General features: G+C 52.7%; 56 protein-coding genes and 1 pseudogene (1 of these 57 running past the window's edge). 28 read left to right on the forward strand and 29 right to left on the reverse strand.

Translation table 11 applies throughout. The annotated features are described in order from the left end of the window. On the forward strand, positions 1–153 hold a 153-nt coding region (locus KO497_RS02615; protein ID WP_215942552.1), incomplete at its 5' end, for an integrase core domain-containing protein. Here the strand turns inward: KO497_RS02615 and KO497_RS02620 are convergent. From KO497_RS02620 to KO497_RS02640, 5 genes are all read right to left on the reverse strand, one after another. Next, entirely contained in the window at positions 81–3,056 is a 2,976-nt protein-coding gene (locus KO497_RS02620; RefSeq protein ID WP_215942409.1) for a methyl-accepting chemotaxis protein, read from the reverse strand. The two genes, KO497_RS02615 and KO497_RS02620, sit on opposite strands and share 73 nt — an antisense overlap. Positions 3,057–3,439: 383 nt before the next feature. Then, entirely contained in the window at positions 3,440–4,003 is a 564-nt protein-coding gene (locus KO497_RS02625) for a PqiC family protein (RefSeq protein ID WP_215942410.1), read from the reverse strand. Positions 4,004–4,005: 2 nt separating this feature from the next. Continuing rightward, positions 4,006–6,090: an intermembrane transport protein PqiB gene (locus KO497_RS02630; protein ID WP_215942411.1), complete on the reverse strand. Its 2,085-nt coding sequence runs from the start codon at positions 6,088–6,090 to the stop codon at positions 4,006–4,008. Beyond that, positions 6,083–6,733, reverse strand: coding sequence for a paraquat-inducible protein A (locus KO497_RS02635; protein WP_215942412.1), 651 nt, complete (start codon positions 6,731–6,733; stop codon positions 6,083–6,085). The genes KO497_RS02630 and KO497_RS02635 overlap by 8 nt, the downstream gene beginning before the upstream one ends. Continuing rightward, positions 6,700–7,335: a paraquat-inducible protein A gene (locus KO497_RS02640; protein ID WP_215942413.1), complete on the reverse strand. Its 636-nt coding sequence runs from the start codon at positions 7,333–7,335 to the stop codon at positions 6,700–6,702. The genes KO497_RS02635 and KO497_RS02640 overlap by 34 nt, the downstream gene beginning before the upstream one ends. Positions 7,336–7,595: 260 nt before the next feature. On the opposite strand from KO497_RS02640, the gene KO497_RS02645 reads away from it, so the two are divergent. The 6 genes from KO497_RS02645 to mnhG are packed head-to-tail and all read left to right on the forward strand — an operon-like array spanning position 7,596 to position 13,555. Then, positions 7,596–10,475, forward strand: a complete 2,880-nt coding sequence (locus KO497_RS02645) for a monovalent cation/H+ antiporter subunit A (RefSeq protein ID WP_215942414.1) — start codon at positions 7,596–7,598, stop codon at positions 10,473–10,475. Between the two features lies 1 nt (position 10,476). Beyond that, on the forward strand, positions 10,477–10,833 hold the full coding sequence (locus tag KO497_RS02650) for a Na+/H+ antiporter subunit C (RefSeq protein WP_215942415.1): 357 nt from the start codon (positions 10,477–10,479) through the stop codon (positions 10,831–10,833). After that, on the forward strand, positions 10,830–12,401 hold the full coding sequence (locus KO497_RS02655; RefSeq protein WP_215942416.1) for a monovalent cation/H+ antiporter subunit D: 1,572 nt from the start codon (positions 10,830–10,832) through the stop codon (positions 12,399–12,401). The genes KO497_RS02650 and KO497_RS02655 overlap by 4 nt, the downstream gene beginning before the upstream one ends. A gap of 1 nt (position 12,402) precedes the next feature. Next, complete coding sequence (locus KO497_RS02660; RefSeq protein ID WP_215942417.1) at positions 12,403–12,903, forward strand: Na+/H+ antiporter subunit E; 501 nt, start codon at positions 12,403–12,405, stop codon at positions 12,901–12,903. After that, complete coding sequence (locus tag KO497_RS02665; protein WP_215942418.1) at positions 12,900–13,187, forward strand: K+/H+ antiporter subunit F; 288 nt, start codon at positions 12,900–12,902, stop codon at positions 13,185–13,187. Before KO497_RS02660 ends, KO497_RS02665 begins: the two co-directional genes overlap by 4 nt. Beyond that, on the forward strand, positions 13,184–13,555 hold the full coding sequence (gene mnhG / locus KO497_RS02670) for a monovalent cation/H(+) antiporter subunit G (protein ID WP_215942419.1): 372 nt from the start codon (positions 13,184–13,186) through the stop codon (positions 13,553–13,555). The genes KO497_RS02665 and mnhG overlap by 4 nt, the downstream gene beginning before the upstream one ends. Positions 13,556–13,619: 64 nt before the next feature. On the opposite strand, the gene KO497_RS02675 is transcribed toward mnhG, so the two are convergent. Continuing rightward, positions 13,620–14,639: a LacI family DNA-binding transcriptional regulator gene (locus tag KO497_RS02675; protein ID WP_252729481.1), complete on the reverse strand. Its 1,020-nt coding sequence runs from the start codon at positions 14,637–14,639 to the stop codon at positions 13,620–13,622. A gap of 208 nt (positions 14,640–14,847) precedes the next feature. Between KO497_RS02675 and KO497_RS02680 the strand changes: the two genes are divergently transcribed. Then, on the forward strand, positions 14,848–15,903 hold the full coding sequence (locus KO497_RS02680) for an L-idonate 5-dehydrogenase (protein WP_215942420.1): 1,056 nt from the start codon (positions 14,848–14,850) through the stop codon (positions 15,901–15,903). Positions 15,904–15,983: 80 nt separating this feature from the next. Here KO497_RS02680 and iolG read toward each other — a convergent pair whose 3' ends face one another. Genes iolG through iolD form a run of 5 tightly spaced genes read right to left on the reverse strand, consistent with a single transcriptional unit; the run spans position 15,984 to position 21,520 of the window. Continuing rightward, positions 15,984–16,970, reverse strand: a complete 987-nt coding sequence (iolG, locus tag KO497_RS02685; RefSeq protein ID WP_215942421.1) for an inositol 2-dehydrogenase — start codon at positions 16,968–16,970, stop codon at positions 15,984–15,986. 4 nt (positions 16,971–16,974) lie between these two features. Beyond that, positions 16,975–17,814, reverse strand: coding sequence for a class II fructose-bisphosphate aldolase (locus KO497_RS02690; protein ID WP_215942422.1), 840 nt, complete (start codon positions 17,812–17,814; stop codon positions 16,975–16,977). Continuing rightward, positions 17,811–18,665 carry a 5-deoxy-glucuronate isomerase gene (locus KO497_RS02695; RefSeq protein WP_215942423.1) on the reverse strand — a complete coding sequence of 285 codons (855 nt, stop codon included), beginning with the start codon at positions 18,663–18,665 and terminating at the stop codon, positions 17,811–17,813. The genes KO497_RS02690 and KO497_RS02695 overlap by 4 nt, the downstream gene beginning before the upstream one ends. Positions 18,666–18,674: 9 nt before the next feature. Continuing rightward, positions 18,675–19,655 carry a 5-dehydro-2-deoxygluconokinase gene (gene iolC, locus KO497_RS02700; RefSeq protein WP_215942424.1) on the reverse strand — a complete coding sequence of 327 codons (981 nt, stop codon included), beginning with the start codon at positions 19,653–19,655 and terminating at the stop codon, positions 18,675–18,677. Further along, positions 19,655–21,520 carry a 3D-(3,5/4)-trihydroxycyclohexane-1,2-dione acylhydrolase (decyclizing) gene (gene iolD / locus KO497_RS02705; RefSeq protein WP_215942425.1) on the reverse strand — a complete coding sequence of 622 codons (1,866 nt, stop codon included), beginning with the start codon at positions 21,518–21,520 and terminating at the stop codon, positions 19,655–19,657. Before iolD ends, iolC begins: the two co-directional genes overlap by 1 nt. A gap of 119 nt (positions 21,521–21,639) precedes the next feature. On the opposite strand from iolD, the gene KO497_RS02710 reads away from it, so the two are divergent. From KO497_RS02710 to KO497_RS02720, 3 genes are read left to right on the forward strand one after another with little or no spacing between them, the layout of a single operon-like run. Then, positions 21,640–22,737: a Gfo/Idh/MocA family protein gene (locus tag KO497_RS02710; protein WP_215942426.1), complete on the forward strand. Its 1,098-nt coding sequence runs from the start codon at positions 21,640–21,642 to the stop codon at positions 22,735–22,737. Positions 22,738–22,757: 20 nt separating this feature from the next. Continuing rightward, positions 22,758–23,648, forward strand: a complete 891-nt coding sequence (locus tag KO497_RS02715; protein ID WP_215942427.1) for a sugar phosphate isomerase/epimerase family protein — start codon at positions 22,758–22,760, stop codon at positions 23,646–23,648. A gap of 12 nt (positions 23,649–23,660) precedes the next feature. Then, positions 23,661–24,794, forward strand: coding sequence for a Gfo/Idh/MocA family protein (locus KO497_RS02720; protein ID WP_215942428.1), 1,134 nt, complete (start codon positions 23,661–23,663; stop codon positions 24,792–24,794). Positions 24,795–24,798: 4 nt separating this feature from the next. Here the strand turns inward: KO497_RS02720 and KO497_RS02725 are convergent, their stop codons facing one another. Further along, on the reverse strand, positions 24,799–25,797 hold the full coding sequence (locus KO497_RS02725) for a LacI family DNA-binding transcriptional regulator (RefSeq protein WP_215942429.1): 999 nt from the start codon (positions 25,795–25,797) through the stop codon (positions 24,799–24,801). 187 nt (positions 25,798–25,984) lie between these two features. Here KO497_RS02725 and KO497_RS02730 point away from each other — a divergent pair, with 187 nt between their 5' ends. The 3 genes from KO497_RS02730 to KO497_RS02740 all read left to right on the forward strand — a co-directional run bounded on the left by KO497_RS02730 (position 25,985) and on the right by KO497_RS02740 (position 28,922). After that, positions 25,985–26,935: a sugar ABC transporter substrate-binding protein gene (locus KO497_RS02730; RefSeq protein ID WP_215942430.1), complete on the forward strand. Its 951-nt coding sequence runs from the start codon at positions 25,985–25,987 to the stop codon at positions 26,933–26,935. Between the two features lie 75 nt (positions 26,936–27,010). Beyond that, positions 27,011–28,132 carry an ABC transporter permease gene (locus KO497_RS02735; protein WP_215942431.1) on the forward strand — a complete coding sequence of 374 codons (1,122 nt, stop codon included), beginning with the start codon at positions 27,011–27,013 and terminating at the stop codon, positions 28,130–28,132. A gap of 1 nt (position 28,133) precedes the next feature. Then, positions 28,134–28,922: an ATP-binding cassette domain-containing protein gene (locus tag KO497_RS02740; protein WP_215942432.1), complete on the forward strand. Its 789-nt coding sequence runs from the start codon at positions 28,134–28,136 to the stop codon at positions 28,920–28,922. Positions 28,923–29,043: 121 nt separating this feature from the next. On the opposite strand, the gene KO497_RS02745 is transcribed toward KO497_RS02740, so the two are convergent. Continuing rightward, entirely contained in the window at positions 29,044–29,850 is an 807-nt protein-coding gene (locus tag KO497_RS02745) for a helix-turn-helix domain-containing protein (RefSeq protein ID WP_215942433.1), read from the reverse strand. 107 nt (positions 29,851–29,957) lie between these two features. Here KO497_RS02745 and KO497_RS02750 point away from each other — a divergent pair, with 107 nt between their 5' ends. Both KO497_RS02750 and KO497_RS02755 read left to right on the forward strand, forming a co-directional pair. Further along, positions 29,958–30,686, forward strand: a complete 729-nt coding sequence (locus KO497_RS02750; protein ID WP_215942434.1) for an aspartate/glutamate racemase family protein — start codon at positions 29,958–29,960, stop codon at positions 30,684–30,686. Beyond that, positions 30,683–31,531, forward strand: coding sequence for an asparaginase (locus KO497_RS02755; RefSeq protein WP_215942435.1), 849 nt, complete (start codon positions 30,683–30,685; stop codon positions 31,529–31,531). The genes KO497_RS02750 and KO497_RS02755 overlap by 4 nt, the downstream gene beginning before the upstream one ends. A gap of 115 nt (positions 31,532–31,646) precedes the next feature. Here the strand turns inward: KO497_RS02755 and KO497_RS02760 are convergent, their stop codons facing one another. Both KO497_RS02760 and KO497_RS02765 read right to left on the reverse strand, forming a co-directional pair. After that, complete coding sequence (locus KO497_RS02760; protein WP_215942436.1) at positions 31,647–33,083, reverse strand: alanine/glycine:cation symporter family protein; 1,437 nt, start codon at positions 33,081–33,083, stop codon at positions 31,647–31,649. A 186-nt stretch (positions 33,084–33,269) separates the two neighbouring features. Beyond that, positions 33,270–33,743, reverse strand: coding sequence for an RrF2 family transcriptional regulator (locus KO497_RS02765; RefSeq protein WP_215942437.1), 474 nt, complete (start codon positions 33,741–33,743; stop codon positions 33,270–33,272). 216 nt (positions 33,744–33,959) lie between these two features. On the opposite strand from KO497_RS02765, the gene KO497_RS02770 reads away from it, so the two are divergent. Then, positions 33,960–34,217, forward strand: coding sequence for a sulfurtransferase TusA family protein (locus KO497_RS02770; protein ID WP_215942438.1), 258 nt, complete (start codon positions 33,960–33,962; stop codon positions 34,215–34,217). Here KO497_RS02770 and mobA read toward each other — a convergent pair. After that, complete coding sequence (mobA, locus tag KO497_RS02775) at positions 34,214–34,855, reverse strand: molybdenum cofactor guanylyltransferase MobA (protein WP_252729482.1); 642 nt, start codon at positions 34,853–34,855, stop codon at positions 34,214–34,216. The two genes, KO497_RS02770 and mobA, sit on opposite strands and share 4 nt — an antisense overlap. A gap of 196 nt (positions 34,856–35,051) precedes the next feature. On the opposite strand from mobA, the gene KO497_RS02780 reads away from it, so the two are divergent. The 10 genes and pseudogenes from KO497_RS02780 to KO497_RS02825 all read left to right on the forward strand — a co-directional run bounded on the left by KO497_RS02780 (position 35,052) and on the right by KO497_RS02825 (position 47,099). Next, on the forward strand, positions 35,052–35,636 hold the full coding sequence (locus tag KO497_RS02780; RefSeq protein WP_215942439.1) for an ANTAR domain-containing response regulator: 585 nt from the start codon (positions 35,052–35,054) through the stop codon (positions 35,634–35,636). Next, positions 35,633–36,808 (forward strand): ABC transporter substrate-binding protein, encoded by a 1,176-nt coding sequence (locus tag KO497_RS02785; protein WP_215942440.1) that lies wholly within the window; start codon positions 35,633–35,635, stop codon positions 36,806–36,808. The genes KO497_RS02780 and KO497_RS02785 overlap by 4 nt, the downstream gene beginning before the upstream one ends. Positions 36,809–37,090: 282 nt before the next feature. Continuing rightward, positions 37,091–38,458: a CmpA/NrtA family ABC transporter substrate-binding protein gene (locus KO497_RS02790; protein WP_215942441.1), complete on the forward strand. Its 1,368-nt coding sequence runs from the start codon at positions 37,091–37,093 to the stop codon at positions 38,456–38,458. Positions 38,459–38,515: 57 nt separating this feature from the next. Further along, on the forward strand, positions 38,516–39,610 hold the full coding sequence (locus tag KO497_RS02795) for an ABC transporter permease (protein ID WP_215942442.1): 1,095 nt from the start codon (positions 38,516–38,518) through the stop codon (positions 39,608–39,610). Between the two features lie 4 nt (positions 39,611–39,614). Next, positions 39,615–41,306, forward strand: coding sequence for an ABC transporter ATP-binding protein (locus KO497_RS02800; RefSeq protein WP_215942443.1), 1,692 nt, complete (start codon positions 39,615–39,617; stop codon positions 41,304–41,306). Between the two features lie 5 nt (positions 41,307–41,311). Beyond that, positions 41,312–42,556: pseudogene (locus KO497_RS02805) on the forward strand (NAD(P)/FAD-dependent oxidoreductase); the annotation flags it as partial. A 47-nt stretch (positions 42,557–42,603) separates the two neighbouring features. Beyond that, complete coding sequence (locus KO497_RS02810; protein ID WP_215942445.1) at positions 42,604–45,255, forward strand: nitrate reductase; 2,652 nt, start codon at positions 42,604–42,606, stop codon at positions 45,253–45,255. Beyond that, the gene (locus KO497_RS02815) at positions 45,252–46,205 is read left to right on the forward strand and encodes a glycosyl transferase family protein (protein WP_215942446.1); all 954 of its coding nucleotides are present in this window, start codon (positions 45,252–45,254) and stop codon (positions 46,203–46,205) included. The genes KO497_RS02810 and KO497_RS02815 overlap by 4 nt, the downstream gene beginning before the upstream one ends. Before the next feature lie 152 nt (positions 46,206–46,357). Beyond that, entirely contained in the window at positions 46,358–46,666 is a 309-nt protein-coding gene (locus tag KO497_RS02820) for a hypothetical protein (protein WP_215942447.1), read from the forward strand. 61 nt (positions 46,667–46,727) lie between these two features. Next, positions 46,728–47,099 (forward strand): hypothetical protein, encoded by a 372-nt coding sequence (locus KO497_RS02825; RefSeq protein ID WP_215942448.1) that lies wholly within the window; start codon positions 46,728–46,730, stop codon positions 47,097–47,099. Between the two features lie 22 nt (positions 47,100–47,121). Here KO497_RS02825 and KO497_RS02830 read toward each other — a convergent pair whose 3' ends face one another. The 13 genes from KO497_RS02830 to KO497_RS02890 form a co-directional block, all read right to left on the reverse strand. Then, the gene (locus tag KO497_RS02830; RefSeq protein WP_215942449.1) at positions 47,122–47,934 is read right to left on the reverse strand and encodes a division plane positioning ATPase MipZ; all 813 of its coding nucleotides are present in this window, start codon (positions 47,932–47,934) and stop codon (positions 47,122–47,124) included. 226 nt (positions 47,935–48,160) lie between these two features. After that, positions 48,161–48,382, reverse strand: coding sequence for a 50S ribosomal protein L31 (gene rpmE, locus KO497_RS02835; RefSeq protein WP_215942450.1), 222 nt, complete (start codon positions 48,380–48,382; stop codon positions 48,161–48,163). Between the two features lie 11 nt (positions 48,383–48,393). Then, the gene (gene rplS / locus KO497_RS02840) at positions 48,394–48,768 is read right to left on the reverse strand and encodes a 50S ribosomal protein L19 (RefSeq protein ID WP_215942451.1); all 375 of its coding nucleotides are present in this window, start codon (positions 48,766–48,768) and stop codon (positions 48,394–48,396) included. 267 nt (positions 48,769–49,035) lie between these two features. Then, positions 49,036–49,863, reverse strand: a complete 828-nt coding sequence (gene trmD / locus KO497_RS02845) for a tRNA (guanosine(37)-N1)-methyltransferase TrmD (RefSeq protein ID WP_215942452.1) — start codon at positions 49,861–49,863, stop codon at positions 49,036–49,038. Between the two features lie 39 nt (positions 49,864–49,902). After that, a complete protein-coding gene (locus KO497_RS02850; RefSeq protein ID WP_215942453.1) occupies positions 49,903–50,679 on the reverse strand; it encodes a hypothetical protein in 777 nt (258 codons plus the stop codon). Between the two features lie 7 nt (positions 50,680–50,686). Beyond that, positions 50,687–51,196 carry a ribosome maturation factor RimM gene (gene rimM / locus KO497_RS02855; RefSeq protein WP_215942454.1) on the reverse strand — a complete coding sequence of 170 codons (510 nt, stop codon included), beginning with the start codon at positions 51,194–51,196 and terminating at the stop codon, positions 50,687–50,689. Positions 51,197–51,272: 76 nt separating this feature from the next. Further along, positions 51,273–51,905 carry a 5,6-dimethylbenzimidazole synthase gene (bluB, locus tag KO497_RS02860; RefSeq protein WP_436799280.1) on the reverse strand — a complete coding sequence of 211 codons (633 nt, stop codon included), beginning with the start codon at positions 51,903–51,905 and terminating at the stop codon, positions 51,273–51,275. An 11-nt stretch (positions 51,906–51,916) separates the two neighbouring features. Further along, positions 51,917–52,303, reverse strand: coding sequence for a 30S ribosomal protein S16 (gene rpsP / locus KO497_RS02865; RefSeq protein WP_215942455.1), 387 nt, complete (start codon positions 52,301–52,303; stop codon positions 51,917–51,919). Positions 52,304–52,347: 44 nt separating this feature from the next. Continuing rightward, a complete protein-coding gene (locus KO497_RS02870) occupies positions 52,348–52,644 on the reverse strand; it encodes a chorismate mutase (protein ID WP_215942456.1) in 297 nt (98 codons plus the stop codon). Further along, positions 52,641–53,189: a GNAT family N-acetyltransferase gene (locus tag KO497_RS02875; protein ID WP_215942457.1), complete on the reverse strand. Its 549-nt coding sequence runs from the start codon at positions 53,187–53,189 to the stop codon at positions 52,641–52,643. The genes KO497_RS02870 and KO497_RS02875 overlap by 4 nt, the downstream gene beginning before the upstream one ends. Continuing rightward, positions 53,189–53,518 carry an NIPSNAP family protein gene (locus KO497_RS02880; RefSeq protein WP_215942458.1) on the reverse strand — a complete coding sequence of 110 codons (330 nt, stop codon included), beginning with the start codon at positions 53,516–53,518 and terminating at the stop codon, positions 53,189–53,191. Before KO497_RS02880 ends, KO497_RS02875 begins: the two co-directional genes overlap by 1 nt. Continuing rightward, on the reverse strand, positions 53,515–55,026 hold the full coding sequence (ffh, locus tag KO497_RS02885) for a signal recognition particle protein (RefSeq protein ID WP_215942459.1): 1,512 nt from the start codon (positions 55,024–55,026) through the stop codon (positions 53,515–53,517). Before ffh ends, KO497_RS02880 begins: the two co-directional genes overlap by 4 nt. 285 nt (positions 55,027–55,311) lie before the next feature. Beyond that, positions 55,312–55,848 carry an FMN-dependent NADH-azoreductase gene (locus KO497_RS02890; RefSeq protein WP_215942460.1) on the reverse strand — a complete coding sequence of 179 codons (537 nt, stop codon included), beginning with the start codon at positions 55,846–55,848 and terminating at the stop codon, positions 55,312–55,314. A 185-nt stretch (positions 55,849–56,033) separates the two neighbouring features. On the opposite strand from KO497_RS02890, the gene KO497_RS02895 reads away from it, so the two are divergent. Next, positions 56,034–56,570: the 5' portion of a hypothetical protein gene (locus tag KO497_RS02895; RefSeq protein ID WP_215942461.1), read on the forward strand. It continues 183 nt past the right edge of the window; the window shows 537 of its 720 coding nt (coding positions 1–537); it begins with the start codon at positions 56,034–56,036; the stop codon falls past the right edge of the window.

Below are 56,570 nucleotides of genomic sequence, written 5' to 3' on the forward strand. Positions count from 1 at the left end.
GTTCGCGGCGAATGGCTGGGACAATACATCTTCGAAACGATTGAGGAGGCACAAGACCAGGCGACTGAATGGCTCTGGACTTACAACAACGAGCGGCCCAACATGGGCATCGGCGGCATAACTCCCGCAATGAAATTGAAAACAGCCGCATGAATTCTATGGCTGGACCCCATTAAAAATGGGGGGATTACCACTTGATCGAGTTGATTTACCGCTGCATTGATTTCGGCAAGTCCGCTTGATTGTTCACGAGAAGATTCCGCAATTTCGGAAACATTGTTCGCAATTTCAGATACTGAACGAACTATGCCTTTCAAAGCGTCTCCTGTTTGGCCGACAAGACCGACCCCTCGTTTCACTAAGGAACCTGATTTAGATATTAGATCATTGATTTCACGTGCCGCTTCCGAAGATCTTTGTGCAAGAGCTCGCACTTCAGAGGCGACAACTGCAAACCCACGGCCAGCTTCGCCGGCTCTTGCCGCTTCGACACCAGCATTTAGAGCAAGGAGATTGGTTTGAAATGCAATATCATCAATGACCGAAGTGATCTTTGAAATTTGATTTGAGGAGGTTTCAATTTCACTCATAGCTTCGACGGCTTCTTGCACGACGACACCTGATGCTTCAGCGTTTGCTTTGGCTGAGGCGACCATTTCGCTTGCTTGATTTGCGCCCTCAGCAGCTGAGCTCACCGACGATGTTAGCTGATCCAATGCCGTGGCAGTTTCTTCAAGAGTTGCAGCTTGCTGCTCGGTGCGTTGAGATAGATTATCTGCCGCGGTCGAAATTTCACTTGCTTCACCACGGATCATGCCTGCGTTTTCGACAACGCTGCTCATCGCGCCCAGTAAGTTTGTCATCGCGAGGTTAAAGTCGTGGCGAAGCGTTTCGTAATCCTGAGAAAAGGGTTCGGTGATTGTGTTCGTTAGATCGCCATCTGCAAGGCGTTTCAAGCCAACTCTCAGGCTCTCAACAACTTTATCCTGCTCAGCTTTCATTTTTTCTTGTTCAATTTGAGCATCGCGCAGCGCCCTTTCGTTTTCGGTGATATCTGTTCCGAGCAGAATAATACGAAATGGCTTACCGCTAGCGTCTTTGACGGGGCATAATGTTCCATCTAACACGGACCTGTCGTCGTTCTTGGATGTCAAATTGAAGCGTCCATAAATGCTTTCGCCGTCCAGCAATCGGTTCCAAATTGAGCCATTCTCAGTTTCTATGGCAGGATAAAATTTGAATAAATCATCATAATTAAGCCCTATGAGTGTCTCGCCTTCAAGCCCAGTCATTTGTGTAAAGCTCTTGTTTGCGGTGATCAAATTGCCTGAAAGATCGAATTCTGCTTTTGCTTGATTGGCGTCTAGAGCTGCAATAATGGCCGCGCTGGTTCTGAATTCTGTAACGTCTTTCCATTCCAAGACGCAGCCAATTTGATTGCCATCGAGGTCGCTGACCGAATTGATGTCGAGAGAGAAATATACATCTTTAACTTTAATGTCCGTCGCATATGGCATCATTGATGGATCAGACAGAATTTTGCGATTGTGTTCGGGTGATTTATGGAAAACGTCGATACTTTTTCCGACAAGGTCTTGGGCGTCGAAATCAGGGAACAGGCCTTGGAATGTTTCTTGATGATCTTTCATAAGCGAAAGTGCCGCTGTGTTCATATATGTGATGATGAAGTCTTGATTTATCATCATCAAAGCGGCGGAAGAACCTTCAAATGCGGCGCCTTTGAAGAGGCCGTCGCTTGTGGCTTGTTCCGCTCGTCCCAGAGCGTTGCGAAATTCATCAAGGGCATTGGCAATTCCGCCAATTTCATCGCCTCGTTGGATACCAGGAACATCGCCAGAGTAATCACCTGCAGAGACTTTGCGCATCGAGTTTTCAACACGGGTCAAAGGCTTGGAAATCGTGCGGGAAATTAGATAAGCGATAACGGCTGTTGCAATTATCATGAATATGCCATCACGAACCATTTCATTGCGTAAGTGATTGGCTGGTAGTAAAATTTCGTCGATCGTCTGTTCGGCGATAAGACCCCAGCGCACTCCATGATAATCGATCGGAAGATAAGCTGCGAGATGTTCGTGTGCATGCCCCATTTCTGCGTTCGCATCAGTTTCACGTATCAAACCTGTTTCACCCGCTAACGCGTGGCGTGCAGCTTGGTTCGTTACCGTTTGCACCAAGGCGGAGCTGCCTTCTGCGTGGATAGGGGCGCTTCGTAATTTCAAATCTGAACCCACGAGATATGCTTCGCCTGTCTCACCTAGGCCTGTCGTGCGTTGCATGACTAAATTGAACCTGGCTGTTGGAAGTTGAAAAGCTATGACGCCTTTCGTCGCACCGCGGCGATCAACGATAGGGGCGCCGATAAAAGCCGCAGGGGCACCGTGAGAAGGGGCATAAGCTTGAAGGTCTTCAAATATAATTTTTGAACCTTCGCCGGCGGTCTCATCCGTTGTTGCAGCTATTACAGCTTTTACAGTGGCACCCAAACCTGAGTCTTTGAACGGGCCGTCGATAAAGTTTGTTGCATAATCGCGTTCTTTGAACACAGAGTACACCAGATCGCCGTCCAAATTGAAAACGAAGATATCATAATAGCCTTTTTCATCAGCAAGATCGCGAAAATAAGAATGATAAAGTTTGTGGACACGACTGTAACCAGAGCCATCTTCAGCCGCATCAAGGAGGTGCTTTTCGCCTTCGATATTCGGGTTCTGGTCGATATAGACGTCTTGCAGATAGGCCGTGGGGTCGTCTGGCAGAACACGCCAAGCTTCACCAAAGCCGCGCAATGCGGACAGTACTGTTGGGCTTGTCGCTTGGCCACGAATGTCAACATCTATGCTGTTTAGCCACGTTTGGAATTCTATTTGGCGAGCCTCGGCGATGGTTGAGAGCTTTTCTTCCGCTTCCCCCAAGAGGGCCTTAGAGGCATGCGAATAGGAAATGACCCCAGACACACAGATTGCCAAGGCCGTAAGGCCTATCATGACCATTGGCAATTTTTGTGCTAACTTGATTTTCTTAAAAACGTTCATCAGTCTCTCCTCATCGCTTAGGATAAATGTCCACAGAGGTCCGGTGCGAGTTGCAGTGAAATTGGACGCGAGTGTCCATCTGCCTCGAGAAATGCCTTGAAGGAGTGAAGATTCGTTTAAGTCATATCCGATAGATCGAAACTTTTTGAATTTTAGACTGAGGAAATGGAGATTGTTACAAACGGGAAAGTCGCCGCGCGGGGGCGAAGGCAACGGAACTGTCGTGAATGCACTTCATACCAAGACCAGAAATGATACGGGGTGACTGCCCACCTTTGATCCGTGCCTATAACTCACCAAGCTTTTTGTGGACGGTGAGACATTGTGGCTAGCCAAATTTTACATGTGCGTCGATCTTGGTCGCTTATAACCCGCGATCTACGTTATTTTAGGCCCTTGCTGGCGATATACGTTGCGAGATCTAATATGATTTGGCCGCGTGCTTGCGCTACAGCTTGGGGGCCGCCTGTGGTGTCAAATGGCACGGTTAGATCAAACAGTCCTGAACGTTCGCGTCGTTCATCTGTGACGCCGACAAAATACTGTCCCGTGGCGCGGAATTGTCCGTCGGCTTGAGCAACAAGGCTTTCGAAACGAACTTCTAAACGGGCATCAGGGAAAGCCTCAAACGGCCAAGGTTCAGAGGCCACGCGAGCATTTGAAAGCTTGGCAAGATTGCGAGTGAGCTCCAACGCGACAGAACGTTCTGGGGTGTCGGCCCAAAGGGCCGCGCCGCTAGGGACCAGCTTTCCGGTGGCATCTTGAACCACAATTTCATCGGCAGCTGCATATGTTGGCAATGAGACGTCGCTCACTTCAACTGCGCTAAATCCGATGCGCAGCTTTTCTGTCACAATGGGGGCCGTCACGGTATAGCGATCTGGCGCGGCTCCACAGGATGCGAGAACGAGGGAGGTCCCAACAAGGGCAGTTTTTAAAAAGGTCATCGTTATCGTCCTCGAATGAGTGAGTCTGGATTGCGTTCTAACATGCGGGCCAAAGATGTCATGGCATCGGCGGCCTGCGAAATGTCACGCAGGGCGGCCTGCGCATCGCGGCTGATCACATCGCCTTTGTTATAGCCTTCGATGGTGGCACTTGCTTGTGTCAAAACGCGTTGGATACGCCCAACCAATGTGGGCAAATCTTGGGTGGCGACAGCAACAGCATCCGCGGCTTTACGCGTAGAGTCCAGCGTCGCGTTTATGTTTGTCACAGCGCCACCTTTGCGCAGTTCTGCCAATGTTTCGTTTAGTTCATTCAGCGCCGCGCCAAGGTCTGCTGGTAATTTTCTTGCTGCCTCTGTCCCAAGTATTTGATCGGCAGAGGATGTGAGTGCGGTCAACTGTGTTGTCAAATCAGCAAGCGGCAGACTTTCCGCTTTCGCGGCCACGGCTTGAAGCTGTGAAATGAGTGCTGGCACACCTTCGACAGAGGTGTTCACGCCGTCTGCGGCTTTGGCTGCGGCGTCAAGCGCCGTGACCAGTTTGGAGGCCATTTGGCCGTCTTCAAGTTGGGCCAAAAGGGTTTCGAAACGGCTGATTGTCGCATTCAAGGTGACGGGGATGTTTTGCATGTCTTGCGAGGCCACAATCCCGCGCACATCGTTCAGCAAGGCCCGTAAATCTTGCGGCGTTTCGCGCAGGTCTGTGTCTGAAATTAAGGCTTCGGAACTGTTCAGTAAGCGGATTGCGCTGAACATCAACGCTTCAATCGGCAAGTTGTTGATCCTGTTGACCACGCCTTCAACTGTTGCTGTGGCGTCGGAAATTTGGCTCTTAGTGGTGGGAATGACCGGAACAATACCAGGGCCAAATTCCGCTTCATAGGGCGGTGCATTCTCAACTTGCACCAGTTCGATTTTCAGTCCGGCTGACAAAAGGCCAGCCGAGACGAGGCGCGCGCGGAGCCCTTCATTGATGCGATCCGTCAAAAACGTCAACGCGCCTTCAGGGGTTACGTTTTGTTGCAAACCGAGGCGGGCAGGTTGGATAGATAAAACAGCATTCAGCAGTACGCGGCGTGCGCCAGTGGCGTCTTGGCCGACAATACCAGAAACGCTGCGCACTTTGCCTATGCGCAACCCGTTCAGTTCAACAGGGGCGTCTACGGCGAGGCCAGACACGCTTTCATCAAAAACAACGCGCATTTCCAAGACTTCCACTTCTGAAGCATTGAAAAGACTGTTTCGCGCCGAGGTTTCATCTTCGTAGACATCAAATTCAGCGCCTTCGCGCACGACGCCGCTTTCCGACACAAAGGTATCAAACGTCAGCCCGCCGCCAATCAATGTGGCTACGGACGAAAAATCAATTTCGGCACCACTTGGGCCAACAGAAAATGTAAATCCTGAGGTATCCCAAAATCGCGTAGACGGAGAGATTAAACGACTGTGAGGGTGATAAATGATTGCTTTGGCCGTGGCGAAATTGCCTTGCTCTGAAATGGTTGCTGTGCCAACGCGCCCCACTTCGATACCGCGAAAAGAGATCGAGCTGTCATCGGTGATCGAGCCACCGGGTGTTGTACGCAGGGTGATCTCCAAGCCTTCTTTGCCGTGGCGCGACAAAGGCGCGTCGGATAATCCGGTAAAATGATCTTGCGCGTCAGATATGTCACTGTCCCATGAGCCTTCGATATAGACGCCGCTCAAAACAGTATCGAGCCCTGTGACGCCGCGCGCGCTGAGTTCCGGCCGCACAACCCAAAACGAGGAGGCGGAGTCAACATAGGGGGCCACGTTTTTTTCAAGCCGCACGAGTGCGATTACGGTTTCTAAACCCTCTGAGAATTTAACATCTTCAACAACCCCAACCGCGATATCACGATACCGTAGCTCTGTTTCGCGTTTTGCAATGCCCGCGCCGTTTTCGAACTCAATGGAAATGAGCGGCCCGCGGTCACTGTAGGATTTCCACGCAACGCCAAGGGCAATCACCAGCGCCAACAGTGGGACGATCCACACAACGGAGAGGCGGCTTAACAAAGATCCGCGCACAGGCTCGATGGTGACGGTTGTCGGGGTGTCAGTCATGTTCAGTCGTTCCTTGGCGCTCGTGGGATGTGTCCCAGATCATTTTGGTGTCAAAGGCTTGCGCCGAAAGCATTGTGAATATCACAGATAGGGCAAAAAACAGGCTTGCAATACCAGGATTGATGGCCGCCAGAGTATCCAATTGCACCAAAGACGACATAATCGCAACGACGAAGATATCAATCATCGACCAACGGCCTATGGCTTCGACGATTTCAAACAAGAGCTGCCTTTGATGGTTGGACATCGATGATCGCTTGGTCACCGAAATCGCGAGGAAGGCGATGGCAATGAATTTGCCCAGCGGAATGACCACACTTGCAAGCAAGATAACCACCGCGATACCAATTGCGTCATGATGAACAAGCTCGATTGCGCCTCCGACAATGGTATCTTGTTGAACCTGAAGCAACGTACGGGTTTGCAGCATCGGGTACATATTGGCGGGCACGTAGCACATAAGACCCGCCAGCCATAGCGCCCAAACCCGTTGCAGGCTTTTGTTATTGTTGAGCTTTATAGATGCTCCGCAACGCCCACAGGTTGTGGTGCCCGCAGGCCAAGCGCGGGTACACCGTGTGCATGCAATGACGCCGATGTCTTTCGCACTTAAGATTTCTTGGGTGTCTCCAGCGAGTCCCATATCGACCACCTACAAATCAAATTGTCTTGAATGACAACCAAAAAAACAAGCACGGCAAACATCCAAAATGCCGAACCAAAAGATACATCCGCGAGGTCACTGATTTTGATCAAAGCGACAGCACAACCAAGCGCGAATATTTCCACCATAGACCACGGTCTAAGGGCTTCTGAAAGGCGAAATGCTCCCATTGCGCCGCGTGCTGGTGTGCGATTTAAAACAATCGGCGACAACACATAGACTGTTAAAATGACACGCACAAAAGGCACCACAACAATCAAGGCTGCGGTGGTCAGCGATAAGATCATCAAGGGGCCATCGCTAAAGGCCAAGGCTGCATCCAACAAAGACGCAGAGTTGGTGGCGCCTGCGGCATTGATCGTCAGAAACGGAAAAAACGTTGCCGCAACAATCAAGATCGCTATGGCCAATGATAACGCGATAATTTGGATACCTGCTTCATGTTTGTTTCGAATGAGCACGGTGTGGCATCTTGTGCAGACGGCACGCTCGCCTGTTTTCGGGCGCGCCAAAATATAGGCAGCATCGCATTGCGGGCAAACCAAGATATGTTCTGGAGAAAGTGTATGCACGTCGTTCATCAGGGCATTGTACGCGTGTTTAAGCGCGCATACCATAGCTGTTGAAAGGCACGGTCATGTGTCCGATTGTGGCGCGGGATTGGTCTATTGTGCAAAGATGAGCGCCTTGTGAGTGGTGATTATGTGATTATTTTTCGCGCTGAAAAAGGTCGTACTAATAAGAGCGTAATTCACGACAATTTTTGTCAAATGGACTTGCAGTCTTGGGAAACGGCTTTAGTTTTGCCAAAGTGACAAAAACGTCCAAATAAGGAGCTCTCGTGTCCCTCTTTTTCATCGTTGCTTTGCCCTTCTTTGGCGCGCTTTTGCCAGGCCTTATGAATTCCGCTGGTCGCTCGGCCTGTGCTGGCGTCACATTTACGGTTTCACTGCTCGCCTTTATTGGCCTGTTGAGCAACCTTCCCACAGTCCTTGCGGGCGACGTCGTCATGGTGGGCATCGACTGGATGCCTGTGCTTGGCTTGAACTTCACCTTGATGTTGGACGGATTGGGCTTTTTCTTTGCAACGTTGATTTTGGGCATCGGCCTTTTGATCATCGCCTATGCGCGTAATTATCTAAGCCGTGACGACAATATGGGTGAGTTTTTCACCTATCTATTGTTGTTCCAAGGCGCGATGGTCGGGATTGTCTTAAGTGACAACATATTGCTGTTGCTTGTCTTCTGGGAAATCACATCTTTGTCGTCGTTCCTGTTGATCGGTTATTGGAAGCATCTGCCAGAGGGGCGTCAAGGCGCGCGGATGGCGTTGACGGTCACTGGCATGGGCGGTTTGGCGATGATCGGTGGGATGCTGATCTTGGGTCAGATCGTGGGCAGTTATGATCTGAGCGTAATTTTGCAAAACCGCGATTTGATCCAAGCTGATCCGCTGTATGTGACGGCGTTGATCTTGATTTTACTGGGCTGTTTCACCAAATCAGCGCAGTTCCCGTTCCATTTCTGGTTGCCGCATGCGATGTCGGCCCCCACGCCTGTGTCAGCATATTTGCACTCCGCGACGATGGTAAAAGCAGGTATCTTCTTGATGGCGCGCATGTGGCCTGTCTTGTCTGGCACGCCTGAATGGTTCGTGATCGTCACCTCTGCTGGCTTGATCACAATGGTGCTGGGTGCCGTGATCGCCTTATTCAAACATGATCTGAAGGCGCTTTTGGCCTTTTCCACGGTCAGCCACCTTGGCCTGATCACCATGCTTTTGGGAACAGGCTCGGCGTTCGGCGCTATGGCCGCAGTGTTCCATATTTTGAACCACGCGACCTTCAAGGCCGCTTTGTTTATGTCCGCAGGGATTATCGATCACGAAGCGCACACCCGCGACATCCGTCGGTTGGGGGGCTTGCGCAAATTGATGCCTGTGACCTTTATGATTGCGTCACTGGCGGCCCTATCGATGGCGGGCATTCCTCTGCTCAACGGGTTCTTGTCCAAAGAAATGATGTTAGAGGAAGCCCATCACACGGTGCTGTTTGGGTCGCATTGGTTGGTGCCTGCTCTAGCCACCTTCGGCTCTGTTTTTTCAGCCGCTTATTGTTTCCGTCTGATCGGCCATGTGTTCTTTGGCCCCGTGCGCGATGATTACCCTGCCAAACCACATGATCCAAATCCTGGCCTGTGGATGCCGCCTGCGATTTTGGCCGTGTTGGTCGTGGTCATTGGTGTTGCCCCGTTTGTCGCAGAGCCTTTCGTCAAACTCGTGACTGCATCTGTTCTGGGCGGCGCAGCCGATTTGCCAAGCGCGCATTTCAAGATTTGGCACGGGTTGGTGCCCGCCTTGTTCATGTCGATTATTGCTGTCGCGGGCGGCTTGGTCATGATTGCAGTGTTTAATCCCGCGCTGCGTCTGTGGGATCGCACACCGCGCCCTGAAGCCAAACCGATCTTTGAGGCTATTGTTGAATCCGTCACGCAAGTCGCGCGTCTGTTGATCTTGCCGCTACACAATGGCGCATTCTCACGGTTCGCTGCCATCGGCGCGATCACGATCATAGCTGCTGGGTTTCATGCTTGGACGACGGGCACGCTTGGCGCGCCAACACGTGAAGCCCAAGCGGCTAGCCCTGTTGTGATTGCGGGGTGGGTGATGCTTGTCGCTGCAACGGCAGGGTTGGTTTTGATGCACCGCAATCGACTTTTGTCGCTGATTTTGATCGGCATTGTGGGCCTTATGGTCTCGATCGGCTTCGTGTTCTTCAGCGCGCCTGATTTGGCGATGACGCAATTCACTGTCGAAGTTGTTACCATCATCCTGCTGCTTTTGGCGCTTAACTTTTTGCCGAAATTCACCCCCGTTGAAAGTACAGTCCTGCGTCGTGTTCGTGATGCTGGTGTGGCGATTGCCGGTGGATTGGCGACATTCGGCTTGGCCTATTACTACATGTTGCGCACATCCGTCGCGCCGCCAATTTCCGAATTCCACTTGGCCAATTCCTACAAGGGTGGGGGCGGCAACAATGTTGTCAACGTGATCTTGGTCGATTTTCGTGGCTTTGATACCTATGGCGAGATCATCGTGCTTGGGATCGCAGCTTTGTTAATTTACGCGTTAACCGAAACTTTGCTGAGCGGGCCCGTTCGGGCGCGTCTGTTGAACCGCAAGCCTGATCAAAAACGGGCAGGTAATAAGCATCCGATAATGATGGTCGTCCTGACCCGCGTGATCATGCCTGTGGTTCTGTTGGTTGGGTTCTACATCTTCTTGCGCGGGCACAATGAACCCGGTGGCGGCTTTATCGCAGGGCTTATCGTGTCGATCGCGGTTGTCATGCAGTATATGGCCAGCGGCTTTGCTTGGACGTCTGCACGGTTGAGATACCCTTATCACGGTGTGATTGGCGCAGGCGTTTTGATCGCTGGGTTTACGGGCATCGGGTCTTGGTTCGTCGGCAAGCCATTCTTGACCTCGGCCTTTACCTATGTGCGGATTCCGCCGTTCCACAAGTTCGAATTGGCCACGGCTGCTTTGTTCGATCTAGGTGTATTCTTGGCGGTGGTCGGCGCGGTGATGCTGTCGCTGGAAAGCTTCTCGCGTTTGGCCAAACGGGCCAATATGGCGGACAGCGAATACCCAATGGATATTGATCCTTCAAGAGACGACCCAGATTCCGCCACAAGCGGTCAAGCAAAGGAGGAGGTGTAACATGGAATTTCTCGTTGCATCAGCCATCGGCATTTTGACAGCTGGCGGTATTTACCTCACGCTGCGCTTGCGTACCTTTCCTGTGATTATGGGGATTTCTCTGCTCACATATGCGGTGAATGTGTTTATCTTTGCCTCTGGGCGTTTGACCGTCGGCGCACCTCCGATCTTAAGTGATGGCGTGACCACTTATACGGATCCATTGCCACAGGCCTTGGTGCTGACTGCTATTGTTATTTCCTTTGGCATGACAGCGGTTGTGGTGATGATCGGTTTGGGGGCCTTTTTGGGGTCTGATGATGATCACGTGGATGATCAGCCTGAAGCCTCGGATTCTAAAGCGGAGGGCCAGTCATGACCCATTGGTTGATCACACCCATCGTTTTGCCCGCATTGTTGGCGCCATTTATTGTGCTGGCCGCGCGTTATCACATTGGCATTCAAAGAAGTTTTTCTGTTGCGGGTGTTTTGGCACTGATTGCAATTGCTTTGGGACTTGTTTTTCAGGTCTCGGATGGCACAATTTTATTGTACCAACTCAGCGACTGGGCCGCGCCCTTTGGCATCGTTTTGGTCGGAGATCGCCTGTCGACGATGATGGTCTTACTGACGGCTGTCTTGGCGCTGTTTGTGCTGCTTTATGCAATAGGGTCTGGCTGGGACAATCGAGGACGGCATTTCCACGCGTTGTTCCAGTTCCAATTGATGGGAATCATGGGCGCATTCTTGACGGGTGACCTGTTCAACTTGTTTGTGTTTTTCGAAGTGCTGTTGATTGCCTCTTACGGGCTGATGATCCATGGAGGTGGCACTCCGCGATTGCGTGCGGGTGTGCAATATGTGCTGTTCAATCTGATCGGATCCACGCTGTTCTTATTCGCGCTGGCATCGATCTATGCTGAAACGGGCACGTTGAACATGGCTGATTTGGCCAATCGCGTGGCGATGATCGGGGCGGCTGACACAGTGGGCATCCGCGTCGCAGCTGTACTGTTGCTGCTTGTGTTTGCGATCAAAGCCGCCGTGGTGCCGTTGCATTTTTGGCTGCCATCCAGCTATGCCGAAGCGCCTGCGCCGGTGGCTGCCTTGTTCGCGATTATGACCAAAGTTGGTGCCTATGCGATCATTCGCGTCTATACGATGATCTTTCCGCCAGACCTATCAGTTACAGCGGGGTTGCATGATGTTTGGTTGATGCCTGCGGCGTTGATATCTGTCGCTGTTGGTATGGTGGGCGTCTTAGCGGCGAAAAAACTGGACCGTTTGGTGGCCTTTGCTGTGATCGGATCGATGGGCATGGTTATGGTATCGATTTCTTTGTTCACGCCGGAAGGGATCGCCGCGGCACTTTACTATATCATTCATTCAACTCTGGCGGGCGCTGCGTTGTTCTTGGTCGTTGATCTGGTGCGCACAGGGCGGGCCAATCTTGACCTTACATCGCAACCGGCTGTCGTCGGCAATGCTTTGACCGCAGGATTGTTTTTTGTAGGCGCGATCGCCATGGCAGGCTTGCCGCCATTGTCAGGTTTTCTTGGGAAACTCTTGGTGCTGAATGCAGCCTTTGAGTCTGGCCTTGTGGTGTGGATATGGGCGGTCGTGTTGGGATCAAGCCTTATCGGCATCGTCGGATTTGTGCGCGCTGGCAGTATTGTGTTTTGGAAAGCCCAAGGCGAGGCACCGCTTGAAGATGCATCAGAGTTCGAGCGCCCGACGGTGTTATCCTATGTCGCGGTCGGTGGCTTACTATCGTTGTTGATCGCGCTGTCCGTCTTTGCCGGTCAGGTCCATGGGTATGCTACAACGATGGCCGCTCAGCTGTTCGCACCTCAGCCATATATGTCTAAGGTTTTGGACACGGCGGGTAAGTTGAGCACACCTGCTGTAGCCGATGATCATTCAAGCGCGAAAGAGGAGGGTCACTGATATGGTTCGCACCTTTAAATGGCTGATGCCGCATCCTTTTTTGACGCTGCTTTTGGCTGTCGTTTGGGTTATTTTGCAAAAGGAAGTCTCTGCAGGTATGGCCGTCTTCGGTGTCATCCTTGGTATTTTGATTCCTTGGGGCACATCAATTTGGTGGCCTGATAGGCCCAAAAGTTTGCGTTTGCGCAAGTTGTGCTCTTATAGCCTTATGGTCGTTTGGGACATTGTTGTTGCCAATATTCAAGTGGCTTGGATCGTATTGTCCGTGCCCAATTCCAAACTGAAACCGACTTGGATTGTGGTGCCGCTTGAATTGAAACACCCCGAAGCCATCACACTCTTGGCTGGAACGATCACTTTGACACCAGGCACTGTGTCTGCAGATGTTTCTGACGAAGGGCATAGCCTTTTGGTGCATGTGCTGCACACAGATGATCCTGACGCCGTGCGCGACGACATCATGACCCGATACCAAGATCGACTGAAGGAAATCTTCTCATGACGACAGCTTCAACCGTTATGGACATCGCATTGATCATCGCTTTTGTCGCCCTTGCGCTTGGGCAAGTTCTATCCATGGTGCGGCTGGTTTTAGGGCCAACACCGGGGGATCGCATCCTTGCGTTGGATACGATGGTCGTGAACGCCCTAGGTCTTGTGGTTGTCTTGGGCATTCAACAGGGCACGCAAATCTATTTTGAAGTGTCATTGTTAATCGCCATGCTAGGGTTCGTATCAACCGTGGCTTTGGCGCGGTTCATCTTGCGCGGAGATATTATCGAATGACTTTTGAAATCATCGGAACCTACCTCGCAGCGCTGTCTTTGCTGATCGGGTCAGGCTTTATCATTATTGGCGTTATCGGACTTTTGAAGTTCAACGATCCTATGACGCGGCTCCATGCGCCCACGAAAGTTGGGACTATCGGTATCGGGATGTTATTGTTGGCCTCGACCCTTCATTCCTTTGCTCTGGGCGAAGGATCTGTGCATGAGCTGCTGATCATGGCGTTCTTATTCGTCACAGCGCCAATTTCGGCCAATTTTATCGCTAAGGCGAACATCCATCGCGGTGAGTGTGAAACGCCGCCTGCGCCAGCGCGTGACGATACATGGTCTACGTTGAACACTCCTGAGGAAGATAAAGAAATCTGAAGCGCGGCTTGAGCTTTGTCTGCTCCCCACAGGCACGTCAGTTAGAGCCACTTCACGCAACGGGCTATGCTGACAGGCGTGTCAATATTTTAAAACCAAGGTCGTGGACGGATTTAATAGGCTGTCCCATCAATTTGTCCAATACAGAACTGGCTGCGAGATGCCCCAATCGCAGTCGATCCACGGCAACTGTGGTCAAGGCGGGATCGATATCACGGGCGAAGTCTTGGTCGCCAAAACCAACTATAGCGATATCTTGGGGCACTCTAAATCCACGAGCGCGCAGCTCTATTATGGCTCCATGAGCTGATAAATCAGAACTGCAAAACACCGCTCCTTTGCGAAAATCACTGTGATCAATGAGATGTGCCATAGCCGCGCGGCCCGCGCCGATGCTGGCGGTGCCGCCTGTATTGGCATCTGGCACCGCGTTTTGTGAGAGCACAGTAAATCGTTCGGCAAAGGCAGACTGCCTGCGTAAGGCACGTTCATCATCAGCGGTGATTGTTGCGGCAAAGGCGTGGCCTTTTGCCTTTAGATATTCCGCTACGGCATGCCCTGCGGCGCTGTGATTGAATCCTACGCAGATATCAATGGGTTCGTCCGTGATGTCCCAAATTTCCACAACTGGAATGCCCGCGCCCTGCAACTGTTTTCGGGCCTTGTCGCTGTGATGAATGCCGGTCAACAGCATGGCGTCGGGTCTGCGCGACAGGTGCGTGGCGATCAGCGCGTCCTCAGATGCGGTATTAAATCCCGTTTCTGACAACAGCACTTGATAGCCGTTTTGGCGCAGGTGATCTGAAAACGTGGCCATAAATGAAGTGTAGACGACATTGGTCAAAGACGGGATCAATGCGGACACCAGATTGGATCGTTTGGATGCCAATGCCCCTGCGACAGCATTAGGTACAAACCCTGTTGCATCAATGGCGTCTTGAATGCGACGCAATGTATCCTTTGAAACCTTGTCTGGATGTGAGAGAGCGCGGGATACCGTCACTTGGGTTACACCTGCAAGGCGTCCGACGTCTGCCATCGTCACGCGGCTTGTGACTTTTTTGTTAAAAATTCCATCTGCCATTTTGTGATCATTAGGCATTCAATGTGACGCCGCAAGGGCTTTCGAGTACGTTGACAATCAAAAATGTATGCGCATACATTGCGCTGTAATTTGTCGGCGATGATTGCACCATCACCCTGTCGAAAGATCTTTCGTATGATAAAACCGTTGCGCTTTGTGGCGATTGATCAGCCCGCGCCGTAATCCAATTTTAGACTTAGGAACGTTTATGAAAACCCGAGTGTGCTGCCTTCATGAGGCAAAAGATCTGCGTATCGAAACCCGTGATGTCGTCGCGCCCAAAGCGGGTGAAGTGCGTGTGGCGCTTGGCGCTGGTGGGATTTGCGGATCTGATCTGCATTATTATCAGCATGGCGGTTTTGGAGCCATCCGCGTGAAAGAGCCTATCATCTTGGGGCACGAGGCTGCTGGCTTTGTCGAGGCGCTTGGCGCAGGTGTCACGGGACTTAAAGCGGGCGATATGGTTGCGCTGAACCCCAGCATCAATTGCGGCACATGTGAATATTGTGCGCAGGGGCTTGAGATGCATTGCACAGACATGATCTTTAGCGGATCGGCGATGCGCACGCCGCATGTGCAAGGGATGTACCGCGATAAAATCACTCTGCCTGCGGCGCAATGTGTACCGGTGACAGGCGATGTGTCTGTGGCTGAGGCGGCTTGTTCAGAACCTTTGGCTGTCTGCATGCATGCCCATAGCCTCGCGGGTGATTTACAAGGCAAGCGCGTATTGGTGATGGGAGCAGGGCCGATTGGTGGGCTCTGTACGGCTTTGGCCAAAGCGGCTGGCGCGTCCGAGATTGTCGTGGCTGATCTGCAAGATGTGCCGTTAACAGTCGCCTCTGACATGGGGGCTACGACAACCATTAATGTTATGAGCGACACCACAACCATGGCCGGATATGCCCAAGGTAAAGGATATTTCGATGCAGCTTTCGAATGTACAGGTGCTGCGCCTGCACTGGTTAGCGCTTTGGGGGCCTTGCGTCCGCGCGGCGTAATAGTTCAGGTCGGTATGGGCGGCGATACCGCTATCCCGCTGGGCGTTTTGGTGGCCAAGGAACTGACCCATCGCGGCACCTTCCGGTTCTACAATGAGTTCCAGCACGCCGTGACTGCTATCTCAACGCGCAGCATCGATGTGCGCCCGATGATCACGGCGCAAATGCCATTGGACAGGGCTGTTGAAGCCTTTGAATTGGCGGGCGATCGTACTCAAGCCGTCAAGGTGCATCTGATGTTCAACACGGATTCTGCTGCGTAATTATTACAGTTTTACAGGCAGTCAATGCAAAACGGGGGCTCCAAAAGGGCCCCCGTTTCAATATGTTATGATAATCTATATTAAACAGTGACAGGCTTGCCTGTCTTGAACGACTCCGTGGCTGCATCTGCCAAAAGCTGAGCTTTCAAACCATCTGTGATGCTTGGCATCACTGGTGTGCCATTGGTCAGAGCATTAATGAAATGCTGCATCTCAGACAGATAAGCCGTCTCGTAACGCTCCAGGAAAAAGTTGAGCGTGGGCGCGCGGCGAAAGCCCGCTTCGGTGGCCACTTCCACGGTGTTCTCAAGCAGGTTTTCCGCGCGCAACATGCCTTTGGACCCGTGCACTTCAAGGCGTTGATCGTAGCCATAGCTGGCACGGCGAGAGTTGGAAATCTGACAGATTTTACCGCTTGCCGTGGTCAAAGTCACCGCAGCGGTGTCGACATCGCCGGCCGCGCCAATCGCGGGGTCAACCAAGGCAGACCCGACTGCAAAGATTTGCACAGGTTCTTCCCCAAGTAAAAAACGTGCCATGTCGAAATCATGGATCATCATGTCGCGAAAAATGCCGCCCGAGCTTTCAATATAGCTGATAGGGGGCGCGGCTGGGTCGCGCGACAGTATCGTCACGATTTCAACATCACCCACTTCGCCCGCCGCAATGCGCGCTTGGACGTTGGCAAAGTTCGGATCAAAACGACGGTTGAATGCGGTCATGAAGGCGACGTTGTTGCTTTCGACCACTTTGATACAATCGCGAATGCGGTCCGCCGACATATCAATCGGTTTTTCGCAAAAAATCGCTTTGCCAGCTTTCGCCGCCGCGTGGATCAAATCGTAATGCGTGTCTGTTGGCGTGCAGATGATGATCGCATCCACGTCACCGCTGGCGATGATGGTATCGACGTCACGAACCTGTGCCCCCGTGGATTTAGCCAATGCCATAGCCGAGGCAGGAAAGGCATCTGCAAGAGCGACTATTTTTGCCTCAGGCATGCGCATCAGGGATCGCGCATGCACTTGCCCGATGCGGCCACAGCCCAAAATTCCAATGTTCAGCATTGCGCTATCCTTTGTTGACAGGACCAAAGGCCCGCAAAACGTTTCGTGTCGCCGCGACCAATGGATCGTGGGTTTCTTTCAAAATGGTGACGCGATCAAAGCGGGATGGATCGGCATTTACAGCCTCGCGTAGGGCCGCACCAAAGGCCATCCGCAACTCGGTGCCGATGTTGAATTTGCAGATTTTAGAGCTTGTCGCAAGTTCGGTTCGCTGCGCCACAGGCACGCCAGACCCGCCATGGATCACCAAAGGAACAGTTGTCAGGGCCTCAATCGCGCGGATGCGCTGCATGTCCAAGCCGCCCTCTTTGTCTTGTTGCAAATGCACGTTGCCGACTGAAATCGCCATTGCATCTACGCCAGACTCAGCCGCGAACTTCGCCGCCTCTTCAGGGTCAGTACCCGCTGAGTTTTCACCATCAGCATAGCCAACAAAACCGATTTCTCCCTCGCAAGAAATGCCGGCATTATGCGCCATTTCCGCGATCCGCGCCGTCTCATCGATGTTTTGGTTCAAAGGTTTGCGCGACCCGTCATACATTAAGGATGTGAAACCCGAGTCCAAGGCTTCTTGGCATTCCTCAAAGGTATATCCGTGATCAAGGTGGGCGACGACAGGTATGCTGGCATTTTCAGCCAGATGCCGGAACATTTTGCCCAATATTGGTAGGGGGGTATGCGCGCGACATGATGGACCAGCCTGCAAAATCACAGGACAGCCCTCTGCTTCTGCTGCGGCCACATAGGCGCGCATGTCTTCCCAACCGAGTGTGACCAAACCGGCCACAGCGTAACCACCTGTGAGGGCTGGTTGAAGGGCCTGTGCGAGTGTGACCAGTGTCATTTAAATTTCGCCACCATGTCTTTGATCCCAGGGATCGTTTCAATTTGGTAGGCATGCGTTGGCTGAAAGTACTGCACCAAGCTGCGCTGAGAGAGGCCACCTAAAATGGTGAAATAGTACATCTCGTAGCCCGGCATCGCGACACAAGGATGGTAACCGCTGCGCAGCAAAATCGTTGATCTATCCATCAACTGGTAGGCATCGCCCGGTTTGCCTTCTTCGTGTTGAATGATCTGAACGCCAGAGCCGTGGTTCGGACGGAAACGGAAATTATAGGTCTCGTCGTGGCGTGTCTCGATGATATTGCCATCGGCGTCTTTGCGGTCCGTGTCATGTTTGTGCGCAGGAAAACCAGACCAGCCGCCTTCACCAACCGTGAACAGTTCAGACACCAGCAAACGACCGACTTTGTCGTGATGCGCCTGCCCCAAGATGTGCTTGATCTTGCGGTGCGTTTTGGTGTCGTCTGAACCGTATTGTACTTTGTCCAACTGAGCCACGCGCACATCAAAAGGCTCAAGCACTTTGTCGTAACGCGCACCTGCGATGAATGTTTCTGTGTCGCGGGTTGCCACGAAAGTCACTTTCGCCCCAACAGGCACGTAAACGCCTTCTGGTTCACCGTCCCAAACATCCAAAGTACGGTTGCCGATGGCCTTGTACTCAACGCCTTCAACGCTCACGTCGATGGTGCCTGTGGCAGGTACGATGCAGGTTTCGTATCCGGGCACTTGATATTCAAAGGCTTCGCCTGCTTTCAGTTTGACGATATTCAAATAGTTGAGCGGAACTGTCGCATCATCTGCGTCTACAATGGGAATATTTTTATTGTCGTATGGGGCGATATGCATTTGAATTCCTTAGGTAACTTGGGTTGGGCCAGGGTGATTGGCCAGAAAGTTTTCGAGATCGGCAGGGAAAGGCATCGCAGGGGCGCAGCCGGGCTTTGCAACCACGATGGCCGCACAGGCAGAGCCGCGCAGTACGGCCTCTTTGAGGGGGTAGCCATCGGCGATAGAGGCCAAAAGACCCGCCATGAAACTGTCGCCCGCGCCCGTGGGTTTGAGTGCGGTGACAGGGAAAATACCGGTGCGAATTTCCGCACCATCGGCAAACGTAACTGCACCATGCTCGCCCATTTTGTAGACAACGATGGTTGCTGTTGAGGCGGCAAGGGCGCGGGCTTTGTCCATGCCTTTGTCAATGCCGCCCGCCATAAAGCCGAACTCTTCGTCATTGCCAATGATGACATCAGACAGCGCGCCAGCTTTTGACAGAACCTCTTCGGCGACCTTTGCTGAGGGCCAGCTGTAAGGCCTGTAATCGACGTCAAAGATGATCGGAATACCCGCTTCGCGTGCCAACTCAAAGGCCCGAAATGTGGCAGACCGTGATGGCTCTGCCGCAAAAACAGTGCCCGCCGTAACCAATGCGCCGTAAGACGCATAATCAACGGCCTCCACATCCTCGATGGTCATTTCAAAATCAGCGGCACTGTTGCGGTAGATCACCGATTGGTGGTCTTCGATGCGGCTTTCATAAAGCGCCAGAGAGTTGCGAAACTCGCCGCCGATGGGTTTCACATGGTTGCGGCCAACGCCGTAGTGATCCAGCTTGTTGGTGCAAAATCGCCCCACTGCATCGTCCGAGACACGGGTGACAAGCGAAGCTTTGCCGCCAAGTTTGACAACGCCCGCTGCAATATTGGCAGACGATCCGCCCATATCCGCTGTGAATTGATCAGCCGTTTCGGTCGCGCCATTAGGGCCTGTGAACAGGTCCATGCCCACGCGTCCGATGACGACAAAGTTGTTCTTTTTGATGCCTGCATATACGTCCATTACACACCCTTTCGTTGTTTGGTGCGTGAGGCTTCTGTCTCGAGATGCTTTTCGGCGACCTTTTTATGCGTTGTGATGTGCGGCGTGCCCACTTCCCACCATGTGTGACCCTCAGTGGTCCAGCCCTCATAGGCGTCGACCTTCATCACGATGACGGATGTTTTGTCTGACGCCTGTGCGCGTTTGAAGGCTTCGCCGAATTCATGCGGATTCGCCACGGTTTCAGCATTGGCACCCATGGATTTGGCATGCGCTTCAAAATCGACGGCAAAAGGCGCTTTGATCGTTGGGCAGTCTTCCAACAGGTTGTTGAAGCTCTCGTTGCCAGTGTTGTTTTGCAGTTTGTTGATGACGGCAAATCCACCATTATCAAGCACACAGATGATCATCTTGTGGCCTGACAAAACGGATGAATACACATCCGAGTTCATCAACATGTAAGACCCGTCGCCAGTGAACACGATGGTGTCGCGCTCTGGTTCGCGCTCGTACTGCGCGATACGTGCGCCCCAGCCGCCTGCGATCTCGTACCCCATGCAAGAGAAACCGAATTCCACATCAACTGTGCCAATGTCTTTGGTCTGCCAATGGGCTGTGACCTCTGCAGGCAAGCCGCCTGCAGCCGCGACAACACGATCACGTGGATCGCACAGATCGTTCACCACGCGAATGGTTTGAGCATAAGAGTTCGGCCCATTTCCGACTGTGGTGACTTTATCTGTATAGGCAACCCATTTGACGCGCTCTTCTTTGGCAAAGGCGGTCCAAGTGGCAGGGCTTGCGTAATCGCCAAGGGCCGCCGACAAGGCGGGAAGGCTGAGTTTTGCGTCTCCCACAACAGGTACAGACATGTGCTTCATCGCATCGTGACGACCGACGTTGACGCCGATGATTTTGGCGTCTTGCGCGAAAGCGGTCCACGATCCAGTGGTGAAATCTTGCAGACGCGTGCCGACTGCGACGATCACATCCGCCTTCTCTGCGATGGAATTGGCGCTGTTCGACCCCGTGACACCAACAGGCCCGATGTTCAGCGCGTGATCTTGCAACAAATTGGCGCGCCCCGCGATGGTTTCCACCACGGGGATATTATGAGTTTCGGCAAAGGCAGTGAGTTCCGCCACTGCGCCAGAATACTGAACGCCACCGCCAGCGATGATCATCGGGCGTTCCGCTTTGGACAGTACAGCAATTGCATCTGCCACATCTGCCACATCAGGAGCTTGGCGGCGCATACGGTGAACGCGTTTCTCGAAAAAGCTTTCAGGATACTCATAAGTCCAGCCTTGGACGTCTTGTGGCAATCCAATGAATGCAGGCCCACAATCTGTTGGGTCCATCATCGTGGCCAGTGCTGCCGGCAAAGATTGCAAGATTTGCGCCGGATGCGTGATGCGATCCCAGAACCGTGTGACGGCTTTGAACGCGTCGTTCACACCAATAGTGGGATTGTTGAAGTGCTCAAGCTGTTGCAAAACAGGGTCGGGCAGGCGGGTGGTAAAGGCATCTCCACAGAGCAACAACATCGGCAAACGGTTGGCGTGTGCCAGTCCCGCTGACGTCAAAAGGTTCGTTGTGCCGGGGCCCGCACTTGCGGTGCAAAGCATGAAACGTTGACGTAACCATTGTTTGGCATAGGCCGCAGCCGCGAACCCCATGCCTTGCTCGTTTTGGCCGCGATACAACGGTAGCGTGTCGCGCACATCATAGAGCGCTTCGCCCAAGCATGTCACATTGCCATGGCCAAAAATGCCAAAGCCGCCACCGCAAACGCGCATCTCTTGACCGTCAATTTCGATGAACTGATTGTCGAGATATTTGATGATCGCCTGCGCTGTTGTCAGATGTATTGTTTTGTTTGTCATGTGCTTAATTCTTCCTCACGCTGATCGATTTTGCGATTGTTGCTTGCGCGCTTTCGAATCCGAAGATACTAATTTTGCAACCGGTTGCAAATAGAATCTGAAAAGAAAGACTCAGCGGCATGAAAGAAATAGGAATTGGGATCATCGGTGGCGGCTATATGGGCAAAGCCCATGCGGTCGCGATGTCCGCCGTCGGTGCGGTGTTCAATACGGCTCTGCGCCCCCGTTTAGAAATGATCTGTGCCAGCTCACCTGCAAGTGCGCAGCGGTATCTTGAGGCTTATGGGTTTAAGCGCGCGACAGACGACTGGCGGGTGTTGGTGAATGATCCGCGGGTTGAGGCGATCATGATTGCCTCGCCGCAAGAAACCCACCGCGAGATTGCATTGGCCGCCTTTGCATTGAACAAGCCAGTATTTTGCGAAAAACCGCTCGGGGCGTCATTAAGTGACAGTCAAATCATGACCGAGGCAGCCCGTGGCCAGATAAGTATGACTGGGTTCAATTACATTCGCACCCCAGCAAGCCAGTTTGCCCGCAAGCTGATTGCTGAGGGCGCTATCGGCGATATCACATGGTTTCGCGGTGAGCATACAGAAGATTTCATGGCCGATCCAGAAAGCCCTGCGACATGGCGGACCATGGGGGATGCCAACGGCACTATGGGCGATCTGGCCCCTCATATGATCAATGGCGCATTGGCCTTGATCGGGCCGATTGCCAAGTTGATCGCCGAAGTCGAGACCGTGCACACCACGCGTCCAGGCGGCACAGTGGACAACGACGATCACGGTCAACTGATGTGTCGTTTCGAAAATGGTGCGATGGGGCAGATGTATTTCAGCCGCATCAGCCATGGTCGCAAAATGGGCTATGCCTATGAAATCACCGGCACGAAAGGTGCGATTAAATTCGATCAAGAAGATCAAAACGCGCTTTGGCTTTACAATGCAGACGAGCCAGAGGCCACACGCGGATTTCGCAAAATTCTGATCGGCCCTGCGCACCCAGATTACGAAAACTTCTGCCAAGGCCCCGGCCACGGCACAGGATACCAAGACCAAATTATCATTGAATCGCGTGATTTCTTACGTGCGATCGAAACTCAAACACCCGTTTGGCCCACATTCCAAGATGGGTTGGACGTTACTCAAGTTGTCGCTGCAGCATTGGCATCGTCTCGCGCAAAAGCGTGGGTTGATGTGGTCGCTGTTTAGCGTTTTCGAAAGGCTCTGACATGACTATTAAAATCGGCAACGCCCCCTGTTCTTGGGGAATCGAATTTCCAAGCGATCCAGCGTATCCAACATGGCAATCCGTATTGGATCAATGTGCTGGTGCTGGCTACAAAGGCATCGAACTTGGCCCCATCGGCTATATGCCTGAAGACCCAAAAGTGCTGGCTCCTGCTTTGGCCGAACGTGATTTGGAAATCATCGGCGGTGTGGTGTTCCAAGCGTTTCACGACCCAAACAATTGGGGCACTTTGTTGGACGCGGCAACGCGCACCTGCAAGGCGCTTGTGGCTCACGGCGCGCAGCATTTGGTATTGATCGACAGCATTTCACCGCGTCGTGCGCCAACGGCTGGACGGGCGTCCGAGGCCGAACAAATGGACAAGGCCGAATGGACAGCTTTTCGTGATCGCATCGCAACCATCGCGAAAATGGGCGCTGAAGACTACGGTTTGACTGTTGGCATTCATGCACACGCCGCTGGGTTTATGGATTTTGAGCCTGAACTTGAGCGCCTGTTGAGTGAGGTCGACGAAAAGATCCTCAAGATCTGTTTTGACACAGGCCATCACTCTTATGCTGGCTTCGATCCAGTGGCCTTTATGGACCGCTACATCGACCGCATTTCGTACATGCACTTCAAAGATATCGACCCTAAAGTCAAAGCGGACGTCGTTGAAAAACGCACTGATTTCTACACGGCTTGCGGGCAGGGTATTTTCTGCAATCTCGGTCAAGGTGATGTTGATTTCCCAGCCGTACGTCAGCGTCTTTTGGATGCGGGCTTTGAGGGCTGGTGCACTGTTGAACAAGACTGTGATCCATCTATGCCTGGCACGCCGCTTGAAGATGCGCGCGCCAATCGTGAATATTTGCAATCCATTGGATTCTAAGGAGACTTACCTATGGCAAAGTTAAAATGGGGTATGATTGGCGGCGGCGAGGGGAGCCAAATTGGCCCCGCGCACCGTTTGGGCGCATTGGCTGACGGGCGGTTCGAATTTGCCGCTGGCGCGCTGGATCATCGGGCTGATGCTGGTCGTGACTATGCACAGCGTTTGGGCATTGCCCAAGACCGCGCTTATGGCGATTGGACGGAGATGCTTGTGGGCGAAAAAGACCGTGCGGATCGGGTTGATCTGGTGACGGTTGCAACGCCAAACGCGACGCATTTCGAGATCACCAAATCCTTCTTGGAAGCGGGCTTTAATGTGCTGTGCGAAAAGCCGATGACGATGACTGTGGAAGAGGGCGAGGCCATTGTTGGTATCGCTGAAAAGACAGGCAAAATCTGTGCGGTGAACTATTGTTATTCCGCCTATCCTATGGTGCGCCAAGCGCGGGCGATGGTTCAGTCCGGCGAACTTGGGAAACCGCGTTTGGTTGTCACGAACTTTTCGCATGGCCACCACGGCGATGCGACGGATGCTGATAATCCTCGGGTGCGCTGGCGCTATGATCCTGCGATGGCGGGTGTTTCTGGTCAGTTTGCTGATTGTGGTATTCACGCGCTACATATGGCGAGTTTCATCTGTAACGATGAGGTCGAAACACTCTCCGCTGACTTCGCCTCAACGATTTCCAGTCGTGAGCTGGAAGATGACGCGATGGTCAATTTCCGCATGTCGGGCGGCACTGTTGGGCGTCTTTGGACCTCATCTGTGGCGATCGGTCGGCAGCATGGGTTCGACATTCAAGTGTTTGGAGAAACGGGCGGCCTGCGTTGGGCTTCTGAGCAACCAAACCAGTTGATCTATACCCCTGTTGGCGGGCGCACCCAGATCATCGAAAAAGGCGAATCCGGCCTGTCAGAAGACGCGCAGCGTTTGTCGCGAGTCTCTATCGCACACCCTGAGGGCTTTCCCTTGGCTGTGGCGAATATCTATTGTGATTTGGCAGATGCGATTGCGGGCGAGACCCGCGATGGGTTGCCAAATGCATCAGACGGGGTGCGGTCTATGGCGGCGGTTCACACGGCTGTGGCATCCGCGAAAGAGGGCGGCGTTTGGATGGATGCGCGTCCATCCATTTTCAAATAAGCACTTAGGGACGGGGCCGCAATGTGCCCCGTTCCACCACACGACACGGGAATAATCGTGCTTCAGGGTAACGATCGGGCTCGTCCAGCATCGCGACCATCAATTCAATCGACGAACTGATAATTTGGCGAATAGGCTGATGGATGGTCGTCAGATTGATGTTTTCCCACCCTGACATTTCCATATCGTTCAAGCCAATGATGCCGATATCTTCGGGCGCGCGAAGGCCCATGTCTTTGACCGCACTGAGCGCGCCAATGGACAAGACATCATCCGCGCAAAAATACGCTTCAGCTGGGTTTTCCTTCAACAAACGTAGCATTTCAGCGCGGCCTGCCTCGAAAGAATAGGCAGAAGCATAACTATGGGAATGTGTAATTTCAGGGTGGCGAGACAGTTCATTTTCAAAGCCTTCAAGACGATCCTGTGCGGATGTCGCCAGCTGCGGACCACCCAAATAGGCCACTTTCTTATAGCCGCGCTGCACCAGTTCCCGTGCCGCCATGCGCCCCGCTTCGACGTTGTCGATACCCACGACATGTACATCAGGGCTGCTGGTGTAGCGGCCAAAGGTATGCACGACAGGGAGTTTTTGATCGCGAAAAGCCTTAGAGAATACTGGCGGTAGGGTGGATGACGCGACGATGGCACCATCCACTGAATACTGCTGTAGCATTCGTAAGGAGTTCTCGGGATCGACTTCGTCACTCAAATTAACCAAGAGCGGTCGCAATCCGCGATCTTGTAGGCCGCGGGTGAACAGGTCGAACACCTGCAAAAAGATCGGGTTGTGAAAGTTGTTGCTGACCAATCCGATCAGTTTGGTGCGGCGCGTCGTAAGGCTGCGCGCTAAAAAGTTCGGACTGTAGCCAAGTTCAGCGGCGGCTTTTTCAACTTTGCGACGCATTTTGAGGGAAACGGACGCACCATCTGTAAAGGTGCGCGAGACAGCCGAGGTCGAAACTCCAGCGCGGGTCGCGACATCTTTGAGCGTTGCAGTCATCACTTCATCCTCCTTGGCACGCAATGTTATGCCCGTATCTCTTTGAAATGTCAGTAGAGGTGAGGGTAGGGTTGCAAAATAATTTTTGCAACCGGTTGCAAAAAAAACGAATCCGTGTTTTGTTCTGTTTGAGAAGGGCGCAGCCCGCTCGATTGCTGATTAAAATCGCGTTCTTGGGAGGAACAACATGAAATCTATTTTTACCAAACTTATGCTGACCGCAGCGGTCATCGCGTCACCTGCTTTGGCGACAGCAGATGATCACGGCGATGACCTGAAATATATCCTTGTGAGCCACGCCCCAGATTCAGATACATGGTGGAACACAGTTAAAAACGGTATCGCCCTTGCGGGCGAGCAAATGGATGTAAGTGTTGAGTATCGCAATCCGCCAACCGGCGATTTGGCCGATATGGCACGCATCATCGAACAAGCTGCGGCAACGCAGCCAGATGGCATCATCACAACCCTCGCAGATTTCGATGTCTTGAGCGGTCCTATCCGTTCTGCAGTCGATCAGGGCATTGACGTCATCATCATGAATTCCGGAACTGTTGAGCAAGCACGCGACGTTGGCGCGCTGATGTTCGTTGGTCAGCCAGAGTATGATGCTGGTCTCGCAGCGGGCCTTCGCGCCAAAGGTGACGGCGTTGAGAGCTTTGTTTGTGTCAACCACGCGATCTCCAACACTGTTGTAGCGCAGCGTTGTCAAGGCTTTGCAGACGGCTTGGGTGTCGAGCTTGGCAGCCAAATGATCGACTCTGGCGAAGACCCCTCGGAGGTTAAAAACCGCGTTCAAGCCTATTTGAATGCCAATCCTGATACAGATGCGGTTTTGACGCTTGGTCCGGTTTCCGCTGACCCTACGCTGCTTGCACTTGACGAAATGGGGCTCTCTGGTGAGATCTACTTTGGTACATTCGACCTTGGCGAAGAAATCGTAAAAGGCATCAAAAACGACATTATTGAGTGGGGCATCGACCAGCAACCATTCTTGCAGGCCTACCTGCCTGTTGTGATCCTGTCCAACTTTGATCGTTACGGCGTACTTCCAGGCAACAACATCAACTCTGGTCCCGGTTTCGTGACCAAAGATGCACTTGAAAAAGTTGAAGAGTTTGCTGGCGTCTACCGCTAAGTCAAACCGTTAAGAAGGGTGCGCAGGATTTTGCGCGCCCTTTGTTTTTTATATTTAAAATGAGAGGGAGTGCTCATGTCACAAGCCAACGAGGCCATTGAGAGTGACGAACGAGTCAAACGGATTTCCCCCCTGCGCAAAGCCCTTATCCGACCTGAGCTTGGTGGTATGTGTGGGACGGTTATCGTCTTCGTTCTGTTTCTAATTTTTGCCGGTGATAGCGGCATGTTTAGCCCGCAAGGTGTGATGAACTGGAGCCAAGTTTCGGCACAGTTTATGATCATCGCCGTTGGGGCATGTTTATTGATGATTGCTGGCGAGTTCGACCTGTCAGTCGGCTCTATGATTGGGTTCGCCAGTATGATCATGGCAATTTTTGCCACGACTTTCGGCTGGCCTATGTGGCTCGCAATTCTCGTCACTTTTGCCATTACAATTAGCCTCGGCGCCATGAACGGCCTTATTGTCGTTCGCACAGGTCTGCCAAGCTTTATTGTGACGCTGGCATTCTTGTTCATTTTGCGCGGTTTCGCGATTTTCTTGCCCTATGCATTCGAAGGCAAAAGCAACATCGGCGGCATCAAAGAAATCTCGGAAGGTGACTGGCTTGCTTCTGTGTTCGGTGGCAAGATTTTCAAAGGCTTGTTCCAATGGATGGGCGACAATGAACTGATCGCCACGTTCTCACGCGGTACAAAAGCTGGCCAGCCAGTTATTGAAGGCATCCCAATGTTGATCGTCTGGGCCCTTGGCTTGATTTTCTTGGGTCACTTCATTCTCACACGCACAAAATTCGGCAACTGGATTTTTGCTGCGGGCGGTGATTCCGAAGCCGCACGTAATTCTGGAGTTCCGGTCGATCGTGTTAAGATTTTGCTCTTCATGTTTACAGCCTTCTGCGCCACGGTTTTGGCTACGGTTCAGGTCATGGAATTCAGCTCAGCTGACGCAGGGCGTGGCTTGCTTAAAGAATTCGAAGCCATCATCGCGGTTGTGATTGGCGGCGCATTGCTCACAGGTGGTTATGGGTCAGTCTTGGGTGCGGCGCTTGGTGCTTTGATCTTTGGCGTTGTGCAGCAGGGTCTGTTTTTTGCTGGTGTTGAAAGCTCGCTGTTCCGCGTCTTCCTAGGCGTCATCTTGCTCGGTGCGGTGATCTTGAACACCTACATCCGCCGCATCATCACGGGAGAACGTTGATATGAGTACTGATATCAAACCACTCATTCAAATGAAGAATATCGAAAAGCACTTTGGCCGCGTGATTGCTTTGGCTGGTGTGTCTGTCGATATTTTCCCTGGCGAATGTCACTGTCTCTTGGGCGATAACGGCGCGGGTAAATCCACCTTTATCAAGACCATGTCAGGGGTGCATAAACCCACGCATGGCGAAATCTTATTTGATGGCGTACCGATGCAGTTTGCCGACCCTCGTGATGCGATCACAGCTGGGATTGCGACTGTGCACCAACATTTGGCGATGATTCCGCTGATGTCTGTGAGCCGTAATTTCTTTATGGGCAATGAGCCACAGAAGTCTTTTGGCCCTTTCAAGGTGTTTGATCACGCGCATGCGAATGAGGTCACAATGACCGAAATGCGCAAGATGGGCATTAACCTGCGCGGACCAGATCAGGCCGTTGGTACATTGTCTGGCGGTGAGCGCCAGACTGTTGCCATTGCGCGTGCGGTGCACTTTGGGGCGAAGGTTCTTATTCTTGATGAACCGACCTCTGCTCTTGGTGTGCGCCAAACAGCCAACGTGCTGGCCACCATCGACAAGGTGCGCAAGCAAGGTGTTGCCGTGGTCTTTATCACGCATAACGTACGTCATGCGATGGCCGTTGGGGATCGTTTTACAGTGCTGAACCGCGGTAAAACCCTAGGCACAGCAACGCGTGGGGAGGTCTCTCCTGAAGAGCTGCAAGATTTGATGGCCGGTGGTCAGGAACTTGCGACCCTTGAAGGGTCTCTTGGCGGTACGGTTTAGGCCGATAGGGCAAGAGATTTAGGAAAGCTGCGGCGCTGCGGGCATAAGGCTTGCTGCGCCGTTTTTGTGTGAAAATGACGATGATTTTTGGGATGACGCGCGATTGCGAACCCCGACTTGTCTAACGTGAATAGGCTTCAAACAAATGCGGGCCACTTGTTGTGTTGTCGATCATTTCAAGAACATGCTCTGGAATATGCGGGCTGTCACGGTCAAACAATCCGCTATGGCGCAGAGCAGTCATGGAATGCATGGAGTGGGGCGGGCGTTCGAACACCACGCGCACGGCGCAGGGCATATGGTTGCTATCCGCAGATACGCCAAGTTTGATGCCATGTAGGCGGGTCCAACGCATAGAATAATCGGGGTAAAGCACCGTTTGAGTTAGCTCGACTTCGGCGCCATATTCGTGATCCGACATGAAAATGCGATCCCCTGTCATCAAAGCAGCCCCTTGATAGCGAAAATGATGACGGCAGGATTTGTCGTGTGGCCCCATGCGTTCGAGGCGTTTGTAAAACATATAATGGTCGCGAGCCTCAAAGGTAATCAGGTTTCGGATCACCTTTCCGGGCTGTGACATGGATTGGTAATATTCCCAAAATGTGCCAGCCATATTCTGAATGCGAGGTTCATTTCTGGCCATAAGTTTATCGATGTATTGGCGTAACATGCGCCCTGTGCTGTCATCATTGTCGAGGCCGCGCAGCTGGATCAACTCGGCAAAATCCTTGGGGGGCAGCATCAATTCGTGCATTTCAACGCCAAAGTAGTCACATAATTTGCGCATTAGCCCTGTTCGAGGGGTCGACGTCCCTGCAAGGTAACGATTGAGTTGACTGCGATTGATACCCAAATCGCGACTGACCTGAGAGATGGATGTCTTGAAGGAGCATAGCAGGCGCAGATTTTCAGATATTTCGGACATCTTGCTCTTTTTCTCGCGGTAATTGCATCAGTTAGCACCAATTTGCGCGCAATGAGCCAATTGTCAACAACAGGTAAACCGCGCATGATCAAGATAAGGAGACTTCTATGACAAACAGACCATTTACGATCGGGATCATTGCAGGATCTGGCCCCGAAGCAGGAATCGATTTGTGGTCCAAGGTTCTGATATCAAACCAGAAAATTATGGGTGACGCCTTTCATGGCGATCTTGAGGCACCACGCGTGGTTATTGTGTCTGAGCCACAATTGGGCTTGTCTATGGCGCTGCGCGCCAACGAGACTGAAACGTGGGAGGCCGTAGAACGCAGTGTGCGCCAAATCGCGCCACAAGTAGATTTCTTTGTGATTGCCTGTAACACATTGAATTGGTTTGCGCCGCGGATCGATGCTTTACTGTCCACCTTGCCGGATGCGGGTGAGTTTTTGTCATTTCAGTCGGTGTTAAGAGAAGTCCTTTTGCAAGCAGGTCAGTCCTCTGTCGGTCTATTGGCTGCGGGTCCCGTTGCGGCACTTGACGACTATTCCGTTTACACGACACTTTGTTCGGACATAGAGTTTGAGACACCTAAACAAGCAGAACCATTGCACTTTTTAATCGAAGATGTGAAACGGTTCGGGCAGAATCACAACGGGCTGGCACAGCGCTTTGAAGATATCGCCCAAAACCTGACCGCATCCGTTGTTGTTTTGGCCTGCACAGAGTTGCCATTGATTGCCGCAGATGTGGCTGGCAAAACATTTATAGACGTGACGGAGTGTGTGGCGGAAACGCTGGTAACCCGCGCGATCACCGCGCGAAAGATTGATCTATGAAGTTGCTATTGATCCACACAGGCGGCACCATCGGTATGGTGTCAAGCGATGACGGATTGACACCACAAGCTGGTCTTGTTGAAGCGGCTGTGGCTGCGCGTTTGCCCGTAGGTGTCGATGTACATCAGCATGTTTTTACGCCTTTGGTGGACAGTGCCAACCTTGGACCCGATCATTGGAATGAAATGCTAGATGTGATCGATGCGCATCCTGACTGCCCTGTTTTGGTGATCCAAGGCACAGACACAATGGCGTTTACAGGCGCGGCGCTATCGCAAGCGCTAGAAGGGCTGGAGCGCCGCGTGGTGCTCTGCGCCTCCATGGTGCCTCTTGGGGCAGGCGGTGATGCTGAGGCTAATTTAAGCTCTGCGATCGACGCCTTGCTGCATGATAAAACTGTTGGCGTATTTCTGTCTTTTAACAACACATTGATGTCTGCGCGTGCTGTGGTCAAGCATCACAGTTATGCGCTGGATTCATTTCGGACCATCCCGCAAGACCCAATGACACGGCCCAAGCATCGTCGCTTTGGGGCCAAACGATTGGCTATCGTGACCTTGGCTGCAGGTCTACCCGCAGCAGCACTTGCGGCGATGTTGGCGGAACTGGACGGGGCTGTATTGCGGGTTTTTGGTACGGGCACGATCATGAGTGACGCGGGTCTTATTGCTGCGTTGTCTCAGGCCGTCGAACGTGGCGTGCAAATCCGTGCCGTTAGTCAGTGTGAGGTCGGTTCGCTTGAACCAGGCACTTATGCTGCGGGGGCGGCTTTGTGGAATACGGGTGTGCAAAACGGTGGACGTGAGACGCCAGAGGCTGCCTTGGTCCATCTGTGGCTGAACTGATCCGTTAAAGCTGCCGTCTTTACGGCGTCTTTTATATGCGTTTAACAGTAAAAGGGCCGCCCGAAGGCGACCCAGTCTATCTTAATATGTTTTAGATGTGTTCCAACGTGATCGCTTAGTCGTCTTTCCAGCGCGCTGTGTTCCAAGCCTCACGGTCCAGATTCAAGTCCTGAAAATCGTCAGGGTCAAACACGGGCCGTTTGACGCCAGCTTTAAGTTGCTTGCGGAAATCATCCACGACACGCATTGCCGTCGGGAAGAGCATCATCAAGGCCACAAGGTTGACCACAGCCAAAATGCCCATCATCGGATCTGAGAAGAAGAATACAGATGTCGCATTAGGCGCTACGGCACCCAACATCACGATGCCCAAAATCGCCACACGCAAGCCGATGATTGCTTCTTTGGATTTCGTGATCGCCGCCATAGCATTTTCGCCAAGGTAGGTGTTGTAGATGATCGACGAAAACGCAAAGAGCAAAATACCAACAGTCAAAGCGTATTTGGACCAATCGCCAAAGTGGCTTGCCAAAGATTGCTGTGTCAACACAACGCCATCGATGCCTTCAGCGCCCGGAACATAGACATCGCCCAGCAGCACAACAAAAGCTGTACAAGAACAGATGATGATAGTGTCGATGAACACCGAGAAAGACTGCGTGATGCCTTGGCTTACTGGGTGGCGCACAAGCGCTGTAGCCGCCACGTTTGGCGCAGAGCCCAAGCCTGCCTCGTTCGAGAACAGTCCCCGACGCAGACCGTTGGCAATTGCAGCACCCATGCCGCCTGCAACAGCTTCGTTAAAGCCAAATGCACTGCTGACGATTTCGGTGAAGACCCGTGGGATTTCGCCAATGTTCAAGAGTATCGCAAGAACTGCCAAGCCGATGTAACCAACAGCCATCACAGGCACAACGACATCCGCCGCTTTGGCGATGCGTTTGATACCACCGAAGACAACAAAGGCCGTGATCACGACAAGTGCGATGCCAGTGTACAGGCGGTCAATGCCAAAGGATTCTTGCACCGCACCGGCAACTGTATTGCCTTGGAAGGCGTTAAAGCCAAGACCAAAGGACGCGAGCAAACATACAGCATAGATCACAGCGATCCAGTTGTAGCGCGCGCCAAGTCCGCGACGAATGTAGTCTGCTGGACCACCGCGAAAGGCGCTGTCGCCATCAGATTGTTTGTAAACTTGCGCCAAAGTACATTCGATTAATGATGTCGCCATGCCAGCAAAGGCAATCGCCCACATCCAGAACACCGCACCAGGGCCGCCAAGCGTGATCGCCACGGCAACACCAGCAATGTTACCACCGCCCACGCGTCCACCAACAGACACAAGCAAAGCCGCACGTGCGGACAAAGCGTTCGGGTCTTGGTTTTGGTTGTCGCCAGACAAGACGCGGAACATACGTTTGAAAAACTCGATCTGGATGAAACCAGACATGAGTGTCATGAAAATGCCAAATACGACAAGTATGGGGATAAGGGCCCATCCCCACGTGAGGTCATTGATGACCCCAAAGAATGCTTCTAGGTTTTGCATAGTCCCTCCAGTCAGAACCAATTGTGTGTGTTAGTGACGTTTCTTGGGCATTTTCGCCTCGTTGTTCTTGCGCGGACCCTAGGTAACTGGGGGCAAGCTGGCTATTGCCTAAGATAGGAACATCTGGCGCTATTCGGTTCTATTTTGACACTATTTAGCACCATTTCAAATGAGTTCGATCTATTCTTACGCCTCAGTGTGCTGCCCGCAAGCGTCTATTTTGGGTGGGCTTAAGCTGAGGATGGCTTCCAGTCCGCAATTTCCATAGACCAAATCAGCCAATGTAACGGCGTCGAGTTCATTGTAAAAGGCTTCCAGAGCACGCTCTATATACTGGCGCAGTCTACAGCTGTCAGACAAGGGGCATGTGTTTGTACGCGGCGAAAAGCATTCGGCAAACGGGACATTGCTTTCAAAGATACGAAACAACTGGCCGATAGAAATTTCAGTCATATCACGTCCCAGCCGTAAGCCGCCTGAGCGCCCGCGCTGGGTCGAAACATATCCATGCAGATGTAATTGATGCACGACTTGCGCCAAATGATTGCTAGATGCGTTGCATGCCTGCGCGATGTCAGATGACCGCACAGTCTCATCTTTGTGGACCGCACAAAACATCAAAACACGCGCCGCGAGATTGGTTTTTGTTGTCAAACGCATGATCTGCCCGCTTTCGATACTGTGGTACAATTGAGCTGCCCTAAGGGGCTCGGTCTCAAAATGTCGTAGCGCGCTAAAATGTGCGGGTCTCTGATCTAGATCAGGTGGGGACGGGCTGTTGTCGCACGCATAGGCCAATGACCTAGCTTTTGTTCGGATTTTATTGATCAAAATCTGCAATAGACAAGGCGCGCGCAGCCTCCTATGCAAATGCGTATGAAGTGGGATCAAGACATCGACGCCATCGGCCTTTTGTGCCCTTTGCCTGTGCTCAAAGCGCGCAAGCGATTGTTGGCGATGAAAACCGGTGAGGTTTTGCGCCTTGTGGCGTCAGACCCTGCTGCAGTGATTGATGTGCCGCATTTTTGCGCCGAAGCCGGCCATAGGCTTTTGGCGCAAACCGTAGCAGACGAGGCGCAGTGCAAGCTTAGCCCGACTGGCACGGCGCATTTCTATTTCATCAAATGTGGTTAAGTATCTTGCGTGCTTATCTGCTCAGCCAGTTTCAAATCTTCAGGTGTGTTGATGTTGAAGAACGGATCAAAGGCTGATGCTTCAAACATAATTGTGTCTGCGTTTTGTGCGTGGGTCCATTGCGTGACCTTGCGAGTGCCCGCCAATAGATCCGCACGCAGTTGATCGCGGGCATCCGTGGGCCAAATCCCAAACGTGGGATGCAGCCACAGTTGACCTGTCGCGTCGCGCGTACCAGCCAAAGCGATTTTGCCCTCGGTACGTTCTGCATTAAGGCGATTGGCAAGGTCGCGGGGAAAAAACGGGGTATCCACGGCTGTGGTGATCACGGCCTCATGCCCCAGACCTGCGGCCCAGTCCATCGCCGCTAAGATGCCGGACAGTGGGCCAAGATGGCCCTCTAATGGATCGGGGATCACCCGAACATTATATTGCGCAAATCGAGCGACATCCCCATTCGCATTCAGTGCAACAGGCGAACATTGCGCTTTCAGACGCGCAAGCCCGTGTTCCAATAGCGTTTTGTCACCCAATTGACATAGCGCCTTGTCGCGTGCGCCCATGCGTATTCCGCGCCCTCCAGCCAAAATCAGAGCAGGTATTTTGATCATCGCTGGATTGTCCGGATTGCTGGTCATTGGTGCGGTCCATATGCAAGGCGCTCAATTTGGCGCGAAGCGCTCTTATATGCAAGGGGTTTCAGGATTCAGTTTCATCATCATAGAGAGCAACCTTGCGCGCTTCGATTAAAAAATAGGCGTTGGGCCATAATTTTACACAGTACCTCCCTGCGTTGACTTTACAACGCAAAGCCCCTGTGACCCTTGTCAAATTATGGCCAATACTCTTTCCGTTATCATTGTCGAACCCGATCCCGCGCGTGCGCAGCTTATCATCGATAGCCTGTGCGATGCGGGCGATTACCATGTGCATGTCATCGCTGAACCCACAGGTTTGGCGCGTCATATCAAAGCGCATAATCCAGACATCGTGTTGATCGATGTCGAAAGCCCTTCACGGGATACGCTCGAAGAACTTACACTTGCATCTGGCCCCCTGGATCGTCCTGTGGCGATGTTCGTGGACCGTTCAGATGATGGTCTGTCCACGGCCGCGATCGAGGCGGGGGTCTCAGCTTACGTGGTCGACGGTCTGCAAAGTCAGCGTGTGAAACCTGTAATTGACGCGGCCATTGCGCGGTTCCGTATGTTCCAACGGATGCGTACGGAGCTGGCGGAAACCAAGCGCGCTTTGGAAGAACGTAAAGTCATTGATCGCGCAAAGGGGATGCTGATGCGTGCCCGCGGGATTGGCGAGGACGAAGCCTATGCGCTTTTACGCAAGACCGCGATGGATCAAGGTAAACGCGTGGCTGATGTTGCCAACGCGTTGGTGACCGCTGCGGGGCTTTTGGCATGAAGGGCACGGTTCTCTCTGTTGGTTTCATGCCGCTGGTGGATGCAGCACCACTGATTGTTGCACAAGAAATGGGGTTCGCTGCCGAAGAAGGTATCGCACTGGATTTGCGCCGCGCGCCATCGTGGTCATCTTTGCGGGATATGCTCAGTTTTGGCCAAGTTGAGGCGGCACATATGTTGTCACCAGTGCCTGTTGCTTCTGCTTTGGGACTAGGTGGAGCACATGCAAAACTGTCTGCAGTCTCGGTTTTATCCATAAATGGGACTGTTATTGGTGTTTCCAATGCTTTGGCGCAGAAAATGCGCGGGCAGGGGCACAGTTTTGATTTCCGCGATGCTTATGCCGCGGGTAATGCGCTGATTGCGGCTGCAGGGGCGCGGTTGCGCATCGGCGTGCCATTTCCGTTTTCGATGCATGCGGAACTTTTGTATTACTGGCTATCGGCTTTAGGGCTTCCCGCGCCGCAGGGCGTCGATATTAAAACGGTCCCCCCGTCGTTGATGGCAGAGGCTATCAAGGCGGGCGAGATCGACGCTTTTTGTGTAGGGGAACCTTGGGGGTCTATCGCTGTGGAAAACGGCGTTGGTGAATTGTTATTGCCCGGATCCGCGATATGGTCCTTTGCGCCGGAAAAAGTTCTTGCTGTGCGCTCTGATTGGGCTGAACAAGAAACGGCCCTGATGGGGCGGTTGATCCGGTCTGTATGTCGCGCTGGGCGGTGGCTGGCTGATCCGTCATCGCGCCTTTTGCGGTCCGAACTTTTGGCGCGTCCTGAATACCTGAACATGTCTGCTGACATTTTGGACCGGTCCTTTGATGGGCGGTTGGTGATTTCCAAAGCGGGTGTTGAACGTCGCGTAGATCAATTCATGGAATTCAACACAGGGGCGGCTTGTTTTCCGTGGCGATCCCAAGCGGAATGGATTGGTGGTCAGCTCGCTGCGCGTTTGGGGCTTGATCGCCCTGCGGCTTTAGCTGCTGCAGGATCGGTGTTTCGATCTGATCTATATCGCGCCGCACATGCCCGAACATCCGCAGATATGCCGATTGCATCGAGCAAAGTTGAAGGCGGTGTCGAGGTGCCAACAGCCGTTGCATCAGAATCAGGTCAGATCATTTTGCAGCCTGACCGGTTTTTCGATGGGCGCGTTTTTGAGCCAAATTTGGGCTAGAGCTTAAATAATAAGCAAAACTACCGAGGGTTTTGCTGCTGTTGAAAAAACATTCCGTGATGCATTGCGGACTTCGCATCAAAACGGTCCACTGAACTCAGTCGAAGGCAATGGCGCCACGACGCAGAATTATGTTTCCAGTGATGGAATACGAAGAGCAAAGCCGCTCGATACGTTCACCCTCCTCCTCCCGGGTGGGTCGTATCGGCGGTTTTTTTTGTGTTTGAGGTCGGTGTGCCGAGCAAGCCACCCTCAAGCGGATGACGACAAAGGGACACGGTAATGAAGAAACTACTTATTGGCCTCATCGCCAGCACAGCACTCGCAGCACCCGGTTTTGCCGAAATGCTAGATCTTGAAAAAGACGAACTGACATTTGGCTTTATCAAATTGACCGACATGGCACCGCTCGCTGTTGCATACGAGCAGGGCTTCTTTGATGACGAAGGTCTGTTTGTCACATTGGAAGCGCAAGCCAACTGGAAAGTGCTTTTGGATGGCGTGATCGACGGCACACTGGACGGTGCGCATATGCTGGCGGGTCAGCCTTTGGCGGCCACAATCGGTTACGGCACCGAAGCGCATATCGTCACGCCATTCTCAATGGATTTGAACGGCAATGCGATCACCTTGTCGAACGAGGTTTGGGAAACCATTAAGCCGACTTTGCCAACAGACCCTGATGGCAAAATCTCGCACCCTATTTCAGCTTCCGCTTTGAAACCTGTGCTTGACGATTACGCTGCTAAAGGCAAGCCGTTCAACATGGGCATGGTGTTCCCAGTGTCCACGCATAATTATGAACTGCGCTACTGGTTGGCAGCGGGTGGTATCAACCCTGGATACTACTCACCTGAAAACGTCTCCGGTCAAATCGGTGCAGAAGTCTTCTTGTCTGTGACGCCCCCACCTCAAATGCCAGCGACGTTGGAAGCGGGCACGATCGACGGTTATTGCGTTGGGGAACCGTGGAACCAGCAAGCCGTGTTTAAAGGCATCGGCGTGCCTGTGATCACCGATTACGAACTTTGGAAAAACAACCCAGAGAAAGTGTTCGGCATCACCAACGAATTTTCTGAAATGTACCCGAACACAACCAAAGCTGTGGTCAAGGCGCTGATCCGCGCTGCGATGTGGTTGGACGAAAACGACAACGCCAACCGTCCTGAAGCGGTGGAAATCCTGTCACGTGCCGACTATGTGGGCGCCGATTACGATGTGATTGCGAACTCTATGACGGGGACGTTTGAGTATGAAAAAGGCGATGCGCGCGAGGTTCCAGACTTCAACGTGTTCTTCCGTCACCACGCCACATACCCGTTCTATTCTGACGCTGTTTGGTACCTGACGCAGATGCGTCGCTGGGGTCAAATTGCCGAGGCCAAGCCTGATAGCTGGTATGATGAGGTTGCGAAATCTGTTTACAAACCAGAGATTTACCTCGAGGCAGCAAAGCTTTTGGTCGAAGAAGGTTTGGCAGATTCAGCTGATTTCCCTTGGGACTCTGATGGCTATAAAGCGCCAACGCCAGCTGAGGACATCATCGATGGTATCGAGTTCAATGGTGCCACGCCAAATGCTTACTTGGAAAGCCTGCCGATTGGCCTGAAAGGCGAACAGATCGTCTCAGGTTCAGACATCAAAGGTTAATCTTAAGCGGAGCGCCTAAAGGCGCTCCACCTTTTACCGTTTTTAAGGATCGCCCCAATGACTGCCATTGACCCACATACCTTGGACGCAGATAGCATTGCGAAGTCCAAAGAGGCAAAGCGCGCCAGACTGTTCACCCGTATCAACAAAGCGGATAAATGGTTTCAAGTGATCGGCCTGAGCTGGATGACCCCGATTTTGAAAGCGCTCGCGGGCGACAATCCACGCGCGCAAGGCAAGGAAATTTGGCGCCTTTTGGGTGTGCCTGTCTTGGCGATCATCGGATTTTTACTGCTTTGGGGCGTTATGGCACCCAAGGTCGTGACCTCTCTTGGGGCGATCCCCGGACCGGCAGCTGTCTGGGTCGAGGCAAAGAACCTTCACGCAGATGCGATTGCAAAATCGGAAAAGAAAGCCAGTCATGAAGAACGTGTGACAAAACGCAACGAGCGCTTTATTGCGAATGGTCAGCCTGACAAAGTTAAGGACATTCCATATACGGGGTCGCCGTCTTACTACACACAGATTTGGACCTCGATCAAAACGGTGTTCTTTGGCTTCTTGATTGGTTCTGTTATCGCCATTCCTTTGGGCATCTTTGCAGGCCTGTCACCTTATGCGAACTCAGCCATAAACCCGTTGGTACAATTGTTTAAACCTGTATCGCCGCTGGCGTGGTTGCCGATTGTGACCATGGTTGTCTCTGCCGTCTACACCACGAACGATGGCATGTTTTCCAAGTCGTTTTTGGTATCCGCGATCACGGTGACGCTCTGTTCGCTTTGGCCCACGTTGATCAACACGGCGATGGGGGTGGCCACCATCGACAAAGATTTGATTTCTGTCTCTAAAGTTCTGAAAATGAACACATACAGTAAAATCACCAAGCTGGTTTTGCCCTCTGCTTTGCCGTTGATTTTCACCGGCTTGCGCCTGTCATTGGGTGTGGGCTGGATGGTTTTGATCGCTGCTGAAATGCTGGCGCAGAATCCCGGATTGGGCAAGTTCGTTTGGGATGAATTCCAAAACGGATCCTCGCAATCTTTGGCGAAAATCATCGTTGCGGTGCTGACCATCGGTATCATCGGGTTCTTGTTGGACCGTGTGATGTTCGCACTGCAATCCCTGACAACTTTCTCGAACAACCGGTGATCTCATGAGCATTTTAACGTTCGAAAACGTCAACAAAGGCTTCGGCAACGGGCTGACGCGTCAAGAAGTTCTCAAGGACATTTCCTTGGATGTAAAAGAAGGTGAATTCCTTGCCATCCTAGGGTTCTCTGGCTCTGGAAAGTCCACGATCATGAATATGGTCGCAGGTCTGGAAAAGCCCGACACAGGCAGCGTGACCTTCAAAGGTCAGCCGATTGAAGGCCCCGGCCCAGAACGCGGTTTGGTGTTTCAGTCCTATTCTTTGATGCCGTGGTTGACGGTCAAAGGGAATGTCCTATTGGCGGTTCAAAGCGTCTTTCCAAAGCTGTCCAAGGCTGAGCAAAGCGACAAAGCGGATCACTACATCAATATGGTTGGGTTGGGGCACGCGTCAGCGCGTCGCCCTGCGGAATTGTCCGGCGGGATGCGTCAACGTGTGTCTGTGGCCCGTGCTTTGGCGATGGACCCTGAGATGCTGTTGCTGGACGAGCCATTGTCTGCGCTTGATGCTTTGACACGTGCGAATTTGGCCGATGAGATTTTGGATATTTGGGAGCAGGACAAAAAGACCTGTATCTTGATCACCAACGATGTGGACGAAGCCATTTTACTGGCGGATCGCATTGTGCCACTCAATCCTGATGGCACGTTGGGTGAGCCTTTTGTGGTGAATATTCCACGTCCACGGGATCGTGGGGCGATGAACAACGATGTGACGTTCAAAGCCTTACGCGTTGCTGTGACGTCTTACTTGATGGATGTGGGGATCACCGCCAAACACGAAGAATCGCGCATCCTGCCAAATGTAACGCCGATCCATTCTGTGCCTGCGGCTGTGACCAAAGCCCAAGAAGGCATGATCACAGATCGTTACCTTGATTTCTCGCAAATCCATAAGATTTACCCGACCCCCAAAGGGCCGCTCACTGTTGTGGAAGACTTTGATCTTAAGGTGAACCGTGGCGAATTTATTTCAGTTATCGGCCACTCTGGTTGCGGCAAATCTACTGTTTTGACGATGGCGGCAGGTCTGAATGATATCTCGAAAGGTGTCATCAAACTTGATGGGTATGAGGTGCGTGGCGCGGACCCTGAACGCGCGGTTGTGTTCCAATCGCCGAACCTGTTCCCTTGGCTCACAGCCAAAGAAAACGTCGCCATCGGTGTGCATAAAGTCTATCCCAACGCCAGCCAAGCTGAACGCCAAGATGTGATCGAATACTATTTGGAACGTGTGGGGCTCGCGGACGCGATGGACAAAGAAGCGCATTCTATGTCCAACGGTATGAAACAGCGTGTCGGAATCGCTCGCGCCTTTGCTTTATCGCCCAAATTGCTGCTGCTTGATGAGCCCTTCGGTATGCTTGACAGTCTGACACGGTGGGAATTGCAAGAGGTGTTGATGGAAGTGTGGGAACGCACAAAAGTCACCACGATCTGTGTCACGCATGACGTGGATGAGGCGATTTTGCTGTCGGACCGTGTTGTGATGATGACCAATGGGCCACAGGCGACAATCGGCAAAATCACCAATGTTAATCTGCCACGACCACGCACCCGCAAAGCGCTGCTTGAGCACCCTGATTACTATCACTACCGCCAAGAGGTTCTCGATTTCTTGGAAGAGTACGAACACGGTGCCAAACCAAAACCAAAGGTGCAAATGCCTGCCGTGAAATCAGTCGCAGCCGAGTAACCAACATGGATGCGAAAAAACTTGTCATCATCGGCGCAGGAATGGCCCCCGGTCGATTGCTTGATCATTTGATCGCGGCTGATCCGCAAGCTTTTGATGTCACGCTGTTCAACGCAGAAAAGCGTGGCACTTATAACCGTCTTATGCTGTCGCCTGTCTTGTCTGGCGAAAAGACCTATGCGGATATCGTGACTCATGATGACGTTTGGTACGCCAAGCATGGTGTGACGTGCCGATTTGATGAGCGCGTGCTGTCGATTGATCCAGTTGCCAAAATGGTGGTCGGGGAAAAGGGCAGTGTTGCCTATGACAAGCTGGTGATCGCGACGGGATCAACGCCATTTATGATCCCGATTCCGGGGCATGATTTACCCGGCGTGATCGCCTATCGCGATCTTGAAGACACCGAGGTTATGATCGCGCTTGGCCGAAAAACTGACGCACGCGCTGTTGTGATCGGTGGCGGTGTTTTGGGGCTTGAGGCTGCAGCCGGCATGGCTGCGCGCGGGGTCAACGTGACGGTGGTGCACAATTCAGGCCATGTCATGAACCGTCAACTCGACGCACCCGCAGGTGGGTTGCTGAGAGCTGATCTTGAAGCGCGGGGTATACAGGTGCTTTGCAATGCCGCGTCAAAGCAAATCGTAGCGGGTGCAGATGGTCGTGTGCGGGCTTTGCAATTGATTGATGGCACAGAGATTGCTTGTGATCTTTTGGTGATGGCTGTTGGGATCAGACCCAATGTCTCCGTCGCGGCTGACGCAGGTTTGAACGTAGACAAGGGCGTTGTTGTCGATGATCACATGCAGACCTCAAACCCGAATATTTTCGGCTTGGGCGAATGTGTGGAACATAACGGTGCGTTGTTTGGCTTGGTGGCCCCGCTTTATGATCAAGCCGAGGTTCTTGCCAAAACACTGCTGGGTCAAAGCGCGCAGTTTGTGCCTAAAGAGCTGTCGACCAAGTTGAAAGTCACCGGTTGTGATTTGTTCTCTGCCGGAGATTTCGAAGATGGTGATGATCGCGAAAGCATCGTGTTTCACGACAAAATACGGCGTGTCTACAAGCGGTTGGTGATCAAGCAAAACAAACTTATCGGTGCCGTTCTTTATGGTGAAACTGCCGATGGCGCGTGGTTCTACCAACATATCACAGCTGGCACAAATGTGGCGTCATTGCGTGATCAGCTCATATTCGGACCTGCTTTTGATGCAGATCACACGCAACTGCCTCAGTCTGCGATCACGTCAGACATCGCGCGCCCCGCGTCCATTTCGATGATTCAAGAAAGCCTACAATGACACTGCCTTGCCAATCAAACGAAACGCGGTCCACTTGCCCTTATTGCGGGGTTGGCTGCGGCGTATTGCTGAAATCTGACGATCAAGGCGGGTTGAGTGTGCGGGGCGACCCTGAGCATCCTGCCAATTTCGGGCGTTTGTGTTCGAAAGGGTCTGCTTTGGGCGAAACTGTGTCCCATGCAGGCCGCTTGTTGTCCCCACAAATTGACGGTGTCGACTCTGATTGGGACACAGCGTTGGATTTGGTGGCGCAAAAGTTCAAACAGACTATCGCAGACCACGGGCCAGACAGCGCGGCATTTTACGTCTCGGGTCAGTTGCTGACCGAAGACTATTACGTTGCCAATAAACTGATGAAAGGCTTCATCGGATCTGCCAATATCGACACCAATTCGCGGCTGTGCATGGCCTCTACCGTGGCGGGGCACAAACGTGCTTTTGGCACAGATACAGTGCCCGGCACTTACGAAGATCTGGAAGCCGCCGATCAAATCGTGCTGGTCGGATCAAATTTGGCATGGTGCCATCCGGTCTTGTATCAACGCATCGTGGCAGCGCGTGAAAAGAACCCCGATTTGAAAATCATCGTCGTCGATCCACGGCGCACCGCAAGTTGCGATCTGGCTGATTTGCATCTGCCTTTGCGCGTGGGCACCGATGTGGCTTTGTTCAACGGGTTGCTGGCTGAAATCGCATCACAAGGTGCCAGTGATCAGAAATACCTAACCCATGTGAACGGGGCAGAGGCGGCGATTAAAGCTGCGCGCAAAGGCGATCCAACTGTCACGGACCTTGAACCTGAGATATTGCAGCGTTTCTATGACATGTGGATCGGCACGCCGAAAACGGTCACGGTGTTTTCCCAAGGGGTCAATCAGTCCTCTGCGGGCGCAGACAAGGTCAACGCGATCTTGAACTGTCACCTTGTGACTGGACGGATTGGCACAAAAGGCTGTGGGCCGTTTTCTGTCACAGGACAGCCCAACGCCATGGGCGGACGCGAGGTCGGTGGTTTGGCCAATATGTTGGCCTGTCATCTGGACATCGAAAATCCTGCGCATCATGCGGCAGTCTCAACGTTTTGGCAGACAGATCGTTTGTCGCCAAAGTTGGGCCTGAAAGCTGTCGATATGTTCGAGGCCGTGGGTGATGGGCGTATCAAAGCGCTCTGGGTCATTCACACAAATCCGGCGGTCTCGATGCCGGATGCCGACAAAGTGGTTGCAGCGATGAAATCTTGCGATTTTGTTGTTGTCTCAGACATCACTGCCGCCACAGACACGGCGCGTTTGGCGGATGTGTTGCTGCCCGCAAGCGCTTGGGGTGAAAAAGACGGCACAGTTACCAATTCGGACCGTACTATATCGCGTCAACGCCCCGCTATGGCGCCCCCTGGGAAGGCACGGGCTGACTGGGACATCTTGGCCGATGTTGGACGTCGCATGGGCTGGGGCGATGCCTTTGATTTCAAAACGCCTGCTGATATTTTTCGCGAATATGCGGATATGTCGCGCCTTGGTACGGTCTTTGGTAAGGACTTCGATATCTCTGCTTTGAGCGACATCGACAATATTGCCTATGATAGTCTTGTACCGCAGCGCTGGCCGATCACGCATGCGTGTGAAGGCGGTCGGTTCTTTGCCGATGGGCAGTTCTTCACGGCGGATGGCAAGGCCAACATGCTGCCGCTGACATATCGCGCACCCGCTGCCAAAACTGGAAAACGCTATCCTTTGCGGATGAACACAGGTCGTATTCGTGATCAGTGGCACACGATGACCCGCACGGCGCTGTCTCCACGCTTGTCGGCGCATTTGGCCGAGCCCTTCATCGAAATTCATCCCGATGACGCGGAAGCCGCAGGGATCAAGCCATCGATGCTTGTGCAGGTCAAAAGCCCCGCGGGGTCGGGAATTTTTCGGGCAATGATCACGAGCCGCGTGCGACAAGGTGATGTGTTTGCTCCGATGCATTGGACTGGCGAGACCGCCCCCAGCGCGCGTGTTGATGCGCTTGTGCCGCCTGTGGTTGATCCTGTCTCAGGCCAGCCGGAAAGCAAAGCCTCTGTGGTGGCTGTGTCGCCTTATAAGGCCGAATGGTACGGCTTTGCTGTGTCGTCGGATGAGGTTGCGCCCAATTGCGATTATTGGGCGCGCGCCAAAACCCGCACAGGTTACCGTTTGGAATTGGCTGGGGCTGTCACACCTAAAGATTGGGAAGCCGAGGCGCGTCGCATGTTCGATCTGCCTGACATGCCAGCGCAAACAATGATTGATGCAAATTCTGGTACAGCACGTCTGGCATTTTATGATGGCGCCGTGCTCAAGGCAGCTTTGTTTATCTCGAAAACACCTGTGGCTGTGATGCGCGACTATCTTGCCACTTTGCCCACAACAGATGCGCCCCATGCGATTGCGGGCGTGTCGCCTTCCGATCAGCCCGATCCGGGCGCTGTCGTTTGCTCTTGCTTTAATGTGGGCATCAATACAATTGTGACGGCGATAGAGACCGATGGCCTGATGAGCGTCGAGGCCGTTGGCAAAGCCTTGCAAGCGGGTACAAATTGTGGCTCTTGCAGACCAGAAATTGCGGACCTGCTGTTGAAACTGCGGGAGGCGCAGACACAAGCGAAAGAGGCAGCAGAATGACATTAGCCCCCCATGTACGCACATTAGGTCGTGGCCCTGGACGTTCGCGGTCGCTGACACGTGATGAAGCCTATGACGCGATGCAGATCATTCTAAGCGGCCAAGCCGCGCCTGAATCTGTTGGAGCTTTGTTGATGCTCTTGCGCATGAAAGGCGAGGTTGCAGATGAGATCGCGGGGTTTACCCAAGCCCTGCGCGATGATCTGCCCAATGCGCCGAAGCCCGATCTGGATTGGCCCAGTTACGCCGCAGGGCGCACGCGTGGCCTTCCGTACTTTCTGCTGTCCGCCAAATTGGTCGCAGCGGCAGGCTATTCTGTGTTGATGCACGGCTTTAACGGCGAAGGCGAGGCGGCACAGACCATTCGCGATGCGCTGCCCTATGCTGGTATTCCTGTCTGCGACGATATTGGCGGGGCGACTGTCGCGCTCACTGCCGAGAAGATCGCTTATCTGCCGCTTGAAAACTTCGCGCCAGAATTGCACCGTCTTTTACTGTTGCGCCGCGATTTTAACCTTCGTTCTTGTCTTAATACAGTCAGTCGGATGCTCAACCCCGGTGCCGCCGATGCCAGTGTGCAAGGGGTCTTTCATCCCTCATACCGCGAACTTCAGGCGGATGCGTCTAAATTGCTGTCACTGACATCCCTTACGGTGATCAAAGGCGGTGGAGGCGAATTTGAACGCAATCCATCCAAAGATATCGTTGCCTTCGGTCTTCGTGATGGTGCGTCTTGGGAACACAGCTATGCTCCTGATTTAGAGGCTACGCGTAAACTGAATGACGGCGAAACGGACCCCAAGCGGTTGCGCGATCTGTGGGAAGGCACTGCACATGATGCCTTTGCCGAAGGGATCGTCATCAGTACGGCAGCATTGGCATTGGACACTTTGGGTGTCGCAAATCCAAATGAAGTAGCGCGATCTTTGTGGGCCACACGCGCGCAATAATGCACCGCTGAGAGGACGGCGGGGTTTTCTATTTGGGTCGCCTTTGACGTATTTTATGCGCAAAGAACCACATTTGTTTCCGCGATAATGCCCGATTTTCGCCTTTTTGCCCTGCGATGTTTAATCAACAGGCAATGAGATTGGGATCGAACATGGCACTTTTAGAAAACGCACAGCTTTCTTTTGAAACTTGGTCAAATGGACTTACAGCTGCAGACAGCGCTGTCCTCGGCGTGATTGGATTTGGCCTTATGATTTTTGCGGTGGCCGCTTTGTTGATCCAGCGCCATGTCGAAAAGCGCATGCTGGAAAAGCACCAGATGACAGAGTGTTCGCGCTCGAACCGCCCTGTATTGGGGGTGCGCCACAGCCATATGCCCTGCAACGACAATAAATCTGGACGCCTTTTGATCGGGCAAAAGAAAGATCCCTTTTTATCGCGTCTTGAACGTCTGGCATAAAGATTACCGACACTATTTTTTGAGACACTATTTTTAATGATATGAAGAGTTGAGAAACATAATGTTTAAAATGGTCATACAGGCAGTGATGTTATCTGCCGCAGCACTTTTCTTTATTTTTTCGAAATCTGACGGGCTTCGAGCCGCGTCGAAAACGGGCGATTTTTCATCCATCGCTCAGGTTGCTGGCAATGGACAAGAGGGGGGCCTGTCTGGTTTGGGTGCTATGTCTGAGCGCTTTCAGAATGGCGACTATGGCGTGAATTGGGCCAAGTATGACCCACGCCGCCTTTGGCAGGACCGCCCAAAATCAATCCGCCTCAACCCCAAAACCATTCACGTCGATCCAGCTGATGCAGAACAAGACCTTGCAGCCGTTATGGCTGCCAAAGGCCTTGACCCTGAAATCGTGACAACAGTCTATCTGGATTGAGGCCTATCGGTCCCGCGAAATCCTAGAAATTGATGTCAACACCGGGCAAATCTAGTGCTTTCATCAGGTCACGGACCTCTTGACGGGCAGCGACATTTGAAATGTTGAGCGCATTTTTGACGCCGATTTCTTTAAGGTCGAGCAGGGTCAAACCGCGTGGGAACAATTCGCGAAAGATGACACGTTCAGAAAAGCCTGGTGAGACACGAAAACCGATGCGCTTGGACAGATCGTGCATCGCGTCGCCGATTTTTTTCTTATTGTGCATGTTTTGCGCACCAAGACGGTTGCGCAAGACGACCCAGTCTATGGGTTTAAGTCCTGCGGTGGCGCGCAATTGCCGCGCATTCCAAACCATTTCTGAATAAACGGATGGTCCAATGATTTTATTGGTTTCAGGATCAACCCGCGCCAGCAAATCGAAATCGATAAAGCTGTCATTCATCGGGGTGACCAAGGTGTCGGCCAGTGAATGGGCGACTTGGCTCAAGCGTGTATGTGACCCCGGGCAGTCGATCAAAATGAAATCACATGTTTCTTTCAAGCCTGCGACGGCCAAAGACAACCGGCGGTCATACATGTTTTCGCCTTCACCAAGATCAGAGGCATCGACATCGGGCAGATCGCGATATTCTGGCGTGGGAAGGTCAAAACCTTCACGCAAGCAGAATGCCAAGCGATTCTCAAGGTAGCGCGCCATGGTTTTCTGGCGCAAATCCAGATCCAGAGCCCCAACACGAAGCCCCATGCGCGACAAGGCCGTTGCGACATGCATGGACACGGTCGACTTACCTGCGCCGCCCTTTTCATTGCCTACGATGATAATATGAGCCACGTGTCATTCACCTTATCTGCGGCGCGCTTATATTGCGCGCTCCTGTTTCGCGTTGCCTCTATATGCCGCTGTTGCCCATATTGGTGCAAGTGCAATTGCGAAACTGAACTGAATTGAAAAGGAATTGTTGCCTGTCCCTCGCACAGATAATTGTCAGTGTCGGGTTACAAAAAAAACGCCACTCCATGGAGCGGCGTTTTCGGTAATACAGTCAAAGGTGTTTGGCTTAGAAGCCAAGACCTGCGTATTTGTTTTTGAACTTGGACACACGGCCGCCAGCATCAAGAAGACGGGAGCTGCCGCCATTCCATGCAGGGTGTGCAGTTGGGTCGATGTCGAGAGCAAGCTGATCGCCCTCGGACCCCCAAGTGGATTTCATTTGAACCACTGTACCGTCTGTCATTTTGACGTTGATCATGTGGTATTCTGGGTGTGTATCTTTTTTCATGATAGTGCCCCTTACGCCTTTGGCGCTTTGTAGTTGGTGACTTCTGAGATACGTGCGGATTTACCGCGACGATCACGCAAGTAGTAGAGTTTCGCACGGCGCACACGACCACGACGCACAACTTCGATGCTGTCGATGTTGGTTGAGTGCAGCGGGAATACGCGTTCTACGCCTTCACCGAATGAGATTTTGCGAACTGTGAACGAGCCGGCGATGCCTTTGCCGTTCTTACGAGCGATACAAACGCCTTCGTAGTTCTGTACACGAGAGCGCGTGCCCTCAGTAACTTTGTAACCAACGCGGATGGTGTCACCCGCTTTGAAATCTGGAATAGTCTTGCCAAGAGCAGCAACCTGCTCGGCTTCCAGCTGTGCGATAAGATCCATCGCTATTCTCCAATATATGCTCACGGTATTTTCCGTGAAGGTGTGTACGTCCCCAGAGCTCTGCGTCTTCTATCGGGTCCATCAGGTGATGCCCGCCAGAGGGTTCAGGTCGTTTTCATTTATCGCGTCTGCTATGGGGCAAGATCTTGCGTCGAAGAAAACGCAAATGCCAATACACAAACGGTCCGGTGACTGATTCCAATCCCGAACAGCCGGTGTATAGGCGTCAATTGTCGCTTGGGCAAGCAGGGAATGGCGCGGATTGTGCTATTTAGGTTTGACGTATTCAGTCCACATGTCTGGCCGTCTGTCTTTGGTGGTTTCTTGTGCCATTTTCAGACGCCAATCCGCAATTTTTCCGTGGTGGCCAGACATCAACACTTCGGGAATTTCACGCCCTCGCCAGTCTTTGGGGCGGGTATATTGCGGGTGTTCCAGCAAGCCGTTTGAATGGCTTTCCTCTTCGATACTTTCCGCATTGCCAAGCACGCCCGGCAAGAGCCGTACAGTGGCGTCGATCATCGCTGTCGCGGGGATTTCACCACCGGTCAAAACGAAATCGCCCAAGGAGACTTCTTCGATGCCAAAGTGTTCAATGACACGTTCATCAAGGCCTTCGAACCGACCACAAATCATCGTCACGCCCTCGGCTTGGGACCATTTTTTCGCCATCGCCTGATCAAAGCGTTTGCCGCGTGGCGACAGATACACAAGTGGCCATTTCTCGCGGTCTGCCGGCAGGCCGTTCATCGCGAAATCTACAGCTTTGCCCATGATATCAGGACGCAAGACCATACCTGCACCACCGCCCGCAGGCGTGTCATCGACATTGCGGTGCTTGCCTTCGCCAAAGATACGCAGATCAATAGGCTCCAGTTGCCACAGCCCCTCTTGCAGAGCTTTGCCCGTCAAGCTTTCGCCCAACATCCCCGGAAAGGCGGTTGGCAAAAGCGTGATGATCTTGGCTTTCCACGTGCCCGCGATGTCAGGCGTGTCTTGCATCAATTCGCGCGGTTGCGCAGTTGGGCGCACAGCCAAACGGCCGTGGGATTTGGTGGCAAGCTTAGGGGCGGTATTGGGTGTATCTGTGCTCATAGGCCCATATAGACGCGCGAGGGTGCAAAGGGAAAGGGCTTAGGGGGCTGTGCGTAAGATCGCCGCTTTGGCCGTTTTAAAATCTTTGCCCCAAAGTTTACGACGATTGAGCTCTAAAAGCTGCGCGCGTATGTCATGGCTCAAAGAAACATTCACACTTTCGGGCAGTATCAAGTCCGAGCGTAAATGCGTCAAATTGAGAATATCCAGCAAGGGATCAATAGGATGATTAAGGTCTTCTATTGCCGTGGTGTGAACGGCCTGATCGCCTAAGCGGACGCGTAGATCGTTGATAATCTTGTCATGATCTGCGGCGACTGCGTACTTTGCGACATAGTCATCAAGGCTTATGGTGCACCGATTGTTTTTCAGTCGTTGCCAATGGCATGAGGCCAACCATCCTTCGCGTCGTGTTGTGTAATAGGTCTCAAAACTGTCTGCATCGCCCGCGACATCAATCCACGCATCACGGATCAATTCCATCGCAATCGGTGCTGGTTCGTATTTGCCCACGCCAGACGAGCCGGGAAAATGCCCAGCAAGGCTTTCACTGCTGACCAAGACAGGGCGTGGATCATCTTGGTTTACAAGCGCAAAGAACGCACGCGCATGGGCGGTGATATTGGCTTTCGTGTCTTTGCAGCGATTGCCCGAGAAATCTAAAACCGCCTGTGACAGCGCTGAAATCAACGCCCCTTGTTGCAGGTAAAGTTCAACATGGGGCAGCAGCAAGGCGCTGTTTTGGGCAAGTGTGGCCTGCAGGGTTTTCGTACCTGTTTTGTGAAACCCTGCATGTATGACGATACGCCTGCTCATGTGTTCTTTACTCGAATAACCCTTCGGGCGGATCGGCTATGATGCGTTTACTGGCCAAGTCGACGGTAGGGACGGCGGCTTTGGTGAAGGGCAGCAAGGCAGGTTCGCGCAGATTTGGCGCATGGACCTCTAGCAGATCGCCAGCACCGTGATCGACCACAAGCCGCACTTCGCCCAATTTGGTGCCGCCAGTGTCAAAGACTTCGAGGCCAATCAAGTCGGTATAGTAATACTCATCATCGGGCAAAGAGGGCAGTTGATCACGGTTTGCAAAAACTGTGACGCCTTTAAGCGCATCGGCATCTTCTTTGGTTTTGACGCCAGACAAAGACACGACAAAGCCGTTTTTGATGGATTGCTTTAGCGTCACATCAAAGCTGCGCGCGCCGTCTTCGGTGAACAGCGGGCTGTAGTCAGCAATCGCTTGTGGGTCCGCGCAAAAGGATTTGAGGCGCACATCGCCATGGACGCCAAATGACCCTGCGATGGCCCCAACGATAATTCTCGGTTCGCTCATAGCGTGCTCTTTCATAGTCTAAGGCCTTTTACCAAAACCGGGATATGCGGCTTTGGTAAAAGGCTCTTGAGTAAGATTACCGTGTCTCAAGTTTCGGGCAAGGCAAACGTTCTTCCCAACCCAGTTGTTCTAGCTCCGGATCCAACCCCTCAGATTCGGGATGCCCAATACACAGATAACCGACCAATTCCCAATCGTCAGGAATGTCGAGATCCGCCTTCAGGCGCACGGCATCTAAAATAGACACCCAACCCAGTCCAAGTCCATAAGTGCGCAAGGTCAGCCAAAACTGCATAATCGCGCAGACGACAGAATATCGGCGCATTTCAGGCATGGTGCCTGCGCCAAGACCTTTGCCCTTTTGGGTGACTTCGTCGCAAAACACGGCCAAATGAATGGGGGCGTCTTGCAGGCCTGCGAGTTTCAATCCGGCATAGAGTTTCGCCGTGTCACCCGTATAACCGCGCAACGCCCGCGTGTTGGCGGTCTCGAAATTATCAAGAACCGCCGCGCGGGCGTTGTCACTTATGACATCCACAATTCGCCAAGGCTGTGACAGCCCGACGGAAGGGGCCAAAGAAAAGCTCGTCAGGCATATGTCCATAATCTCTTGGTCAACAGGGGTGCTGCGAAAACGCCGCACATCGCGCCGCAATCGCATCACCTTTTCAAGCGCTATACGCTCGCTGTCGGTAAAAGACGTGGACAGGGCCAAGGGGCTTATTCCTCAGCAGCAGCCTCGGCAGGTGCCGCAGCAGCTTCAGCCGCGTCAGCAGCTTTTTGAGCTTTTTCTTCAGCGCGCTCTTGTGCTTTTTTGCCTGGGACAGCTTTTTTCGGGTTGCTACGCTCAGTTTTAGCAACAACACCAGCCGCTTCGAGCATACGCACAACGCGGTCTGTTGGCTGTGCGCCTTCGCCCAACCAGTAATTTACGCGGTCGAGATCCATGATCACGCGCTCTTCGGAATCTTTGGCCAAGAGTGGGTTGTATGTGCCGAGTTTCTCGATGAAACGACCATCGCGTGGCATGCGTGAGTCAGCAGCTACGATACGGTAAAAAGGACGTTTTTTAGAGCCACCGCGGGCGAGACGAATTTTCATAGACATAGTGAATTCTCCTGATTGAGTAAGTGACCGAACCTAAGGACCGGTTATTCTTGGTGTTTTTCGTGATGATGGATAACTTCCTGAATGATGAATTTCAGGAAAGCTTTTGCGAATTCCGGATCAAGGTCTGCGCGTTTTGCGAGATCCTCAAGGCGGGCAATTTGTTTGGTCTCACGCGCCGGATCAGAGGGCGGAAGATCATGTTCGGCTTTGAGCTTGCCAACAGCTTGGGTGTGCTTGAAGCGCTCACCAAGGGTGTAAACAAGGATCGCGTCGAGGCGGTCGATGCTCTCGCGGTGTTCTTTGAGGACCTCTTGGGCCAAGGCGATTGGATCACTCATGCGTAAGCCTCCATTCCGCCATCCATCAAGGCCGAAGCCTCTGGGTGGCGGTATACAACTGTTTCATCCAATGTTTCCCCATCGGGGCGCGCGGCTGTATCATCGCGCAGCGCACCAAGGCGTGTGGCCAAAGCAATGGATCGCGCATTTTTAGGATCGATGTAGGACACAAGCGTGTCTCGGCCAAGTTCTGCATAGGCATAATCACGTGCCATTTGCGCGGCCTCAAAGGCGTAACCTTTGCCCTCGCCTGCAGCGGTCATCATCCAGCCCAATTCCAATTCGGGGAAATGGTCTGGCTTGAGCAATGCCACTTGGCCAACAAACTTGCCGTCTTCCAAGGTCTCAACGCCCCAAGCTCCATGGCCAAACAAAGACCACTGCGCCACGTCAGAGCAAAAGCTGAACCATGCTTGACGGCGTTTAAGTTGCCCCATGTAACCCGCACGTTCAGAGGCAAAGACATCGGCATAAGCGTCGAAGTCTGAGCTGACATGCGCACGAAGGCGCAAGCGTTGGGTTTCTATGGTGGGGGCTGTGGTCATTAAGCGTGGTCTCCCAGCGGCTGACCGTCAAGGACGGGGCGCGTGAAAGAGCGGTCATAGCGAATGATGCAGCGCGTGCGTTCGGCATAGGCGTAGGCAGCGTTGCATTCTTCATCGACAGCCATGCGATTGCGATAGTCTTCATAATCTGCAAGGGATGGAAAAGAGAAATGGCAGTAGGCCGTGTCGTTGGCGCCCTCGTGCGGGAACCAATAGCCATGATGTGTGCCGCCCATACGGGTGATGATGTGGATCCATGCGCGGGCATAGATCTCGAACTCAGCTACTTTATATGGGTCTATTTGATAGGTGAGAGAGCAAGTGATCATTTCTTCTTACCCAATCCCGTGAGATTGCCGGGCAAACCCATGCCGCCGCCAAGACCAGGCAGGCCCATGCCGCGCGGCATAGCGCCTTGCAGGGCTTTGGTGGCTTCGGCCATTTTCGCGGGGTCCATGTCTTCCAGACCTTGAGGGCCGCCTTTGCCGATCATGCCTTTCATGGCCTGTTTCAGCATGCCGCCTTTGCCCATTTTGCCCATCTTTTTCATCATGTCCGCCATTTGACGGTGCATTTTCAAAAGTTTGTTCAATTCGGACACTTCAAGACCCGCACCTTTGGCGATACGTTTCTTGCGCGAAGCTTGCAACAATGCGGGGTTGGCGCGTTCGCGTTTGGTCATGGATTGGATCAAAGCGATCTGGCGTTTGATGGTTTTGTCTTCAAAGCCACTGTCTTTGACCTGCTTGGCCATTTTACCCATGCCGGGCATCATTCCCATGAGACCTTCCATGCCGCCCATTTTGAGCATCTGCTCGAGCTGCATTTTCATGTCGTTCATGTTGAACTGGCCTTTGGTGAAGCGACGCATCATGCGCTCGGCTTGCTCGGCCTCGATGGTTTCTTGGGCTTTTTCAACAAGGGCAACGATATCGCCCATGCCAAGAATACGGCCAGCGATACGATCAGGAGTGAACTCTTCGAGCGCATCCATTTTTTCGCCAAGACCGACAAATTTGATCGGCTTGCCAGTGACTGCACGCATAGAAAGCGCAGCACCACCGCGTCCGTCGCCGTCCATACGGGTCAGAACAACGCCGGAAATGCCGATGCGGTCGTTAAAGTTTTCGGCTGTGTTGACAGCATCCTGACCGGTGAGACCATCAACCACGAGCAAAATTTCGCGGGGGTTGGTCACATCACGGACGGCTTCAACTTCGGCCATCAATTCGTCATCGATAGACAAGCGGCCCGCCGTGTCGAGCATGTAGACGTCATAGCCGCCCATGGTCGCCTGCTGTTTGGCGCGCTTGGCGATGTCGGCAGGTTTTTGGCCTGCGACGATGGGCAGAGTGTCGACGCCGATTTGTTGGCCCAAGACTTCAAGCTGTTGCATCGCCGCTGGGCGGTACACATCGAGCGAGGCCATGAGCACGCGCTTGTTTTGCTTTTCTTTCAGACGTTTCGCGAGCTTGGCAGTCGTCGTGGTTTTACCGCCACCTTGTAGACCGACCATCAAGATCGGGGCAGGGGGATTGTCGACTTTGAGCAGCTCGGCGTTTTCTTCAGAGTCGCCGCTTAGCACATTGACCAATTCGTCGTGGACGATTTTGATCACCTGCTGGCCAGGAGTCACGGACTTGGTAACAGCTTGGCCCGTGGCGCGGTCTTGCACGGCTTTGACGAAATCGCGGGCCACAGGCAAGGAAACGTCAGCTTCCAAAAGGGCCACACGCACTTCGCGCAGCGCTGTTTTGACGTCATCTTCGGACAGCGCGCCTTGGCTTGTCAGCTTGTCAAAAACACCGGAGAGGCGTTCGGATAGATTTTCAAACATGCCGGCCCTCCTAAGACCTTAAAAACTGATGTGCCTCATATGGGAATGAGGCGGCGACGTTCCAAGACATATTGCCAAACGATGAGCGCCCCCGTGGGCGCAACGCGCTGACGGAGGGCGATCCCGGCTTATGCCATGGGACCGGAAGTCTAGGTGCTTCCGGAGAGTTGTGCTTGCATTACGCTGACGCGCGACATGAGTCAAGCGCTGCACCAATGGCATCCCTATATAATAAGGCGCACCCTATATAGAGAGCGCGCCTTTGAGGGTTTGCATTCGGTGTGATTAGGCCGCAAGCGCAGTAATCTGTTCTTCTGAGGTCACAAAGGTCACGTCGGTTATGCCGATAAAGCCCAAAACGTGACGCAGGTAAGTTGAGGCAAAATCATACTCCGCGCCCAATGGGGTGCCGCCTGATGCATAAGCAACGATGGCCTTTTTTCCCGCCAGTTTTCCAACAGGACCGTTTTCTGTGTAATTGAATGTGCGCCCGACGCGCGCCACTTGGTCGATCCATGCTTTCATCGCGGCAGGGACGCCAAAATTATAGACGGGCAGGCCAATGGCGATCACATCTGCGGCGATCAGTTCGTCAACCAATGTGTCTGAAAAGGCCAAGACGTCTTTTTGAGCCTCGGAGCGATCATCCATAGGGGTAAAGTTCGCACCGACCCATGCTTCATCGATATGCGGAACCGACTGTGACAGATCGCGTTCAGTTGTTTTTTCTGGGTTCAGGGTTTGAACAATCTGTGCTGTTAGTTTGCGCGATGCTGAGGTCGCGTGACGTGCTGAGCTGTTGATCGTAAGTACATGTGTCATGAAATATCCTTGGGGTTGGAGGAGCGTTTTATCTGAGCACCAGAATTAAGGAGGCTTTGAAATCTAAGTAAGTCGGTATTCTCGCGCATAAAGCGTTCGCAAATGAACCTTGAATGCAGAGGGCGCCTAGACGTTTCGCAGGATCGAGCTACACTTCCCAAAAGCACAACAAGGCTTCACGGATCATGTCCCATACTTCAGTTCTTATCGTGGGCAGTGCCCCAAACGCGCCCGAGGTTGCCTCATGGGATGTCTCAAACTTTTCCGCCGTTGTGGTCATCAACAATGCGTGGAAGGCGGTGCCGCACTGGACGCATTTCATTCATCCAGAAGACTTTCCGCCTGAGCGACACCCTTCAGTAATCCCTCAGGGATGTATGCAAATCGGCGCTGATATTTATGTGGAGGCCCAGAATAAATACGGTGGGTTTGTCTATGCAGGTGGGACGATGGCGTTCACGTCTGCCTATTGGGCGCTCGATGCATTTCGCCCCGATGTTTTGGCATTCTTCGCCTGTGACATGGTTTACCCAAAGACGGGGGCGACCCATTTCTATGGTTCAGGCACAGCAGACCCGTTGCGCAAAGATCCAACGCTGGTGTCATTGCGTGCCAAAGCGCGGCGTTTGCAGGTTTTCGCAGCGCAGCAAGACTGTGCAATCGTCAATCTAAGCTCTGGTGATAGTGTGTTGCCTTTTCCGCGTTGTGACAAATCTGGTGAA

Origin of the sequence: Pacificibacter marinus, assembly GCF_018860665.1 — a bacterium.
Lineage (GTDB): Bacteria > Pseudomonadota > Alphaproteobacteria > Rhodobacterales > Rhodobacteraceae > Celeribacter > Celeribacter marinus_A.

Bases quoted from the DNA above. Each gene is read 5' to 3' on its own strand.
- KO497_RS02810 (WP_215942445.1), top strand. From the start codon at position 42,604: ATGACACTGCCTTGCCAATCAAACGAAACGCGGTCCACTTGCCCTTAT.
- KO497_RS02820 (WP_215942447.1), top strand. From the start codon at position 46,358: ATGGCACTTTTAGAAAACGCACAGCTTTCTTTTGAAACTTGGTCAAAT.
- KO497_RS02745 (WP_215942433.1), bottom strand. From the start codon at position 29,850: ATGTCCGAAATATCTGAAAATCTGCGCCTGCTATGCTCCTTCAAGACA.
- KO497_RS02625 (WP_215942410.1), bottom strand. From the start codon at position 4,003: ATGACCTTTTTAAAAACTGCCCTTGTTGGGACCTCCCTCGTTCTCGCA.
- KO497_RS02730 (WP_215942430.1), top strand. From the start codon at position 25,985: ATGAAATCTATTTTTACCAAACTTATGCTGACCGCAGCGGTCATCGCG.
- mnhG (WP_215942419.1), top strand. From the start codon at position 13,184: ATGACTTTTGAAATCATCGGAACCTACCTCGCAGCGCTGTCTTTGCTG.
- KO497_RS02680 (WP_215942420.1), top strand. From the start codon at position 14,848: ATGAAAACCCGAGTGTGCTGCCTTCATGAGGCAAAAGATCTGCGTATC.
- iolD (WP_215942425.1), bottom strand. From the start codon at position 21,520: ATGACAAACAAAACAATACATCTGACAACAGCGCAGGCGATCATCAAA.
- KO497_RS02800 (WP_215942443.1), top strand. From the start codon at position 39,615: ATGAGCATTTTAACGTTCGAAAACGTCAACAAAGGCTTCGGCAACGGG.
- KO497_RS02630 (WP_215942411.1), bottom strand. From the start codon at position 6,090: ATGACTGACACCCCGACAACCGTCACCATCGAGCCTGTGCGCGGATCT.
- KO497_RS02875 (WP_215942457.1), bottom strand. From the start codon at position 53,189: ATGACCACAGCCCCCACCATAGAAACCCAACGCTTGCGCCTTCGTGCG.
- rpmE (WP_215942450.1), bottom strand. From the start codon at position 48,382: ATGAAAAAAGATACACACCCAGAATACCACATGATCAACGTCAAAATG.
- KO497_RS02695 (WP_215942423.1), bottom strand. From the start codon at position 18,665: ATGCATATCGCCCCATACGACAATAAAAATATTCCCATTGTAGACGCA.
- KO497_RS02780 (WP_215942439.1), top strand. From the start codon at position 35,052: ATGGCCAATACTCTTTCCGTTATCATTGTCGAACCCGATCCCGCGCGT.
- KO497_RS02675 (WP_252729481.1), bottom strand. From the start codon at position 14,639: ATGGCAGATGGAATTTTTAACAAAAAAGTCACAAGCCGCGTGACGATG.
- KO497_RS02760 (WP_215942436.1), bottom strand. From the start codon at position 33,083: ATGCAAAACCTAGAAGCATTCTTTGGGGTCATCAATGACCTCACGTGG.
- KO497_RS02850 (WP_215942453.1), bottom strand. From the start codon at position 50,679: ATGAGCAGGCGTATCGTCATACATGCAGGGTTTCACAAAACAGGTACG.
- KO497_RS02785 (WP_215942440.1), top strand. From the start codon at position 35,633: ATGAAGGGCACGGTTCTCTCTGTTGGTTTCATGCCGCTGGTGGATGCA.
- KO497_RS02825 (WP_215942448.1), top strand. From the start codon at position 46,728: ATGTTTAAAATGGTCATACAGGCAGTGATGTTATCTGCCGCAGCACTT.
- rplS (WP_215942451.1), bottom strand. From the start codon at position 48,768: ATGGATCTTATCGCACAGCTGGAAGCCGAGCAGGTTGCTGCTCTTGGC.
- KO497_RS02640 (WP_215942413.1), bottom strand. From the start codon at position 7,335: ATGAACGACGTGCATACACTTTCTCCAGAACATATCTTGGTTTGCCCG.
- KO497_RS02620 (WP_215942409.1), bottom strand. From the start codon at position 3,056: ATGAACGTTTTTAAGAAAATCAAGTTAGCACAAAAATTGCCAATGGTC.
- KO497_RS02750 (WP_215942434.1), top strand. From the start codon at position 29,958: ATGACAAACAGACCATTTACGATCGGGATCATTGCAGGATCTGGCCCC.
- KO497_RS02890 (WP_215942460.1), bottom strand. From the start codon at position 55,848: ATGACACATGTACTTACGATCAACAGCTCAGCACGTCACGCGACCTCA.
- KO497_RS02655 (WP_215942416.1), top strand. From the start codon at position 10,830: ATGACCCATTGGTTGATCACACCCATCGTTTTGCCCGCATTGTTGGCG.
- iolG (WP_215942421.1), bottom strand. From the start codon at position 16,970: ATGCTGAACATTGGAATTTTGGGCTGTGGCCGCATCGGGCAAGTGCAT.
- KO497_RS02710 (WP_215942426.1), top strand. From the start codon at position 21,640: ATGAAAGAAATAGGAATTGGGATCATCGGTGGCGGCTATATGGGCAAA.
- rpsP (WP_215942455.1), bottom strand. From the start codon at position 52,303: ATGTCTATGAAAATTCGTCTCGCCCGCGGTGGCTCTAAAAAACGTCCT.
- KO497_RS02725 (WP_215942429.1), bottom strand. From the start codon at position 25,797: ATGACTGCAACGCTCAAAGATGTCGCGACCCGCGCTGGAGTTTCGACC.
- KO497_RS02715 (WP_215942427.1), top strand. From the start codon at position 22,758: ATGACTATTAAAATCGGCAACGCCCCCTGTTCTTGGGGAATCGAATTT.
- KO497_RS02665 (WP_215942418.1), top strand. From the start codon at position 12,900: ATGACGACAGCTTCAACCGTTATGGACATCGCATTGATCATCGCTTTT.
- KO497_RS02755 (WP_215942435.1), top strand. From the start codon at position 30,683: ATGAAGTTGCTATTGATCCACACAGGCGGCACCATCGGTATGGTGTCA.
- iolC (WP_215942424.1), bottom strand. From the start codon at position 19,655: ATGGACGTATATGCAGGCATCAAAAAGAACAACTTTGTCGTCATCGGA.
- ffh (WP_215942459.1), bottom strand. From the start codon at position 55,026: ATGTTTGAAAATCTATCCGAACGCCTCTCCGGTGTTTTTGACAAGCTG.
- KO497_RS02660 (WP_215942417.1), top strand. From the start codon at position 12,403: ATGGTTCGCACCTTTAAATGGCTGATGCCGCATCCTTTTTTGACGCTG.
- KO497_RS02815 (WP_215942446.1), top strand. From the start codon at position 45,252: ATGACATTAGCCCCCCATGTACGCACATTAGGTCGTGGCCCTGGACGT.
- KO497_RS02770 (WP_215942438.1), top strand. From the start codon at position 33,960: ATGAAGTGGGATCAAGACATCGACGCCATCGGCCTTTTGTGCCCTTTG.
- KO497_RS02790 (WP_215942441.1), top strand. From the start codon at position 37,091: ATGAAGAAACTACTTATTGGCCTCATCGCCAGCACAGCACTCGCAGCA.
- KO497_RS02880 (WP_215942458.1), bottom strand. From the start codon at position 53,518: ATGATCACTTGCTCTCTCACCTATCAAATAGACCCATATAAAGTAGCT.
- KO497_RS02765 (WP_215942437.1), bottom strand. From the start codon at position 33,743: ATGCGTTTGACAACAAAAACCAATCTCGCGGCGCGTGTTTTGATGTTT.
- mobA (WP_252729482.1), bottom strand. From the start codon at position 34,855: ATGACCAGCAATCCGGACAATCCAGCGATGATCAAAATACCTGCTCTG.
- KO497_RS02720 (WP_215942428.1), top strand. From the start codon at position 23,661: ATGGCAAAGTTAAAATGGGGTATGATTGGCGGCGGCGAGGGGAGCCAA.
- trmD (WP_215942452.1), bottom strand. From the start codon at position 49,863: ATGAGCACAGATACACCCAATACCGCCCCTAAGCTTGCCACCAAATCC.
- rimM (WP_215942454.1), bottom strand. From the start codon at position 51,196: ATGAGCGAACCGAGAATTATCGTTGGGGCCATCGCAGGGTCATTTGGC.
- KO497_RS02795 (WP_215942442.1), top strand. From the start codon at position 38,516: ATGACTGCCATTGACCCACATACCTTGGACGCAGATAGCATTGCGAAG.
- KO497_RS02650 (WP_215942415.1), top strand. From the start codon at position 10,477: ATGGAATTTCTCGTTGCATCAGCCATCGGCATTTTGACAGCTGGCGGT.
- KO497_RS02735 (WP_215942431.1), top strand. From the start codon at position 27,011: ATGTCACAAGCCAACGAGGCCATTGAGAGTGACGAACGAGTCAAACGG.
- KO497_RS02740 (WP_215942432.1), top strand. From the start codon at position 28,134: ATGAGTACTGATATCAAACCACTCATTCAAATGAAGAATATCGAAAAG.
- KO497_RS02870 (WP_215942456.1), bottom strand. From the start codon at position 52,644: ATGAGTGATCCAATCGCCTTGGCCCAAGAGGTCCTCAAAGAACACCGC.
- KO497_RS02690 (WP_215942422.1), bottom strand. From the start codon at position 17,814: ATGACACTGGTCACACTCGCACAGGCCCTTCAACCAGCCCTCACAGGT.
- KO497_RS02635 (WP_215942412.1), bottom strand. From the start codon at position 6,733: ATGGGACTCGCTGGAGACACCCAAGAAATCTTAAGTGCGAAAGACATC.